Raw genomic sequence first — 57,671 nt, forward strand, 5'->3', positions numbered from 1 at the left:
GGAAGAGCTATCTGGTGACACCAACGTGAGGCTATACGGAAGTGACAAGACTGTTGATCTGCGCGGTGGCTGGGCCGATGCATCGGGAGATGTAAGCAAGTACTTTTCTCACCTCGCGTATACAAACTTCATGAATCCACAGCAGACTCCTCTAGTGGACTGGTCGATGATCGATGCAGCTGAAGCAATTCCGAACCTGCTTGAAGGAACAGCTAAGGACTCGCTTATTGCCAAGGCATTCTACGGGGCAGGCTACATAATGAAGTCTCTTTCACCCGAAGGATACTTTTACATGACGCTCTTTTCATATTTCAAGAAGGACCCTTCGGAGCGGCGTGTAGTGGGACTGTTGGCAGACAGCAAGACTACGTCGGACTATCAGTGCGGATATCGCGAAGGCGGAGGGATGGGCGTGGCTGCTCTTGCGCGGATATCGACGTGGAAGCACACGAGTAAATACAAGCCTGAAGAATACCTGCAGGCCGCTGAGCGTGCCTTTGCACATCTTCAGAAGTACAGCATTCAGTATATCGATGACCATAAAGAAAACATCATTGACGACTATACCGCTTTGATGGCTGCGACGGAGTTGTCGCTGGCAACGCGAAAGCCCGCTTATCGCCAGGAAGCGCAGCGTCGTGCACGCCGGCTGGAAAACAGAATTTCAGATGAAGGATTCTTCTGGTCGAATGATGAGAAGACGAGGCCGTTCTGGCATGCTTCGGACGCAGGGCTTCCGGTGATCGCACTGATCCGATATCTCGATCTTGAAAAGAATGCCGCGGAACGCGAGAGGGCCATCGCAGTTATAAGGAAATTCATCGACTATCAGCTTAAGGTTTCAGCTGAAGTGTCAAATCCTTTTCAGTACCCCCGTCAGACATTCCGCATCGGCAAGGTGGTCAAAAATGGATTCTTCATTCCGCATGACAATGAGAGCGGCTGGTGGTGGCAGGGTGAAGATGCGCGGATCGGTTCGCTGACAACGGTATTGCTACGCGGCGGAAGACTTGTCTACCCCGACAAGAATGGAACGGGAGTGAAAGGGGAGATAGCTGAAATGTCCCTTTCGCTGATCAACTGGGTACTCGGATGCAATCCGTATCAGGTATGCATGATGTATGGCTATGGTCAGGTCAACGTGCCATATATGGCAGCGATGTACGGACACGGATCTGGTGTAGGCGGTATATCCAACGGTATAACAGGATCCAAAGAACATAATGACGGATCGGGAATTGACTTCCGATATGAAGACAACGGCAACGAATGGCGCTGGAGTGAACAATGGATACCACACACTGCGTGGTTCCTGCAGGCCCTGACAGCTCTGGAGAGAAAATAGTATTACCATGAGAAAATTTCTGATCGCCGGACACGGGCACTTTGCTTCCGGGCTTAAGTCAGCGCTGGACATCATCACGGGAGAAACAGATCGTATCTGGGTGATCGATGCTTACACTGAGGAGAACAGGTCCATAGAGGACAACGTCAGGGCTATTGCTTCACAGATTAGAAGTGACGACGACCTGGTCGTTTTTACTGACCTGATGGGAGGGAGTATCACCAACCAGGTTGTTCGTAACCTGGACCTGGCGCGTGTGCACGTGCTGTCGGGAACGAACTTTCCCCTTTTGATCGACCTCGTGTTATCCGATCCCGACACACCTACATCGGAAGCGATCGAGTCTGCACTGACAGCCGCCAGAGAACAAATTGTTTACGTGAACAAAATTCTAAAGAACCATACCACCGATGATTAAGCTACTAAGAATAGACGACCGCCTCGTACATGGACAGGTGGCATTTACATGGGTTCCTTCTCTTGGAGTTGATACGCTTTTGGTGGCAAACGACAAGGTGGCGCGCGACGACTTTCAGAAGATGACAATGGGGCTGGCGAAGCCTGCAGGAACGAAACTGCTTATCAAGCCTGTGAGCGAAGCTATGCTCTTTCTCAACGACGACAAGAACAAATCGGCGAAGGTGCTGATATTGGTTAATTCGGTGAAAGATGCGTTCGCGATATGCAACGGTGCTGAGGAGATCCGCTCCGTCAACTTCGGGGGACTTCGTGTGCGCGATGGTGCCACGCTCGTGTCCAAGGCAGTTGCGCTGACCAATGAAGACAAAGAACTTGTAGCAGAGTTACTTCGTCGCGGATTGGAACTGGAGGTGCGTCAGGTACCCTCTGATGCCAAACAAAAACTGGGCGACCTGATCTCACAACAATAAGTCAAAACGGAATTCACTGTGACTGTCTCGTATCTGCTCGTAACGCTTGTAGCCATGTTTGGCCATGCGGAAGACTTTCTGGCCACGTCTCTGCTTAGTCGCCCTTTGGTACTTGGTCCTCTGGTTGGTGCAGTGTTAGGGGACATCACGCAGGGTATTGTGATTGGAGCTAGTCTTGAGGCCATATTCATGGGCAATATCAAAGTAGGTGCGGCGATCCCTCCCGATGTTATAACGGGCGGGGTACTGGGCACGGCCTTCGCGATACTTTCCGGTCAGGGGGCTGCAGTCGCACTTGCACTTGCCGTTCCCATTTCCATTCTGGCTGAAATGCTGATCAGCAGCCTGTTCATATTCCGCTCAGCTTTTAATAAGAAGTTTGCTGAAGCGGCCGATGCCGGAGACTTTGAACGGTTTCAACGATTACACATCGGTTCGGGCCTGCTCAAACCGCTACTGATGGGTGTGGTCGTTTACCTTTCTCTTGAACTTGGAGCGGGAGTTATGAAATCTTTTCTGGAAACAATACCGCCCTGGGTTAACAAGGGCCTGCACGTTGCTGGTAACATGCTGCCAGCGCTGGGCATTGCGCTGCTGATGAACGTTATGTTTAACAAGAAGTTGGCGCCATGGTTCTTCCTGGGCTTTCTTCTCGCCAGTTTCCTGCAATTGCCCATGATCGCCGTTGCTGCTCTGGGCGTGGTGCTCGCATTGATCGTATCAAACTTTTCAGGGAGCAGCGATAGTTTACAGGAGGAAGGGGAGGGCGACAACGGGGTGCCCGCACGCGAGACATCATTCTCCAGTGCCGACATACGAAGCATTTTCTATCGTTCCTTTACGCTTGAGGCCAACTTCAATTTTGAAACCTGCCAGAACACGGGTTTTGCTTATTCGCTCATGCGTATACTGAAGAAGATCTACCCGACACGTGAGCGTATGGCCCTGGCGCTGAAACGACATCTGCAATTCTTCAACACAAGTCCCTATGGCTCCACATTGATCCTCGGCATTGCAGCGGCTATGGAGGAAGAGAACAGCCGCTCGAAGGACTTTGATGATGAATCCATCAACAACGTGAAGCTCGCGCTGATGGGACCGGTTGCCGGTATATTTGATTCGCTGTTCTGGGGGACGCTGAAGGTGATTGCCGCCGGCGTTGGCGTCTCTCTTGCTATGAGCGGAAGCATTCTTGGGCCGCTGTTGTTCATAATGCTCTTCAACGTTCCTCACTTCCTTGTGCGTTATCAGCTCACGTTTATCGGTTACCGCCAGGGACATCGCTTCCTGCAGCGCATTTCCGGAAGTAATGTGATGGATAAGTTAACATCAGGTGCCGCCATCGTGGGACTCATGGTGGTCGGAGCGATGCCCGCTCTGTTAATGTCGGTCTCTACGCCGCTGGCGGTTGCGTCGGGAGTGTCATTGCAGGGCGCATTGGACAAGATTCTACCTCATATCATTCCGCTGGGGTTTACACTGATCACGTATCAGCTGCTTAAGCGACAGGTGAAGACAACGTATCTGCTACTGGCATTGCTGGCTGCCGGTTTTATCGGAAGTGTATTGAACATACTGGCTTGACACAGACTTTGAAAGAGAATCAGAAAATGATCGAAGGAATAGGGGCATCACATGGCATCGCTATTGGCCATGCCTACGTACGTGTGAAAAATCATTCGAAGGAAGCTACCGTAGCGAAAACAGATGATGCAGAGGGAGAAATACAAAAATTCAGGCATGCGGTGAACCGGTCCATCGACGAAGTAGAATCGCTCATACGGAAGTCGCGCATGACAATGACCGATGAGGAACGTGACATACTGGAAATGCAGGTTGAAATGTTGTCTGATCCTCAGCTTCATGCTGATGTGGTTGCACTGATCAACAATGAGAACAGTACGGCGCAGGCAGCGGTAAGTACGGTCTGCGATCAGTTGATCGTTCTGCTTGGAGAACTGGACAGCGACTATCTGCGGGGACGCGCCTCAGACGTGCGTGCTTGCAGCGAACAAATAATCCGGAACATCCGGGGCGAGTCCTTATCACTAACTGATATCCCGGCGGGTAGCGTCCTCGTTGCCGATGACATTACTCCACTTGAGGCCCTGTCTCTGGATCTTACCAATGTATCCGGCATTGTGACCCGTTTCGGCGGGCGTACTTCACATACCGCAATATTGGCAAGGGCAAGAAATATCCCGGCCGTTGTAGGCTGTGGAGACGGATTGAGCATCATTCTCCAGGGCGAGATGCTTATAGCCGACGGCTCGGAAGGTCATGTGTGCGCACGACCTTCGGACGAGACCATGCAGGCATTCGTAATGAGACGGAGGGCGTTCGATCAAGAGCGGAAGGAGTTGTTGTCTCAGACCACAGGCGTTGCCAAAACGATCGATGGTCGTGAGGTCCGTCTGCAGGCGAACATCTCAGGTCCTCAGGATATGAGTGATGCACTTGCTCTGGGAGCAACCGGAGTTGGACTGTTTCGTACCGAGCTCCTGTTTATGAGTCATGGGAATTTTCCAACCGAGGACGAGCAATTCGGATACTATCGAAAAGTAGTGGAGGAAGCAAACGGCCATCCGGTTACCATACGAACTCTGGACATCGGCGGCGACAAGCCGCTGCCATATTTCGATCTTCCGCGGGAGGAAAATCCATTTCTTGGTTATAGGGCCATCCGGATTTCGCTACGTGAGCCAGACAGATTTCTTGAACAGCTGCGGGCGATATTGCGGGCAAGCGCTTACGGTAAAGTCCGGATCATGTTTCCAATGATCGTCGGTTTGCAGGAACTTCGCCAATGTAAGTCACTGCTCCACGAGGCGCGACACCAATTGCTTTCGCAGGGAGTAGCCTTCGATGCTCAAATGCCCGTCGGCGTTATGATCGAGACTCCGGCCGCGGCCATTATGGCTGACCGCCTGGCGAGGGAAGTTGAATTCTTTAGTATAGGTACAAACGATCTTTGCCAGTACACGCTGGCAGTCGACCGTGGAAATAAGATTGTGACATCGCTCTACGAACCGTTGCATCCATCGATGCTGAGGCTCATTGGAAATATTATTGATCAGGCAGCTCTCCATAAGATTGACGTAAGTGTTTGCGGAGAGCTGGCAGGCGATCCGCGTGCAACACTATTACTTATCGGGATGGGATTGGGCTCGTTTTCGATGAGTGCATCCAGCATACCCGTTGTGAAGCGCGCAATTATTCAGGGAACACATATGCGCGCGCTTCAGATAGCTTCCGACGTGCTCGACATGAATGACACGGACCAGATCAACGAATACCTGACAGAGGAAGCATTGAACAGAAACATATGATTTTAAAGGAATATACGGTTACGTCGACGGATGGCATACACGCGCGACCTGCAACAAAGCTCGTAAAGCTTGCCAGGGAATACCGGTCAGTCATCAGTCTGAAGAAAGGAGACAAGCAGGTGCGACTGAACAGCATGCTGAATGTTCTTACTGCCGGAATTAAGGGCGGGGATACCATAACCATCATCGTCGAGGGAGAAGATGAAGAAGCGGCCTCCGCTGCGATCGATCAATTTTTAGCTGAAGAACTAAAGAACCATTAAGATACTTTCATGAAGATTACCATCACTAAGGACGAACATACATTCGACGTCGCGGCCGCCTGGAGAATTATCACGCAAATGCTGGAGAAGCCGAATGCCGTCATCGGACTTTCGACAGGCCAAACGACCATGAACATGCATGCGATCGTCTCTGAGATTCATGCGAAGTATCCGTTCGACGTGTCGCGGATCACGCTGTTCAATGTCGATGAGTTGACGAATCTCCCACGCGAATACTCAGGAAGTTGCTATACCATGATCAAAACGCAGATTGCTGATCCTATTGGAATTCCTGAAGAGAATTTTATCATGCCACCCACCATGTCGGATGATTTTGAAAGGGAGGCAGCGTTGTTTGAGCAAAGACTATCTGAGCGCGGTGGTGCCGACCTGCAGATGCTGGGACTTGGCTCCAATGGTCACATCGGCATAAACCAACCAGGTACACCATTTGAAAGCGAGACCTGGGTGTCGCCCATGGATCCGGACTTCGAAGCAAAAGTCCGCCGTGAGACTCACGTTCCTGATACCACCGTGCTTGGCGGATTAACGCGTGGCATTAAGAACATCATGCATACGCGTAAGGTGATCCTTATTGTGAAAGGCAAACATAAGGCGGACATACTGGCGAAGGCGATCCAGGGCCCCGTGTCGCTTGACATACCGGCGTCAGTGGTCCAGCTGCATCCGAACTGTGAAATTCTGATGGATGCCGATGCTGCGTCTAAACTTGATAGGGCGTTTTTGAGCAAGCACCAGAATTAGGAGAAGTTTCTGTACTTCTGTTCGCTGTTACACTATCATCACTCTCACACTGTTCCTCACTCTGCGAAATTCAGAGTGAGGAACAGTGTGAGAGTGGTGACGTAGGAACAGTGTAAGAGTGACACGAACCAAATGCGCAGAGAGATGTATTGGTAATCTCTGATCAGATCTTGATGAATATCTTTCGGCGATACAAAACATATAAAAACACCCAAACAATTACCAACGCTCCCAGACTTTCAAACACCGGATGCCATGGTTCCGGGGTCCAACTGTACAGGCCTTCAAACAGTAGCTGCGAGGTGTGCCCGAAATCAATAAAACGGTAAGCTAGATAAATTGTGAGGCTGTTCATTCCTATAACGATGAAGAAAAACGTCCACTTACGATACTTCAGAATGTCGATGACCCAGTAGAACAGCGAAAAGCTTAGCAGAGCCATACCGCCGGTCAGACAAATAAAAGAGCTGCTCCAGAGATGTTTGTTAATGGGGAAGTGCAGACCCCACAGAAGTCCGACACCAAGGCAGGATGCACCTGCTATTACCAGGTATCGAAGCTTGTGTTGATCTGAAAGTGTTTCCTTTCGAAGGATGTCGGATGCCAGCGTTCCCAGAAGAGTTAAACATAATGCCGGGATCTGTGTGAATAAACCATTTTCGTCATAGGTCTTTTGCAGCAATCTGCCCGGCAGAAAATGACGATCGATCCATCCATGCAGGTTGCCTTCCATCGAAAGGTTGCCGGCACCATAACCGGGCACAGGTATCAGAAACATGGCAGCGTAATAGAACAACAACAAGCTGACGAACCAGATGATCCTCTTTCGTTCGTTGAAGTTCAGATAAAGTATGGTAACAATGAAGCCAGCGAATCCGATGCGTTGAAGTACGCCGACGAAACGGATCTGCGACCAGTCAAAGTAGGGCGTTGGTGCGTTCTTGTCAAGGATGCCCAGTGCGATCAGGATCATCATCCTCTTAAATGCCTTCCAGTAAATCTGCGATTTGGATAGTCCCTGGTCGAGGCCTTTGTTAACGGAAAATGGCAGTGACATGCCTGCGAGGAACAGGAACAGGGGAAAGATGAAATCGTAGAAGGTGAAGCCGTTCCAGGGCGGATGTTCAAATTGCATGGCCAGTGCGTCTACCCACGGCAAGCCGGTCTTTCCATGCAGGAGGAAGATGAAAGACCCTGCACCGGATATCATCAGCATGTCGAAGCCGCGGAGTGTGTCGATGGAAAGAATTCGTTTTGAGGGAACAGGGGGCTCGGGCGTTTGCATTTCTGGCGAAGGAAAGTAAACTCAATATAGTGATTGCAATCCTTCGGCAGGTAACCGTTCAACACTTCATCGCAGTTCAACACTTCATCGCACAGGGGGCAGGTAACAGAATTTGGTATCTGCTGTGGGTTGCTGGTCTCGCGCAGTTTGACCAGCGGGGTGAATGCCCGTCGTTCATTAGCGAACAACCTCGCCCGAAATGCTACGGCATCGTGACAGCCAATTGACTAGAGCAAAAAAGCTATTGTTCATTTACCGTAAAAACAGAGTTATAATGTTCGCTCGGGCACCGCTCTCACACTCACTCTCACTCTGTTTTTTTTTGGCGTGTGTTTTGACATGGCATCAGAAACTGCGTGTATGTTGTCCGTTAGAAAAAGAAAACCCTTAAGGTGGTTGCTTGTTCTGTTGCCGGTGATGCTGATTGCATTCGTGTATGTCTCAAATAACTCCACGGGGAGAACGGTGTGTAGGTTGTCCGGGAGTATGGCTATCGCCAAAGTCAGGTACGGTCCATTCATTGAATACATCCCACAAACCGGCGAGGTAATTGCCGATTCCGTGCGAGGCTTCAGCGTGCTCGCCGAGATAGATGAGTTGTATATCACAAGGATAACGGAAGGGCTGATCGCAACAACGACACTCGAAAATCGGGATTATGAATTGCAGATAGACCAAGTATCACACGAGGTTGTTGAAGGCAGGTTTGAAATTCGTTTATGCTTCAAAGATACGGTGCCGCCAGCCGCTCAACCTTCAAAACATCTGAGGCTCCGCGTTCAGCTTGGAGGGACTTCTGACCGACTCCTGCTTCCTGTAGGTGGTTTTTATAAAGATACCGGAGGGAAGTGGGTATTCGTGATGGAAGGAAAGGATAAGGCGGTGCGCAGGAGCATAGTGCTGGGACGAAAAATGGGAAGTGAATATTTCGAAGTACTCGATGGACTCAAAGAAGGAGAGCAGGTAATCACCTCGTCGTATGAAAACTTTATGGACCACGAGACTTTGGATTCAGCAGATATTGCACACGGTGAGCCTCGTATCCTGCATATGTAACAGTTAAGTGACAGCCGGGAAATGGTCCTGATCGGCAGAGATGACCGTTTATTGCCCCAGTCACCGTCGGAATACCGTTCTTCGGATTCAAAAAGACTGTATAGTTAAATCCTGATCGGACAACCTGCAATGTGGCCTTAACTGGACGGGTTTTACGTGATAATATTTTAACTTGAGGCTCTGGCGATTATTTAGGAAACCGTTTACTAAAACGACCCCAAAATGAGAAGCAGGAACCGGAAGAAGATCATCAGAGAAGATGCTGTAAAGGTCTGTCGGTATGTAGTCATCATTCTGTCTCTGATGATGCCGACCGATGTGCGTTCACAGGATCCCAACGCGCCTGGCGGGGTGTTCAGTTTAACGGGCACCTCTAATCTGACAGGATGGTTCGAAGCACGGGACATGGATGGCGACGACGTGTTCACAGACAATCCGGCAAATGGTGCGGCCGTTTCGGCCTGGTCGGACAAGAGCAGCAGTGCCAACAACTTATCACAAAGTACAGCAACGAGCAGGCCTGTATACAATACGACCGGAACGTATCCTGCTGTGAACTTTACGTTCAACAGTGTGACGGCGGGACAATCGGATTTCATGACGTTTGCCACGGCCAGTCACTTTGTTCCCGGATCAGCTTACTTTGTATTGCTGCCCTCTGACCCCGGTGCAAACCTGCAGGACCACATTTTGCTCGACGACGCAAACCGCTCTCTGCGCCTCGAGCAATTCAGCAATACTGGTAACATGGGATACACACGTTACGGTGTAAGCGATTATGCCACTGCGCAAGCAACCACGTACGGAAGTTATACCATCGTGTCTTATCACAAGAGTTCGGCAAACAACAACGTGATCATCCGGCAAAACAATGCGAGCGCCACACTCAACATTGCCAGCAGCGCCGATGGTATTCCGCTGACACGGCTCGGAAAAGGTTCAACGGTAGAAGGCGCCAATTACAATTGCGTTGAAGTGTTGGTGTATTCGACTTTGCTAAACAGTACGCAAATGGTCATTCTCGATAACTATCTGTCTTCAAAATATGGCAACATTAGTATTGCATCCGATCAATATGGTATGGACGTAGTGGCCAACGGAAACCATGACTTCGATGTAGCGGGAATCGGAAGGGTGTCTGGAGCAGACAACCACCAGGATAGCCAGAGTAGCATTGTGAGGATAAATACACCATCAAATATTAATAACGGCGAGTACTTGTTTTGGGGACATGACAACGGGGCGCTATCCCCTCAGACTACCGACCTGCCAGCGACTATTCAGGCGCGATTTACGCGTACATGGGGCGTATCAGAGCTGAGTGGCGATGTCGGCACCGTAAGTATACTATTCGATATGGCGGGGTTGGGCCCTGTAACCAATACAGATTTGCGCTTGCTGATAGACGCCAACAATAACGGTGTATTTAATGAAGCCTCGACCACAGTAACAGCAGGGGCAACGGCAGTAACTATTTCCGGCACTACTTACTATCAATTTGCGGGCGTAAACCTGGCGAGTAGCACACGCTTCACTCTGGGCACCATAAACAAATCTCAAACACCCCTGCCGGTGGAATTATTCTCCTTTTCTGCGCGCGTGGAGAACAACGACGTTAATATTTACTGGAAGACTGCCAGCGAGGTTAATAACGACTACTTTGAAGTGCAACGATCGACCAATGGAAAATTCTTTAACAAGATCGATAGTGTGAAGGGTGCCGTTAACAGCAACATCACGAAAGAATATAAAACAACGGATAGATTTCCACCCACAGGACTAACATATTACAGATTAAAGCAAGTGGACCTCGACGGACAGTATGCTTATTCTCCTGTGGTGCATATAGAGATACCGCGTCGGGAATTAACAGTCGATGTTTATCCAAGCTTTACCCGGGCGAACACTTTTGTGAACGTAGCGCTAAGCAACTTTAAGCGCGATGAAACCTTATACGGCGCTATTTATACACTGATGGATTTGCAGGGAAGAACAATGTACCTGCCCTCTGAAAAAATCTCTGATACTCATGCCAGGATTGGGATACCAGCCGATTGCAGTGCTGGCGTGTACATTTTGAAAATTATCTTCAACAACAACACCTACACGAAAAGGATCACTATTCTTTAGAGAAAGGCTCCTGCGTGCTACGAATTTTCCGTGGATAATTGACGTAGCATTTTAAAGGGTAAGTTTTCATTAACGTATTGCTAATGCGTGTTCAGCCTGTTACCTTCAGGCTTACCCACTAATCTTAACCATGCTTTGTAGGTTCTATAGCTCATTACTGCTCCTTGTTGTAGTATCGGTCGGAAGCCACGCCCAACCAACGCCACCGGTATACGACGCTTTGGACTCTATGAAGAACCGCTTCCAGGTGAATACCCATCCGGTCGTGCTTGACGCGCATGAGAAGATCGTACCCTGGACGAAACCAGCAGCAATGGCGTATGATTACTTCCTCCGGCAGCGCTGGAATTTTATCCTCACGAAAGTACCGCAAAGTCCCGGTCCTGCACCGAGATCAGACTATCCGATGTACTACTTCTATTGCGCGTTCCGCGTGAAGGACAATAACCTCGTACCGGACGAATGGATGAATGACGTTGGCGAAAAGCTTCCCAACTGGTTTGAGTCGGCACGATTGTACCATGCATATACCGGTGATGAACGTCCGTTGAAGATCGTCGCTGGCATGGCGGACTATATTCTGAAGCATGGAATAAGTCCTTCGGATTTCGCCTGGCCCGACTTTCCCTATACCTGTGCCAACGCAGGGGATACACTATTCCGGGGATTTACGACGGCGAAACGATTTGTTCTGCATGAGATCCAGGTAGATCATGCCGCGGAAATGGGCTTGACTTTTTACAGGCTGTATCAATACAATGGAAAGAAGGAATACAGGGACGCTGCCATAAAAATCGCCAGCACGTTGCTGGCAAAGATGGTGAAGGGATCCGCTACTCAGTCACCATGGCCTTACCGTGTGGTGATGAGCACCGGGGAGATAACATCAGCTTACGGTGCAAACTGGACGGGTGCTTACCTGCTGTTTGGTGAATTGATAAGAGCAGGAGAGAGCCGGGTAAAAGAATATGAGAAGGGTAAGAAGACGATACGGGAGTTCCTGTTAAGTTATCCCGTCAGGACCGGATACTGGACCGATGGTCATTCCGATACGCCTGTGAACAGCAACACGTATAAAAGCAATCTTAGTGCAAGCAATTACAAACTGATGCTCTTTGATATGCCGGAGTTCGATCCAAAATGGAAAGCATCTGTCCCTAAGCTTCTCTCGTGGACGGAGCAACATTTTGTGGAGCGCAGTATTGGTGGAGAGCCTGGTCATATGTGGGGAGCCAACGTTGTGGGTGAGCAGGACGATTTTCTGGTGAAGATGGATTATCAAACGGCGCGATACGCTGCGGAGTGCGCGCGATGGTACGCAGTTTCAGGTGATAAGGCCTATAAGGAGAAAGCTTATCGTTCACTGAACTGGGTTACGTACTGCAGCGATTCAACGGGCAGGGCATACGAGAGTCCGCTGAGTAAAGATGTGTCGAACTGGTGGTCCGATTGCTACGGCGAGGGACCGCGCATGTTCTATCATGTATTTGCTGCTATTCCCGAGTGGGCCCCACCGCGGCAGGACCACATCCTGTACTCAGCAGGCATCTTAAAGGAAGTCAATTACAATAAGGGTGAAATAGCTTATACAGCAGTTTATGAAACGGGTATCGAATACGTTAAGACATCGTACCCGCCGGGTAGGGTAACCGTTGCTGGAACGCAGTTAAAAGCATCAACCGATCCGAACAAGCCAGGTTATCATGTGAGGAAACTGGAAGGAGGCGACTACGCTGTAACGATAAACAGAATCTCAGCCGGCAGAGTGATCATTACCACAGAATGAATTTCTTACGACCGCTTTATGCATTCCAAATCAACAAACCTGTCCAGTCGTAGGCGGGATCAACAAGCCTGCCCAGCCGTAGGCGGCGTCAACAAACCTGTCCAGCGAAAGGCGGGATCAATAAATAGTGTGTTCGTACTGTTTGCGTTGGTCGCCCTGCCGGCAATAGCGCCTGGTCAAAGTCAAACGCCGGCGCCGGTCCAGCCACCCGTGACTTACATCAAGATCGACGGAGCAAGGAAGTTTCAGACATTCGACGGTATTGGAATCAATGCCAACACAAGGAGCTGGAACGGAAAGGAGCTTGAGCCGGCGCTCGACCTCCTGCTCGATTCCATGCACGCGAAGATATGGCGCGTACTCGTGGAGACCGTGGAGAAATGGGAAGATGTAAACGACAACAGCGATCCGTTCACATTTAACTGGAAGTATTACAACGCGCTTTATGAAACTCCGAAGTTTCAAAAAGTTTGGGGTATGGTAAAGTATCTGAACGATCGGGGTATCAGGGAAAATCTCATGTTCAACTTTATGGGATTTGCGCCTGAGTGGATGGGGGTGAAGGTGATCGCACCGCAGTATGAAGATGAGTACGTAGAGATGATCGTTTCATTCTTTTACTACGCGCTGAAGACGAAGAACCTTCGCTTCGGACTCATCGGTCCAACCAATGAAACAGAACATCATTGTTGTAAGGAGGGACCCCATCTCAACGGTGAACAGCACGCCCGTATCCTGCGCAAGCTTATTGACCGCATGGAGGCACTTAAGATCATGAATGGTATTAAGATCGTTGCACCCGATAACGCGAATACGGAGATAGCTATTAAAGATTACTTGCCAGCCATGATGAAGGACCCTGTCATCATGTCGCATGTGGCGCATCTGGGTGTCCACAGCTACGGCGGCTATCATAAAGGTTTCACTGACTTTGTACAACGCTCTGCCTACCCTAATTCGTCGTGGTGGGTTACCGAATGGAATGCATGGTGCCAGGGCTGCGACGAAGGTATCCTGGGAGAGTATAACTATGCATTTGCCGGCAAAGCAGTGAACCATCTGCTGGACCTGCTTCAGCACGGAGCACAGGCTGCGCTGGCGTGGGAGGGATACGACAGCTACTATGAGCATCATGCGCCATCGCCGTTCAGCTACTGGGGGATGCTCGCGTATAAGCCTGAACCAAAGTCGTATATACCGCGACCCAACTTCTATGCAATACAGCAGGTTTCGCGTTTCGTTCCAACGGGATCACGGCGAATATTTACGACTGACCTCGGCGACTCTATCCGTACGGTTGCGTACTATGATTCAGCCACGCGGCGAATAACACTGGTGGGAGTGAACACCACCAGGAGAATGCTAAGCGCTGATGTGATGCTTTCGAACCTTGCTGCTCCTGATCAGGTTGACATGTACATCACCGACGAGACGCGTCGCGTGTCGAAGGTCAACACCGTTAGAGTGAATGGCAAATCGTTTCGTATAACAGTGCCGCCCGCTGCAATCTTCACAATTACAGGTATGGCAAGCGTTGGGCGTACAGCCGTAGGTGTAAATGCAAAGCCTGCCGACTGGTATTCGGGTGATATTCATGTCCATCGAAACTGCGGCGACGAGCGTGTACTTCCTGAAAGCGAGTTGCCTTCAATGATGGAGGAAAATGATCTCGATGTAATCTCTCTTTTGGCGGACATGGGCAATGGTGAAGTCCTGAATGCGCCTGAAGACCTGAAGAAAGTGAACGGGAAGCTGGCGCCACAGTCGAAAGGCATTCGATTAATTCAATGGGACACTGAATGGCACTTTGATGCCACATATTCCAAATTCGAGCACCAGGCACTCGGCGGACACCTTGTGTTGCTGGGATTGAAGGAGGCGCACCAGATCTGGGAAGAGTCGCCATATAAGATACTGGAGTGGGCACGTAAACAGGGAGCGGTCACAGGGTTCTGCCATTTTCAGTACCTCAACGATCAGGTGCAGAATGAACTGAATTGCTGTATTCCGGTGGATTACCCCGTTGAGGCCGCGCTGGGCACCATTGACTTCGTGTCTGAAGATGTGTTTGGAGTCGGTTCGCCGGGTGCAGGATGGTTTAACAGTGAAGCGGCGATGCATGCCTACTACAGGTTGCTGAACTGCGGCTTTCGCCTCGGGCTTGCTGCCGGAACAGATTATCCATGCAATGAGAATGAACCTTTGGGAACGTTGCTCACTTATGTGAAGGTTAAAGAACAGCCTCTGACGTATAGGGCGTGGGTTGATGGAATCAGGGCCGGACGGACTGTCGTCTCCAGACGCGGTAATGCAGAGTTTCTGGACCTTCAAGTTAACAGCCAGTTCGGGCCGGGTGATGTGATTGCGCTCAGGAAAAGCGGATATGTTGAGCTCGATGTTGCGTGGTCGTCGACGGAGCAGACACCCGGTGTTATCGAGATTGTAAGGAACGGCGTGGTGGTATCGCGTCGTGAGGCAATCGTTCAGCCTGGAGTTCCGGCGCAGATGAAGGCATCGGTTGGTTTCGATAAAAGCGGTTGGTTGTGCGCACGCCGCATGGACGAGACGGGACATGTAACGCATACTGCTCCGGTTTATGTAAGCGTCAGCAACAAACCGGTTCGCGCCAGTGCAGAGGATGCACGTTATTTCGTATCGTGGATTGACAACATCCTGAAGAACACAGAGCCCGGAGGACCGTGGGCGAGGTACTTTACAAAGGACCAGCAGACGGTTCGGGACCGCTATATCAAAGCGCGAAACATCTATGATAAGATATCGAAGGAGGCAGGGGCGAAGTAATTTCAAAGAACAAACATATCCGTCAATATATCTCATCACACACTTCAACTCATACGAATGCGTTCTTTACCGATCCTTTGCGTCATCGTCTTTATCTCGTTGGGTATGTTTTGTTGTTCAAAGCAGAAGGAGACAAAGACCATCCTCCTGTTGACTTCATCAAAACACTTCGGATCATTTGCCGGCGAAATTCTGAAGACGGAAGGTTTTAACCATTACTCAAAGGACTCCATTGGTAGTCCCGCGCTGACCAGCGATACGCTAAACACTTTCGATATCGTCGTCATGACCATGACAGACGTTACCGACCACCAGGTGAAGCTGCTTACGAACTACGTTGAAGGCGGCGGTAGCCTTATCGCCTTCCGGCCGGATAAGAAGCTATATGCGCTGTTTGGCATAAAGGATTCTCAGGACACAACGCACTTTCATTATGTAAAGATCAATGATGACAACGGTCTGGGCAGAGGACTTATTCATGAGAAACTCATTTTTCATGGTGAGTTTGACAGCTACGATGTCGATGGAGGCTCGTCGATCGCCACGTTCCTGGACAAAGATGGCACAGGTTCCAGGCCTGCCGTTGTATCGAATCACCTTGGAAAAGGTCGCACGCTGGCATTTGCGTATAACCTTCCCGAAAGCATCGTATACATGAGACAGGGCAACCCGAAAAGCGCGGGACTTGAGAGAGATGGCATATTGGGAATTCGCGCCATGGATCTGTTCACGCATGGCTTTGTCGACACTACTCAGAACCTGTTGAACCCCGCTGATGAACAGATGAGACTTCTTAGCCATGGCCTGGAACAGATGAGCGGGAAACCCCTGCCGCGCATCTGGTACTTCCCGGATTCATTAAAGTGTGTGGTGACCTTAAACAATGATGGTGAAGATTCAAAGGAAGAAGAGTTTCTGAAACAGTTCAACGATGTGGCCCAACATGGCGGATCGATGACACTTTATGTTAAGGAACCTCAGTTTATTTCTCCCTCCCGCATTTCTTCCTGGATGAAGGACGGATTTGAAATCTCCGGCCACCCTGACGATACACGCCAGGCTGTTAAGCCTGACTGGAAGACTATGGACAGCGTATACACTGTTCTGAAATCAAGGCTTCAAAAGATGTACGGAATACCCACGATGAAAACCATTACCAACCACTGGTTCGTGTGGGTTGGTAACGATGCCCATGGCACTCCGAACTTTGCTGCCCAGGCGAAGCTCGAATCACAACATGGTGTTCAACTCGACTGCAACTACGCTCACTACGACAACGGTTCAGATCAGGGCCACTTCCTTGGCAAAATGGGAGTGGAGCAGGGCAACTACACCGGTACCGGCTTAACGATGAAGTTTGCTAACGGAGATGGAAAGGTCCTCGATATCTATCAGCAATTGAACAACGTCTACGATCAGCAATACATGGAGCACAAGGACCAGGACGGATACTTCGGTGCCTTCCGCGGTTTGATGGACCGAAGCCTGAATAACGAAGTGTATTCATGCATCAGCGTGAGAGCGCACAACAACGAATACTTCTTCTCTGAGATCCCGTTGATGAAAATGATTGACTATGCAAAGTCGAAGGGAGTTCCCGTATGGACTGAATTGAAGTGGCTTGAGTTCTTGCAGACCAAAGATGCGACAACTTTTGACGACATACACTGGGCCGAACCTGAACTAACTTTCACCGTGCATTCTCCTCTGGCCTTTGGCAGAGAACTTTCGTGCCTGATACCCTCTGCTTACAATGATTTAAAGGCAACTTCGGTTCTGCGGGATGGACATTCTGTTCCATTGGATATCGTGAGCATAAAGGGATTTGAATATGTGCGTATCCTTCTTAAGCCCGCTTCAACTCACCGGGTGGAAGTCAAGTTTTCGGAATGACCTGGACGCGGAAACGCACACGTTGAGGCATGAAGATTTCAATCAACGGCCATCATATACGCCGACAAAGGCAGTTCATGGAAGGATGTTGCATACTGGCGGTCTTGCACCGGATAGCGGATCAGTTGTATTTACTTTCTGGACCTGGTCTGAAGTTTGAAGCGCAGCGTATCCTTGAATAGTTCCTTGTTGCTGACGTTGAAATTCTTCAGTTCGGACACAATATTGGGATTTGTCGGGATGTTCTTCGAAACCACCTCATAGGCCATTTCCATGATCGGCTCCCGAAGTTCTGTTCTCTTCAGGTATTCGTGCCTGATGGCCTCGAGGAACGAGTCTGCGTTGGCTGCCGTCACATCCTGCCGATATACGGCGTTCAACTCCGTGTTGAACTGTTTCGAATCTTCAATATTCGAGAAGTAGTTGTTGAGGCAATTCACGGCATCCTTGTTTTGCCTCCATCCCTCGAGCAGCATCGCCTGGCCTGCTTCCGCGTTGTTGATTTTATACTTGCAGATCAATGATGCTTTGACGTACTGACCAGCCGCCTTGTACGAGCTTACCACTTTTTCATACTGTACCAACGCCTCGCGACGGTTCGAAATCAGGCAATAGAGATCGCCAGCCTTTTCATGTTGATTAAGTTCGATATAAAGATCGATTGCTTCGAGCGTGCAGTTACCGTTTTCGTAACATTCAGCTGCTTTCATCTTATCGCCAAGATGCTTCAGGTAAATCGTCGCAGCGTCCTGGTAATGCTTGCCCGCCTCGAGTGTTTGCGCGGCGGAACGGTAGTCCTTCAGCAGCTTCAGGTACACGAACGCTGCTTTCTGATGGTCCTTGTTCTTAATCAATTCATCAGCTGTTAGCCGATACTGTTGCTGCAATTCACTAAAGTGATCACCCAGCTGAGCTGATCCTGATCCTGCATTGGATGCACCTTTTGCCTGCCAGGAGAAGTCAAACCATCGCTTTGACAAGTCGAATCCGGCATTAGCATTGCCACGTGTAACGCCGCTTTCGCCGAGAGGAATAGCATATTGCAGTCCTTCAAGAGGATTCTTTCTCAGGAGGTCCATCAACTTGTCAACGCTCTTTTTATTCCGCTCTTCAAGATCGTTGAAGTCCTGTTGAAGACGCGTGCCGTTGGTGAGTGATTTGAACAGCCTGCGGAAAATTGACGGGTTAGCTTCATCGCTTGCAGATCCCTCGGTTGCAGATCCCTGGCTCGAAGATCCCTTGTCGTTGCTCTTATCACTGTCCGTCTTTTGAAACAGGAGCTGATAAAACTTCAGGCGCATCTGTTCAAGTAAGTTGAGTGGTGCGTCTTCGAACCTTTTCTGTTCCCCCACAGGATTGTTGTTCAGGTTTTCAAGAACTTCTTCCGGCGACATAGGATGTATCCGAAAGCTTCTTATAGTCATGGGAACAAATGAAGATGATGCCGGCCTGATACTGGTGCACGCATCCTTAACAGGTTCTTCAATTAGCTCCAACAGCTTCAGCGGCTCAGAAAGCTCGACCCAACCGAAGTCGGGATGGGCAACATGCATAGCCGAGGCAAATAGTTTATCCATCTCGGCCGGAAGCAGCAACGGTGATAATCGCGATCGTTCGGGAATCATCAGGTTGCGGCAAACATACTGACAGAGCTGATGCTTGCCCCGGCTGTCCGGAGGAATGATATGCTGCGTGACTATCAGATAACCCCAGATGCTGTTTGCCAACGCTCCGGGTATGGGACGGATTTCAACGTCAGCAATTGCGAGCTCCATATGCTGGAGCTCCATAATGCAATCCGCCAGCGAAGCGCCCCTGATGAGCAGCCCGTTCAGGGGATATATATTGTTATCGGCCTCAGATATTCTTATTTCCATAGTTCACAATGGTATTAATGAACCGTCCAACGTGCTTGTGAAAGAATTTTAAGACGGGGATCTTCTTCATTTCGTGAGCGGCCTGACCTCCCGTAGGTACAACGTCTACTTTAGCTCCCAGGTTCGAAGCCAGCTCCTGAACCGCTATCGCTTCGTGATGCGTGCAGAAGGAAATGAGGGCGACAGGGCAGTGTGTTGCCACATCGAGAACATGGGAGAAGGGGCGTCCGCGACGTTCAAGTAAGCGTATCAGCGCTTCCGGAGAATTGCTGCCTGCACTTTCAAGTATAACCTGATAGGTCGGTTCTTTGAAATAGTAATCATTGCCGGCGAATTCATCAGTTGTTGCTATTCCTAGAGCGGAGTCCAACGTAGTGGGTAGGTAAATAGCTGGAATCATACGATCACTGCTCCTGAGGATCACCAGCCCGGTACGATTTATCTCTACGCTGCTTCCATCTTTAAAAGTGAAGATATTATTCTCACCCGCAACTGCCATGCACGCCGAATTCTGATCTGTCGCTTGAATAAGTTTGAGATGAGCACCGTCCCTGGTAGTACCCAGCGCGTGAACATTAAATACCAATTCCCCAAGTGTATTGATATACACGCGGCTGACGTTCTTAAAGACGCCGTAATTCGAAGTGTATTTCAGAGCTGCTTCGTCGAGGACTTTCTTTCGTTGAGCAAACTTTTTCCGGTCGAAGATATCGGCCTCCTCAACCTCGCCGGTGGTGGATATGCTCCACAGGCCCCGTTGGTTACAGTGATAGAACTTTCCCGAGTCGAAAATGAACGATGGCTCCGTGTGCCGCCATTGGTCGAACACAATGCTTTGTTTTTCTCCATGCTGGAGATTTATCAATGTCAGGTCGCGATTCTGTGCGTTGAACAGAAGCAGAATATATTGTCCTGAATCATTAATGCCAATCTCATGGACATCGGTTTTATAGGGAAGGTCCCTGCATACCAGGTCCCATCCGCGTTTAGTATAACTGGCAGGATGAAAGTGACGAAGCACTGATCGCTCCGTCGTGATCTGAAAGACTTCTCCATCAGGAGCCGGGAGGATGGACTTTACCTTTCGTTCATTGCGCAGTAGAATTGGATAGTCGACGTTGAATTTCGTAACGATCTGCACCTCCTTCTTCGCTGAGTGCTGCTTCTTTTTCGCCCACAGCTTTTCGAGTGGTATCTGGATGTGCTGTATGTGCCGGATACTACGTTCTCTTTTATAAACGTCGATCGTTCCCAATGCATCTGTCAACATCACGTAGTGAATTTTTCCAGGGTGATCATTGATCACCTTCATCAAACCCGGATGCTTCATGGTTGATTTTTCCGTTACCAGGAAGATCTCATTGTTCTTAAGGTTTCCGGCATCATTAAGGAACGCTTCGAGGCTCTTGCCAGGATGAAGATTTCCGTCGAGGATTGCCAATGCGTCAATGATCTGATCGACGTTGTCTTTTGCTATCGGATAGTACTTCTCACCGCCGAGGACGAAAGCCGAGCAGGGAATGTCTGTTTTAGGATGTCTGGCGATGGCGAGCATAACGCTGAACGCCATCAGCCTCGGCGTACCCCAGTTCTTCAGCGTCGCGTCAATGAGCACCAGCCGCTTCAGATTGTTGTGTGCCGGAGGTATTTCGCGATGTATGTACAGCGCCTCATTGTTTGCCAGGCGCGAGAGAAAGGACAGATCGTCGTGCGCAAATTCCGAGATCAACAGTTTATCGAAGTCACCCTTGTTGGTGAGATCTGAAATGCCACCCAGCGGTTGCTGACTCGGAAGACTGCTGTGAACGGGTACATTTAGGCCGCCCCATAGCCATCGTATCAGCGAACCTACCTCGTGGGTCTTATGGTTACTGATCAATTCATCGATCAGATCAACCTTCGCTGTTTCGTCGTTGCCTGTTCGTTCCTCAAAGTCGATTACGATTTGTTTTGGATCCGGAATAGCGCTGATCCTATTGATAATCGACTCGACGTCCGGGAACCTGGACTCAAGCAAGCTGAGGGTACGAAAGTCATCGGTAAATACGCTGCGATGGAACTCCGTCTGAGGATCTCCAACAAGTCCTTTACGGTAATGTTCAAGTACCGATTGAGAATTCTTGACGGACAGATTGTTGTGACTTCTTTCGAAAATAGTTTGGAGTACGAGTATTCGTCTGTCGCTCTCTTTGAATGGCTGAGGCAACGAAGCGAGCAATTTCAGAAAACGGATGGCACGAGACAGATCAACGTCATCACTGGTTTTTAAGGCATTGCAAAGAATCTGGTAGACTACATCGAGCGACGCACTGCCATCATGATTCATGGCGATGTTCGCGAGAAGCAAAGATCCAAATGGCGGAAGACCCTGGCGAGAAAGCTTTTCAATAACAGAGCCCACGTAGTCGGTATAGGCTATAGTCGCTGCTTGAGGGATAGCCACTACGTTGCCTCCGTCTTCCCATTGCCAGAAATATCCGCGGTATGATTGAAAGTATTCTCTCACGCCTGTTGATTAGAGTTTTTCACAACACTCGTCCTGAACGAGCTTCTGCTGAGTGGCACAACATCTGCCTTGGGAACAAGCGAGTAAGTATTGGTAGTGCTCCAGAGTATCCAATGATCACGTCCGGGGTTTATCTTTTGTTGAACGAGGTCAGACAGCGCGAACAGTTCGAAGTCGAATCCTGTCGGTAGCAGCTGGTCTTTTCTTGACCAGTAAGTTTCGCCGGGCACGGGTAACGATGGGGATCCCAGTAAAAGGACCTGCTCGTCCGACAGCAGCGCCCATCGGATCCTGCTCAGCCGGATGTCAGGGGCAGTACTCAGATATTGTTCCAATATTCCACACGTTGTAACGACGGCGCTGGTATCGCGTTCGTTACTGGAGGCGATGATATTTACTTTGATGCGTTCACCAATGCCAAAGTAATTGTGATTCAGGGACGGGATTTTTGCCGGCAACGCCCTATCAATGTTTGTCCATAACACCGATGGGACATTGCGCTCAGGCAGGTTATGCCCAATAAGAAAAAGGCGATTTCCTTTCTCATACCAGGCAGTCTTATACGGCATGGAACGCACTTCGACGGATTGAACCTGTGCATAATCGAGTCCCTTAATCCAGATAGCGTCAGCGTCGAAAGCGATTTTCAGGTTGCTCCAGTGGCGGATGCGTGCAATATCGTCCCGTCGATCAGAGCGAAGGCTGACGTAGTAGCTCAGACTGCCGTCAGCATCTTTTTCCATAACTGATCAATCTCGTTTTGAATGTGGTCCTTGTGCTCGTTCTTCGCTACCCAGTTGCAGCGCGTTTGAACATAACGAAGTTTGTCCTTTACGATGTTCCGCTCCTCGAAGGAGAGGTTGGATGATTCCCATCGCGCGCCCAGCATCTGGACTTCTTTCATGAGTTCTTCGGCATTGGGCACTTTGTTATAACGCGCCTGTGGGTGGGCGTTGGGTTCTTCGTCGCGCTCAATGATTGAGTCTATGATGCCAGCCAGAATTTCGATTTGCTCCTCGGTGTCCCATATGTACTTAAGCACCCAGAGGTCGGACAGGGCAGCCGTTGTGCGGTTGCTGATCAGAGCGCTGGCGGCTATCAGGTTCTGGATTTTTACCGCACGCCGGTCGGAAACCTTTATACCAGTAGTACGCAGGTTGTGGATAACATCGATGAGTTGTTTGCGCACAGGAGCTAAGTCCACCTTTCTGCTCTGCTGTTGCAGGTCTATGATTTCGGCTGGCGTGATGGTTGGCCTTTCAGTGTGGTTGCGCTCCATGTTCCATCCGGACACAAGCACTTCACCCAGGAGGTCGGTATCAACATAGTCGCACTGAATGCGGATCAGAAACCTATCGAGCAGTGCATTCAGTGCCTCGTCTTCCGGCAGTACGTTGCTCGCCGAAACGAACATCAATACCGGGAGCTTTCGCGTTTCCTTGCCCCGTCTGAAGATGCGTTCATTCAATGCCATCAGAAGACTATTCAATATGGCGCTGTTCGCATTGAAAATTTCATCGAGAAACACGATGGAAGCCTCAGGCATCATGCCTTCTGTGTTCGTTACAAGCTCACCTTCTTTCAGTTTCCGTATGTCGAACGGGCCAAAAATCTCGCTCGGCTCCGTGAACCTGGTGAGGAGATATTCAAAATTACGGCCACTCTCAATGCAGTCTGAGAGTTGTCTGATGATTGCGCTCTTTGCAGTGCCAGGAGGTCCCAGCAGGAAAGCGTTTTCCTTTGCAATAAGGCTGATGCCGAGCAGGTCTACGATATCATTTTTGCCAACGAAGGAGTTCTTAACATAGTCCAGAACACTGTTCAGCTTTTCAATACTTTTCATGACTTATTTAAGCTATCTGTAAATTCTTTCCATAATGTGGTCCCATACATACCCATGGAGGCGCGAATAGATCCGGCGAAGACAGGATGAGTTGAAAGTGTAAGATTCCGATAGGAGGTAATACGGTTAACGTATAACGCAAGCAGGCATCGATCGGAGCCAACGGTATTAAAATCAAGCTTCTGATTGTCGAGTGGATAGGACACGGCGGAAAAGTGCCATTGGTAAAGGCGTTCTTCAATCAGTTCGATGAGCGGATCTTCCTGGTCTATCAACTTCAACTGTTGAATCATTGAAGGCAAAAAGCGAAGGCAGAGATCTGCCGATACAATAGCCGATGCATTCATGTTGCCGGTGTACGCCTGCAAAACTGTTCCGAGATCCTCGGGCGCATGGTCACGATATAATATCAACTGCGCGCATCGGTATGCGTCCGTTGCGGCCCAGACGGCAGCACGGCGATCAAAAGAAGGACCTCCCTCGGGAAAATCCAATGCTTCCCTCTTAAACTCTTCTTCGAGGAATGCTGCCACTGCATTTTCATCTTCGACACTGACTGAGAACGTGTTCCCGAAAATAAGGACTTCCTCGTTCTGCCTCAGCCGCCGGATAAAACTCACGAAGGGTGTAGTTGGGTCGGAATTCATGGTTCTGTGTGCAAGATCTTACCTGACGGCCTGTTGAACAACCGTATAGCCGCATCATGTAGTTTTATAAGCGATTTTGCAAAAAACTGAAACGCAGACATCAGAAGATGATGAACTCTGCCTGTAATTAGTTGTATCGCCCGTTGAAAATACATCGTACAGGTTGTTATATTTAGTCTTTAACTGTTAAAAATGATCTCAAAGAACTTAACATCCCTCAATGGAAAGTCTGTCAGAGACTACAATGCAAAAACTGGTGTGCAAAACGTTGATTCTGTCATTTACCGCCTTCGGGTTACCTACGATTCTGCCAACGAAGGTGTGAACGTACCCGATCTGCTGAGGCAGTTCTGTGCGGATAGCAATGCCGTTAATGTCGAAGAATTGATTATCGGGGCCTTTGACTTTGAAGGAGGAGATTCTCAGGACGTTGTTGATGCCTTGGTTGAATGCGCTTCAAAGCTTCCGCAGCTGAGTGTGCTGTTCATCGGCGATATCACTTACGAAGAGAATGAGATTTCCTGGATTAATCAAAGCGACGTCGGTCCGGTGTTACACGCTTATCCCGGGCTGGAGTACTTCAGGGTGCGGGGAGGAAATGGCTTAAGCCTTGGTAAAGTACTTCAGCATAACAAGTTGAAGTTTCTTATCGTAGAATCCGGTGGCCTTCCGTCCAACGTTATTGAACAGGTAAGCCAGGCAAGCTTGCCGAACCTGGAGCACCTTGAACTTTGGCTCGGTTCCGACAACTATGGATTTGAATCAAAGGCGGAGGATTTTCGTGCGATACTCACTGGAGACAAGTTTCCCAGGCTGCGCTATCTCGGTTTGCGCGATAGTGAAATCGCCGATGACCTTGCAGTTGCTCTGCAAAACGCCGGCGTCCTAAATAAAATTGAAAGCCTCGATCTTTCGATGGGCACTCTTACGGATGAAGGAGCGAAGGCACTTATCAACAATCCGGCCATCAAAAAATTGAAAATGCTCGATCTCCATCATCACTTCATGTCTGAAGAAGTAAGCAAGCAGTTCTCTCAGCTCGGAATTACTGTTAATGTTGACGACAGGCAGGAATCCGACGATGGGTATCGCTATGTTCAGGTAGCGGAGTAATATGCATATCGTTCTGGTATGTAACCCGGGGAATCGCAGGGCGAAAATGTTCTGCGATGCCATGCGACGGTTACGACTACCCGATGCACAGGTGCTCAGTTATCAGGACATTCTGGACGGAAACGTGAGCGTCGCTGACTACCTGACGCCCTCTGCGTTGCTGCGTATAGAATCGCCTGGTGAAGACTTCGGGATTGAGAAACGGCTTATTGCCCTGGGCGCCGCCATCAACTGTAACGGGCGGGCTGAGCGCATTTCGTTTGAAGACGCTTTGCGACTCGGGTCCGACCATGGGAGAATAAGATTTCTAAGACAATGGTACCTGGGGTATGATCACCTGCTGCAGCGCCTGGGCATTGACGTGACTCAAAGTGGTTGCCGCGTGTTCAATTCCCCAGAATCCATCGGACTGATGTTTGATAAAGTTCGGTGTCACGACCTGTTGAAGAGCAATGGCGTACCGGTGCCGGAACGAACCATTTCCGCTAAAGGATATGACGAACTCAGGCAGGCGTTGCGAAACCAGCAGTTTAAGAGGGTGTTTGTGAAACCGGCTCATGGCTCGTCCGCTTCCGGCGTAATCGCGTACCGGATGCAGGGCGACAAGGAGGAAGTGTTCACATCGGTCGAGCTGGTTGAGAACGGCAGCGAATATCGTCTTTATAACACGCTCCAGCCCAGGCGTTACAACGATCGGGGGCAAATTCGACGCATCGTGAATTTTATTCTCTCTGAAGGAGCAATTATTGAAGAGTGGATCCCCAAGGAAACTTTGAACAGCAAGTTCTTCGACGTTCGCGTGGTGGTAATTAACGGTAGGGCCAGGGTTGTCCTTCCGAGATTGAGTAATGGAGCGATCACCAATCTCCATTTAGGCAACGAGAGAGGAGAGAGCCTCGAATTACAACAGTTGATGGGTGAACGGTTCGCCGGGCTTGCGGCTTGTGCCGAGCGTGCTGCAGTAACAGCAGGCGCGTTCTATGCTGGCGTCGACGTTCTGGTAACCGCAGGGTCCCATCAACCACGGGTGCTTGAACTGAATGCTTTTGGCGACCTGTTGCCAGGTGTATCTACGAATACCGGCGATGATCTGTATACATGTGCATTAAAGGAGCGATTGAATGAGACATCAGATTTTTGAGTCCGTAGCTGCAGTTTTTTTCGATATTGACAATACGCTGGTCGCAAGAGACATCTCGTTACGGACCATCTTACCGGGCTGGCTTTTGAAGCATGCACCTCATCTCGACGGCGCTGAACTCCCGGACCATGTTGACCAGATCATGGATTATGATCGAAGCGGATTTACTGATCGTCATGAGTTTGCAACATGGATACGGCGACGATACTTAAGGAAAGAGTTCGCGACGAGTCAGATCATTTCTGATTTTGCGAAAGCCATCTCAGAAAACATCAGACGTGATGATAGCGTGATCGACTTCGTGCTTTCACTACGGAAGGGCTATACTACGGGGATTATTTCCAATGGATCCGGGCGTAGCCAGCGCCTGAAGCTTGACAGAGCTGGATTGCAGGGCGCCTTTGATGACGACAAGATCTATATTGAAGGAGAGCGGGGTATGGGCAAGCCCGATCCGGAAATGTTGCTATTGCCTTTTCACGAGCACGGGATCATTCCTGATCGGATTCTTTTCATTGGCGATCATCCGCAGGAAGACATGTCCGGAGCAGCTAGTGTAGGAATGAAGACCTGCTGGATCCGCGGACACCAGGCATTGTCAGAAGTGCCCATTAAGCCCGACGTTATCGTCGAATCTATCCATGATCTTTTTCCTTAACGCGGCGTTCTTATGATAAACATGAACGAAATAGTGGGAACACATTCCATATTGTTCTTAACATTGGATACGCTGCGACACGACGTTGCCGCCAGTGCCTTCGCCGAGGGTACAACACCCAATCTTACTAAGCTCGTTGCCGAAGGATGGGAGGAACGCCATACGCCCGGTACATTTACATGGGCAGCGCATCAGGCATTCTTTGCCGGATTTCTTCCAACACCCGCAGCACCCGGAAGACATCCCCGTTTGTTTGCCGCCGACTTCGAAGGCAGCGAAACGACAACGAAAAATACATTTGTTTTTAAAGAGACAGACATTGTTTCTGCCTTGAGAACATTAAAGTATCGTACCGTTTGTATCGGTGGCGTCGGATTCTTTAACAAACGAACCGCACTTGGTAACGCAATGCCCTCATTGTTTGAAGAAAGCTCCTGGAACGAAACATTTGGAGTTACTGATCCGGAATCCGCCCGCAATCAATTCAGCTATGCGGCGCAATGGATACGTGAAGTAAAAAACGACGAGAAGTTTTTTATGTTCATTAATGTATCGGCGATTCATCAGCCAAACTATTTTTATAAGGCCGGAGAAGCAAGCGATTCACTGGCAACACACCGGTCTGCGCTGGAATACGTTGACAGCTGTTTACCCATTCTGACGGATGCATTGGCTTTGCATGGCGATACGTTTTGTATCTTGTGCGCAGACCACGGAACGGCATACGGAGAAGAGGGATACACTGGTCATCGCTTTTCACATCCGGTCGTACTCACCGTTCCCTATGCAGAGACCATATTAAAGAAACGGGATGAATAGTATCGGAGAAAAGTTTTTAGCGAACCCATATCAGGGCTATGCGTATTCCTATCCGCATAAAACTTCGTATCGTCCGTTTATCGATCCATTGCCTCTTGAAAATGTATGGAGTGATGAGAATCACGAGTCGTTGTTTCTATACCTGCATATTCCATTCTGCGAGATGCGTTGTGGATTCTGCAATCTCTTTACCATGGCCAATCCGCACGAAGGAAAGGTAGGCCAGTATCTTCATGCGTTGGAGCGCCAGGCGCGGGTAGTCAGATCTGTTCTCGGCGATGCAAAGTTCAGCCAGCTGGCCGTCGGAGGAGGAACACCGAGTTTCCTGGAAGAGAATGAACTTGAGAGGCTCTTTTCAATTATCGAAGATACGATGGGCGCGCGGCCATCGGATGTCCCCATGTCCTTTGAAGTCTCGCCGAAGACCGTAACGAAAGCTAAATTGAAATACCTGTTCGACCGGGGTGTAGATCGTGTCAGCATTGGCATTCAGAGCTTCCTGGAGGAGGAGAGTAAGCTGCTTGGACGATCACAACGAAATACAGAAGTGTTTCACGCGCTTGATTCGATAAAGGAGCAGGGGTTCCCTACGCTGAATATCGACCTCATTTATGGCGGGGCAGGCCAGACGTCCGCGACATGGAAGCATACGCTGAACAAAACGCTGAGCTTCGATCCCGGAGAAATTTATCTGTATCCGCTTTACGTGCGCCCGCTCACGGGCCTGGAGAAAATGGGCATGAGCTGGGACAACCATCGTCTTCAGCTTTATCGCGAAGGGCGTGACTTGCTATTGAGCAACGGCTATGAACAGGTTTCAATGAGAATGTTCAGAAAGCGACAGGGATTACATCAGAAGAACAGCATCGGTTATTGTTGCCAGGAGGATGGAATGGTTGGACTTGGATCGGGTGCTCGTTCGTACACAAGAAGGATTCACTATTCAAGCGAATATGCGGTCGGCAGAAAGGGTGTAATGGATATTATTAATCATTATACTCACGAGACCGACGAAGCGTTTTCGTTTGCCCACTACGGCATCTGCCTCAATAACGAAGAACAAAAGAGGCGGTACATGATTAAATCTTTGCTGCATGGCGATGGCTTGAATGAGGCACGATACCGGAACATGTTCACCACAGATGTGATGACGGACTTTCCTCAGTTGCCGCAGCTGTTGGATGCGGGTATGGCATACGTTACGGGTGATGATGAGGTAAAGTTAACGATGGCCGGCATGGAACTTTCGGACAGTATCGGCCCGTGGCTGTACTCAGAAGATGTATACGGTCTTATGAATGTCTACGAACTTCGATGACCTATTCTATACTATATCGCGGACCATTGTCAAGCTGCAACTACGGATGCAATTATTGTCCGTTCAGCAAGACAAAGAATTCGCGCGCCGAACTTGCCGACGATCGCCTTAAGCTGAACCGATTTGTGTCATGGATCGCCTCGCACCCTCAGCACGAAATTAACATACTCTTCACGCCATGGGGCGAGGCATTGATTCGAAAATATTATCAGGATGCGCTCGTCGTGCTCAGTCATTTGCCAAACGTCCGGAGAGTATCCATTCAAACCAATCTGTCGTGTGGAACCGCGTGGCTGGGCAAAGCAAACAAGAAGACGATAACGCTATGGACGACGTATCATCCAACGGAGGTTTCAATGAAATCATTTACTTCGAAGTGCAATGAACTCGACAGGTTGGGAGTAAGGTATTGTGTAGGAGTTGTAGGCTTCAAAGAGTATATCGACGAGGTGCGCCAACTTCGTGCCGCGATACATTCTGATGTTTACCTTTGGGTAAATGCTTATAAGCGCGAGCAGGACTACTACAGCAGCGCCGACGTAGAGGCGTTTAAAAAAATTGATCACCTCTTCGAGTACAATACAAAATATTATCCCAGCGAGGGCAGGAGGTGTGATACGGGGCGGTCTGTTTTCAGTGTTGATGGCAACGGCGACATGTACCGGTGTCATTTCATCAGAACAAGGATAGGTAACATCTATGAGGAGGGATTCGAAAGCAATCTCTTCGAACGGGCATGTACAAATGCAACCTGTGGCTGTCATATTGGTTATATTCACATGCCCGGCCTGAGCATGAATGAAGTATTTGGCGGAGGAGCATTGGAACGGATTCCCGTGACCGCCCCCGCATAGTGAGCCCGTTGTTCGGCGAGCTTCAAGCGTATCGTCTAATTAACCTGCTGAGTGAACATGTACACATTATCCAGTGGACCTGGTCCAAATAATGCCGACGCGGCAAACTCTTCCAACACTTTTTCATAGGTAAGTTCTTCGCGCTGGACGCCTGTGACGGCCAGTGCATTGACCTGATTAGGCGACGGAAGAAACGGATACTTGTTCGTCAGCTCCTGAGGGAACTGTTGAAACTGGAAATCGATGGTCGAGTTTTGCGTCTTCGGCTGAACGACCAGGTGCAAGTAAGCCAGTTCAGCAGTGGTCTGAGCAAACCTTGTGACGACGTAGTCAAAAGAAAGGCTTGAAACAGCTCTGAAGTCGTTCAATGTCTTAAGGCGGGCAATAATATCGAAGTCGGGGAATGAAGGTTGCTCGACAATAGATTTGCCGACGGCTGAAAAGTATCGCGACTTGCCAGGCATTGAACTTTGGACCTGGGTTCTGTAAGAGGAATATCCGTTGTCATAACCGAGCTTCTCCTGTGATCCTCCCTTTTCACTGTAAATACCGCTCATTTCAAAGGGAAGGTTGTCCTTATTGAACGCTTGCAAATAAACGAAGTGATAAACGTTCTCCGGGAGATTCATCGTGAAAGTTTTGTCCGCGATCTTACCCTGCGTTGCAGCATCGATGTTGACCGTCGTAGGAACGGCAAGATTATCGTAGCGGACGTAATATGGGCCGTCACTTTTGTAAAGCGTTACCAATACGTCGGAAGGGCTTTTACCGATATCCACATTGTAACTGTAATTTGATCCTGTAAAGCTGCCGGACAAGCCACCTGTGCCTGTCGAAGAAGAAACTGTCAGAGGCTGGTTCGGAAACGTTCGGCTTGCTGAAGGTGTATAATTGGTGACATTTACGGTCAGCTTTGGATACGTTCCTGGCACTGAAGAGCCTCCTTTCACCAGCCATCGTGATCCGGGAGTAACAGACGTATAAGTATGAGCTTTTATCTGTTTCTGCCCGGTCGATGATTTCGGAATTGAAAGAAAGTGGATCGTAAACAATCCATCGTTCGGAACAGTACCTTTCAGAGTTACCGTTTCTCCACTTTCAAATTCCTGCCATGTAATCCATTCACCGGAATTGGAGCTCGCCAGCACCCAATTGTCATCCTCTGCAGTAGGAAAGGTTTGATCGACCTGCACGGTGAAAAAGTCGGTAGGACCTGCTGGCGCCGGATCATCATTATTGCAGGAAAAACAACACAGGAGTACAAGAGTAAGCGCTAGGCTTCCGAAGATTTGAAATTTCATTGTGAACAACGTTTAAGCTATATGTATTTATGAAGGTAACCTAAGTTTGACAAAGATCCATGACGATTTGATTTGATTTCTTACATTGTGAATATGCCTGCCTGGACCTCGCTATTGCTTATGTTACCTGCTTAGGATCGTTACCGCTTAGAATAGTATGTCTTTTGCATGTTTGCTGTAGTCTGCATTCTTCTTGAATATCTTGCCATTCTCTATAGTGAAAAGGCAAGTGTTCGGCGAAGCTCAATTGCTTTGACAGCCGGCATTACAGGCATGTTTGTCGTTTACCTTTTGTATCGTCGGGTTTACTTGTGAGCTTATGAAATCCAATTTAATGTTAAGGTCAACCTTTCCAATAACGTTGGTACTTTCGTCCTCAACCTTAACAAATGTCCTGTTGGGATTCTTACTGATTGGTCCATTGGCAGGCATGGGATTAGGCTCAATCGTCTATGATGGCGATTTGATGAGCGACATCAATGACCATCAGTCCAGCTCCGCTCTTGCTTTTGCATTAATGCTGAAACAGGGTGCAACAACACTTGTTGGCTTGATCCTGATTCCAATTATCCAGATTCTAGTCATTGAGAGGAAGCCGCTTTCAGGCTTATTTCCGCAAGCGTCGTGGCATCCCACGCTGCTACTATTGGTTTCCATAGCCACGATTCTGCTGATCGTTGCAGTTTCGCCGATCATCATATGGAACGCTGCCTGGGAGCTTCCCGTGGTGCTGAGTGATTTTGAACGTTGGGCGTTAACAGCGCAGGCGCGTAGCGTCCACGTTGTATCGATCTTAACTAGTCAGACAAGCATACCATACATCTTTGGTGCCGCCATTGTTACTGTATTCCTTCCAGCCATCGGTGAGGAGCTTGTCTTTCGTGGAATCATCCAGAATCAGTTAATGGGTAAGTCAAACAACCATCATCTTGCCATCTGGGGTGCCGCAATGATATTTAGTCTTGCTCACTTTCACATTTATGGGCTAGTACCCAGAGTATTGTTTGGTGCATTATTTGGATATGCATACCATTGGTCGGGAAATCTTCTATACCCGATCATCATGCATTTCGTTAACAATGCGTTCGTTCTTATGTTGTCCTATCACACGATGCCTTATTCTGATCAATTTGGCGTGGACCAATCGAATTCGTTACCCACTATCTGGGTGATATTAGCGGCAACGACTTTCGCAGCAACTGTCTTCCTCATTTATCGGATTCGCCTGAAAATCATTGGCAACTGAATCTTTCTGTAACGTTAGTGGATTTAGCAGCAGACCAACGCATGTGTTGCAGGTCTTTTATACCTCCTATAATTCTTCAATTCACAGCAATCCGGTCTGCGATCTCCTGGTAACGTGGATCGTCACGAACGGACTTAAAAAATGGATACTGAATGTAATAAATGATGGGCGCCATCCTCTTCTCAACGCACTGTTCGATATAGTAGATCACCTTGTCCACATCGCCAAGCCCCAGCCAGATTGTTAGCAGGTCGGCATCGATAAGAGTTCCTGGTTCTTCTATCTGTCGTTGCTCCAGTTTGGCCACGCACTCCATGGCTTCTTCGCGCCGGCCGAGTTTACCCAATGCAAAACCAAGGCCCATCAGTCCTTTTAACGGATGATTGGTAAGGCGATGCACTTCCTGAAAATATTCAAGCGCGCCCTGCCAGTTCCCCTTCATGCCCGTGGCCCAGGCTTTGATCTCAATGCTGCTGCGCATTGTCGGATTGATCTCCAGTATTTTATCCGCCTGGCGTATAGCGTCGTCGTAGCGCTCGCCAAAGAGATATACATTGGCCAGCGCATGACTCATGATGGCAGAAAGCGGATCTGATTTAACCGCTTCTTCCATTGCCGCGACGGCCAGGTCGCGTTCTCCTTTGATCACATAGTAAAACGAAAGCAATCTGCTCGCTGCAGTGCTTCCGGGACTTACGCGCTTTGCTTCTTTCAATGCCTCGTATCCTTCTTTCCATTTCCATTCGTACATCAGGAAGGCCGAAGCCTTAGCTACATATCCTTCGGGTATTTTATCATCGAGTTCAATCGCCCGGTCGGCATGTTGTTTAACCAGTTTGAAGGCGTCTTCAGGTACCATATTACCGGATGATCCAAGTGCACTGTAGGTCAGCGCAATCATCGCGTGAGCAAGCGCATAGCCAGGCTCAAGCGCAATGGCCTGTTCGAAACATTCGAGCGCATGGCGGTTGTCGGCAGGAGTGAGGCGGTTCCAGAAGTGAAGTCCGCGGAGATAGTTTGTGTAGGCCTCAACGTTTCTCACGGCCTGTCGCCCGTGGAGGTCGCGCTGGTCAGGATCCAGGTTTTCGCGGAGCTTGTTAGCAATGATTCCGCTGATCTCGTCCTGTACTTCGAAAATGTCTGTCAGCTGGCGGTCGTACGTCTCGCTCCACAGGTGATAGCCGTCGACGGCATTGATCAGCTGCGCCGTGATGCGTACGCGGTTGCCTGATTTCCTCACGCTTCCTTCCAGTACCTTGTCGACATTCAACTGTATGCCGATGTCGCGGATGTCGACGTTCTTTCCTTTGAAGACGAAGACCGACGTTCTGCTCGTTACCTGAAGGCCCTCTACTTTTGTGAGCGCATTTAACAGTTCCTCCGTGATACCATCACTGAAATATTCGTTGTCGATATCGGAACTCATGTTCACGAAGGGCAGTACGGCCACACGATTTGAGGGCTGCTGTGTCTTGCCATGAAGCGACGAGCGCGAAGGCACAACGATACCGGTATTCGCAATGGCAAAGACCTTCATAGGTTTGACAACGTTCTTAAACTCGAAGTGACCCAGCTCCTTCGTTGAAAGCGTATTATGATTTTTGATATCGTCCTGCACTCTTTCAGAAATCAGTACGCTGCCACTGATAGCCAGGGACTCTATACGTGAAGCCAGGTTGACACCGTCGCCATAAACGGCGCCATCTTCGATGTTAATGTCACCGCTGTGAATGCCAATCCTCAGTTCGACGTTTGGTTCCTGTTGAACGTCGCGCTGAATGTCGACAGCGCAGTTTACGGCGTCGAGGGCGCTGTTGAATATGAAGAGACAGCCGTCGCCGTAATGTTGAAGGATCTGCCCCCGATGCATCCCGACCCGATCATCGAGCACGTCCCTGAAACGCGCCCGCTTTTGACGCGCCAGCGATTCGTTGACCTGCATCAACGCTGTATAACCAACCATGTCTGCAAATACAATCGCTGCCAGTTGACGCATGCCTAAAAGTAAATAAAACGGGCACAAACTATTGCCGGCTTTTTTGTTATTTCCGTTGACTATTCAACCCTGTTGCCTTCAGCGATACAAGGCGTCCAGTAACTATTTGAAGTAAGATTATGAAGCACAAGAATAAAAGCCGTCGCGATTTTTTGTCAAAGATAACTGTCGGCGCGGGTATACTGCCTTTGACACTGTTGGATGAGAACCCGACAGTCCAGGTAGCTAAAAAGAAAGTTGTATGTGTAGGAGGGCACCCCGATGATCCCGAAAGCGGCTGCGGTGGCACTTTGGCCAAACTCGCTAAGCAGGGCTATGATGTAACTATAGTTTATCTCACCACAGGCGAGGCCGGAATTGCGGGTAAGAGTCATGCCGAGGCAGCCGCCGTTCGTAAAGCTGAAGCCATCAAGGGCAGCAAGGTGCTGAATGCAAAACCGGTATTCGCCGGACAAATTGACGGCGACACTGTGGTCAACAATGAGTGGATCCGAAAGCTTCACGATATCATCTCCGCTGAAAAGCCAGACATTGTATTTACGCACTGGCCGATCGACTCGCACAAGGATCATCAGGCAGCATCGCTGCTAACCATACAGGCCTGGATGAATTCCGGGAAATCGTTTCAGCTGTTTTTCTTTGAAGTGCTAACGGGAATTCAAACGGCTGTGTTTAGTCCGACAGACTATGTTGATATTTCTGATACGCAGGAACAGAAGAGGCAATCTGTGTACTGCCACACCAGTCAAAATCCCGATGCGATTTATTCGGAAGGTCATGCGGAAATGGAAGCTACCCGGGGGAAGGAGATTGGATCAAGAGCTGCCGAGGGTTTTATAAGAGCGAACGGTAAGGGTGGGACGATGATGGGATTCTAGAGTTTGTTGAGTGGTTGAACTCAGATAATGCGGGAGTTTAACCGCAAAATGTAAAACTCTAAATGTAAAATGTAAAATGTAAAGGTTAACCCATTGGTTGATATGAACAATGCCAATAAAGTTTCATTACGTGATGATGATGTACTAAATCAGCTGATCGTTAGCAACAACGTAACTTAACGGGATGAAAGCTTTTGTGCGGAAGCTAATCCAATTGACGCAGAGACTACGGCGCAATTTCAGATATTGAGAATTCTTGAAAAATGGCCGGGTACGACGTGCTCATTAGATTGTTATAGTGTACACCGGCAATTAAAGATGTTTGTGAGCGCGTGTGGTTGTGCAGGGGATTGATGGCCATGTTTGTCCCGCCATAAGAAACTCTACGGGTACCAGTTCTTATAAATCCTGATAAATGCTATATTCATACTCCACAGAAAACATTATACCGTTGTCCAATATGAAAATCGCGATCCGGGTTCAGCTAATCCTCGTAATCTTGTTGGCCTCTGTCGGTGAGCTAATGGCTCAAAAGGACCACGTTTTTTTGCAGCACGCTCACACATTTCCCAAAGAAGCGATCTGGTGGGACAGTGTTTACTTATATCCCGAATTCAGACCCGGGTTTATAACTTATTTCACTGGTTTTACACCGGAGCGGGATCTCCGGCTTAACTACAATCTTTATTTCGGCCAGATCGATATCATCGATGATCACAATGACACCGTTCAGATTTCACCTTCGAAAACGTTTAAGTCCGTGTCGATTGGTGGCGATGTATTTCTATACGATGCTAAAGAGGGATATCTGCGTGTAATGATCACCGGTGATGTCACGCTCGCCCTCCGTACGTTCTTCCACCTGTCTGAAATCAAATATGGTGGTTTAGGTCCGAAAGAAGATATGGTGGACGTGCGCGGCAGGCCATCCAGCTATGACCGTTATTTCATTAAGGCGTCAATATTCTTTTTCGTTGATAAAGCCGGATCGATCTTTCCGGCTTCACGGGTAGTATTGAAAAAGTTCTTTCCTGAATATAAACATGCTATCCAGGAGTTCTCCAAAAAACATAACACCGATTTCACTGAGGCGGACGACCTGAGACAGATAACGGAGTTCTGTAACGGGCTGCGTCGCATTCCCACTGACAATGCGAAGGGCATGATCGTTCGCGCCAATGAGCGTATAAGCCACACGTTGCGCGACAGCATGTATAGGTTTTCGGAATTTCAGGAAGGCGTGATTTTCTACCAGGATGGTCGCCGCAGACAGTATTCCTCCCTGAATTATAACCTCTTCAATGCAAGGCTGGAGACAATTGAGAATGGCGATACCGTTGGAATTAACACCAATCAGTTTGTCACTACGGTAAACATCGATGGCACGACCTACTTCAGAAGGCCGGAGGGTTTTGTTGAAATACTGTTAAGTGGTCCGGTGAATCTCGGAGTCGTCCGGAAGCTTGTGATGTCACATTCACAGGCCGTGGTGGCATCGTCGAAGTATGGACCCGGTACGACATATGACGAGGACCTGGCGAGCATTGATCAGGCAAGGGTGGACAGGATGTTCACCCGGAAAAACGAATACTTCCTGATGGACGGCAGTGGAACAATGTATCCTCCATCTGTCACATCGATGCGACGTTTGTATCCATCGGCAGGGGCGAAGATTGATGAATATATAAAGGAACATAAGCCTGATTTTGGAAATGAAAAGGCGATGATGGAGATGGTGAGCTACTTTGCGGGGAAGGCGGGGAAGTAGAGGCGGAATTAAGAATTAAGAGTTAAGAATTAGCGATCACGACCTGCGGTTGTGGCCGGATGTATGCTCTAGCCAAACATGTATGACTTGCGTAGTTTACATAAGGGATGCCAGAACCTTAAAACTGTAATCGACCCTTATGTATTGGATAATCGGACTGCCATGTCAGAAATTGTCATAAAACAAGGCCCACTCAAAACTTGTAGGCAGCCGAAAGCCTCCAGTTCGTTCCAGGAAGGGCTATGTAATCGTATTCACCCTTGGTGCCCTGATTATAATCGAAGCCCCCGTAGAAGTTAAACTCATCAGTAATGTTGTCGATATTAAGACCGAGATCAAGGTTCCCTGTGCTATAAGATAGGGCAGCATTCAGGCTCTTGTAGTCAAATAATACCTCGGGATCTTCAGTGTTCTTTTTTGTTGTCCAGCCATGTTGATCTATGTAATACTGACCGCCGACGGCGAATCCGAGGCCATTGAGGAGCCCTGACGATAGTTTATATTTTGCCCAAACATTGATGGTATGAACAGGAGCCTGTCCTTTGCTACCTACGACGGTTGGGTCTGTGTCTTTGGTTACTTTAACGTTGGTATACGCATAGTTTGCTATCACACTGAGGTTCTTGTTCACCGAGCCGGTCACGTCTACTTCAACGCCTTTGCTTTTGATTTGCCCACGCTGAATGCTGAAGCCTACATGCTGAGGATCTGACGTCAGAACGTTGTTCTTGATTATGTTATAAATGGCTACCTGAGTGAACAAACGCTTTTTAAACCACTCGCGCTTGATACCCAGTTCAACATTATTGCCAGTCATTGGTTCGAATCGCTGGCCATCGAATGTGCGTCCGGTCTGAGGGACAAAGGCCTGGTCATACAGAAAATAAACAGAAGTGTTTTCCATAGGCTGGACGAGAATTCCGGCGCGGGGCGTAAACACATGATCATCCTCCATTGAGCTCAGATATCCATACTGATAATACGTGTATCTGCCGCCCAATGTAAGCTGCAGCCAGTCCGTTAGCTGTAAATTGTCCTGGACTGAAATAGCCTCCCAAATGGTGCGCGATGGCCAATCCCAAACAAGTGAAGATTCATCCACAAGTGTATCGATACCAACGCCCAGGCCATACTCAGGATTGTATATGTTAATAGGTAACACACCATAGACATCGGCGGTCTTCCATTTATCTTCAAACATGCCGCCGTCGAATCCGATCAGAAGTTTGTGATTTATTGAGCCCGTATTCACATCGCCATTCAAAAAGATCTGACCTGCAACTACACGGTTGTTCACGGCCATGTAGCGGTAACCCCGGGGCATCATACCATTGTCGTCGATAAGTCCTACCCACGAGCCTGCAAAGAACATGTCACCGTCTTGTTTGCCCAGCGCGTATCCCACCTGAGCAGTGGCCTTCCACGCGTCGTTGATTTTATGCTGCAGATTTATGAACGTAAATTGACTATTGAGATGCACCTGTTTCATGGCAGGATCATCGATGGCAAAAGAACGGGGAAGGAACTTTTGATCGTGCGTGGGAAGGTTCGCAAAAGTACCATTGGCTTTAGCCAGGTCAAAGTTGTACTCAAGAGTAAGAGATGTTTCCTTGTTGAACTCGTATCTCAGAGAAGGAGCAAAGCTAAATCTGTCGTTAACACCATAGTCGAGGTGCGTTCCGGAGTTTTGTCCCATGATGTTTGCCCTGTAGAACAGTTTGTTCTTGTTGCCCACAGGCCCGCCCACATCTACAGACGCACGGAAGAGTCCATAGCTTCCCATCGAAAATGCAGCTCCCGCGTGCGGCGAGGTGAGTGGCTTTTTCGTAACGACATTATACATGCCGCCCGGTTCACCCTGAGCAAGCATAAAGCCGGCGGGTCCTTTAATAAACTCCACACTTTCAACATAACTCATATCTTCCTGAAGCATGCCGTAACTCGCGGGGATAGGCATACCGTTGCGCAATTTGTTGTTATAGGCGCGGGTACCACGGATATTAAAGTCTGTGTAAATGCCAACATAAGGATAGATGGATGTAACGCCGCTAACATTCCGGGCGACATCAGTAGTAACATAAATCTGCTGATCGCGAATTACGGCGCTGGAGACGCCAATGATGCTCTGAGGAGTCTCCATGATTGACGTCGCTATGCGAAGGGAGGGAGAGGGCTCTTCAGTTTTGAATGTTGGAAGCGATGATATAACGACTTCCTGAAGTTGCTGTGCATTCTCACTCAGTACGAGCTCCACGACAGCGGTTTCGCCCGCTCGGATTTCAACAGGTTCTTCCTTTGTCTGAAGGCCGACGAATGATACCACTAGCACATATTGACCGGGTTCGATGTTGTTTATGTGAAAGGCGCCGTTCTTGTCCGTTGTAGTTCCGCGGGACGTTCCTTTGAGTCCGGTGTTTACAAATTCTGCAGGCTGACCATCGCTGGTTCTTATGGTTCCTTTTATTCCTGATATCTGCGCAAAGCATACTGTGGAGAGCATCACGAAGAATAATGTCCCGGCTATGTTGTAAAGATTTTGCATGAGGGCTATTGGTATTTGGCGGGGCAAAGATGAGCCGGTGGTGTGACTCGTCCAATACGCTGTACAAGCTACCCTGTGCGGGGTATGCGTTCCACCACCGTCGTAGAAGTTGAACGATGCCTGGTATCCATATGCAAACCCCATCGCGTGCCCAGTTCCGTACAAAAGTGTGCGGCAGGGAACACTACAGTCATTTCATAATAAGTTGGGGGGCACTATTATGGCTCGCCATAGACATCTTCAGGACAGCAGATTCCAACGCAGTAAGCCCCAAAAACGAGGAAGCCCACAACATCAAGCAGGCATGGCACATTAATTGAATCTCATGGTAGCCTTACCTAACCTCAGCATGCTCAAGAATAATCTCATCATCGCTATCCGGACGCTGCTTAAAGACAAAGTGAGCTTCGCTATCAATGCAGGCGGCCTCGCGGTGAGCTATGCCTGTGTTACATTCATCCTGATATACGTTATTCATGAATACTCGTTTGATCGCTTCCACTCGAATGCAGACAGGATCTTTCGCGTCGCTACCGACGAGTTTCTGCCCAATGGTACAACGAGCTTCCTGAGCAGTGCGCCCGGTCCGGTAGGGCCAGCGTTGCAGCGGACCTTTCCGGGAGTTGAAAATTATACGCGACTTGCCGGAGCAACGATGCTTATACAGTATGGGAAGCACAAGTTTCAGGAAGATCGTATTTACTTTTCCGATCCTTCCATTTTCGATGTGTTCGGATTCCAGCTAACGCAGGGAGATCCGGGAACAGCGTTGGTTAATCCAAATTCAATTGTGCTTACGGAAGCATCAGCGGCACGCTACTTCGGAGAAGGTGATCCAATTGGCAAGTCATTGCTTATCGATCAGCGTGTGATGTTCACCGTCACGGGTGTTGTGGCTGATCCGCCTCTGCAGTCGCATATTGGATTTGACATGTTGATTTCCATGTCGACACGCGGTGCTGATTGGTTGGAAACCTGGGATTGGTCGGCCTATACTTACATCCTTTTCTCGCCCAATACTACCGCTGAAACTATAACACAGAAGCTGAGTCAATTTGTACATGATCAGACTGGCAAGAATATGGCGCCCGACGATAAACGTGCATTCGTTCTGCAGCGTCTGCCGGACCTTCATTTGCATTCAAAACGCAATGGAGAGCCGGGCACACCGGGAAACGCGAAGGCTCTCTATGCGTTCCTGGCTGTTGCCGTTCTCATCATGACAATAGCAGCGGTAAATTTTGTAAACCTGTCGACTGCACAGTCCGTGCGACGCGCTAAAGAAGTTGGTCTTCGCAAGACGATAGGCGCAACACGGTTACAACTGGCGCGACAGTTTCTCTTCGAATCCGTTCTCGTAAGCATTTGCGCCTCGCTGCTGGCACTCGGTATTTGTCAGGCTACACTACCCTGGTTCCGTAATCTCGTAAGTGCGCCGGTCTCGCTGGACGCATTGTTCAGTACCTACGGTATAATCATATATATTCTGATCGTCGTTTCTGTCGGGCTGATCGCTGGCGTTTATCCCGCATTGGTGTTATCGGGCTACAGGCCAGCAGCTGCGCTGAAGGGACAATGGATAACTTCGCCGCGGTCCATCGCCCGCGAAGGGATGATCGTGTTCCAGTTCGCCGTCTCCATCGCGCTGTCAGTATGTACTATCGTTGTGTACAATCAGATTCACTATATGAGAAACCTCGACCTCGGATACAACAAAGACCAGGTCGTTGTAATCTCCATTGGCGATGATGATGAGGTTCAAACTCACATCAATACTGTAATGAACCAACTCAGGCTAAGTCCATTTATTGATGGAGTGAGTGCGTCGTCTCAGATTCCCGGCAGGCAACCATCAACGGTTCGCGTCGAAGTGTTAACGGAAACCGGAACAAGAACAACTGATATGGCGAGGCTATCGGTTGACTATGACTTCCTTGACTTTTATCAACTCTCACTGGTTGGCGGTCGGGGATTCGATCGCGCATTTGCCAGAGATTCACTTGAAGGGCTTGTCGTGAATGAGGCCGCTTGTCGGGCGCTTGGATTGAGTACATCTACAATAATAGGTAAGGAGTTAAATCACGGGAATCTCAAGGGCATAGTAGTCGGGGTTGTGAAAGACTTCCACTATGCGTCATTGCACACTACTCTTGAACCGCTGCTGATGCGAATGCGCCCGAAGAGCCTCGCATACATTTCACTGCGGCTGCCTGCCGGCGATGTTACCGAAGCAATGGCCGATATTGAGAGACGATGGGACGTAGCCGCGCCACACCGCCCGTTCGATTACTTCTTTCTGGATCAGCAATTCGATCTTCAGTATCGGGCGGACATCAAGTTCGGTCAAGTCTTCGCGATTGCCACACTATTGGCAATTATACTGGCAAGCCTGGGATTGTTCGGACTGGTATCATTCACCGTTATACAACGCACCAGGGAGCTTGGGATCAGAAAGGTACTCGGCGCTTCTGTCAACTCAGTTCTGTTGTTGCTTTGCAGAGAATTTTTGAAGCCAATAGCCATGGCGTTGGTGATTGCGTTTCCTTTGACCTGGTTCGTCATGGGTCGATGGCTGCAGGATTTTGCTTATCGCCGGGACATGGAATGGTGGATGTTTATTGGAGCCGCGGGGGCATCCGTACTTGTTGCGTTGATAACGGTCACGGCTAAGGCTCTTCGGGCAGCAAGGGTGAATCCGGTACAACAGCTGCAATAGGTAGCAGCCTCCATATCGCTCCTGTTTTTCTCAGGAGTACTCGTTTCAGACTAACGGGTCTGCTACTTGCCTGGGTCTGTCTTCATGCCAGGACTTCACACTTCCTTTACTAACGATTTTTGGAGTCATGGTGATTAGCATTGGATATTATGTTTTCACGGCGGTTAAGGTAGAGCGCGAATAATAACCATTACCTATCGACAATGTTGGTCAGGCCATAATGAATACATTTTCGGGCTAATTGGCGTGGAATCGGGGAATAAACAGTTTTGATCAAGAGAATTACTAATGCGTACATTATAGAATAAAGCTCTCACAACAAATGAAATCAACAATCCGCAATGTCGCACCAGACTCAGACAAGCAAACAATTCGCCTAAAAAGATAAGTCATTTATTATCGAACGATTTGCAACGTTAGATTCTGATTTGTGTTATTATAGTATGTAATTGGACACTGGCCGGGAACGAACTTTCCTTCCAAATCTGTACGCCTTTACGGCTATGGAGGGTTTATGGGCGCGAATACTGGCTCTGAATACTGACGTGATGGCGTCAGATCCGATTGTCAGCATGAGGAGTCAGTTTTCAGATCGGCCATATGGAGAACTTTGAGATTCTAATAGCTGGACTAACTGTATTGATCGCTTTGCTTGCGATTGCAGAGCGGTTTAAACTGCCTCAATCTGTTTTGCTCGTACTGAGTGGTTTAGGGATCGCATTCATTCCGGCTATGCCTGAAGTTAAGCTCAGCCCTGATGTAGTCTTCTTTATTTTCTTGCCGCCTATCTTGTACAATGCAGCATCGAATACATCGTGGAAGGATTTCAAATCAGAGGCAGCACCCATTTCAATACTGGCCATTGCGCTAGTTTTTTTTACAACAGTGACCGTTGGCATAGTCACACATTTACTGATTCCGGGTTTTTCGTGGCCATTGGCATTTTTGCTGGGAGCAATTGTTTCACCTCCGGATGCAGTTGCAACTACGAGCATTACAAAAGGATTGGGACTAAACCGAAGGGTGACTACTATCCTGGAAGGTGAGAGCCTGGTAAACGATGCATCTGCGTTGATCGCCTATCGGTTTTCGATAGCTGCCATTGGCACCGGCAGCTTTATCTTCTGGCAGGCTGGTCTTGACTTTCTTATTGTCGGTCTTGGCGGCATTGTTCTAGGCCTGGTGATGGGCGTCATTGTTATTTACATTCAGAGGAAGGTTGTGAATAATTCGATCATCAACACCTCGATGACTTTAATCACGCCATTTATTGTATACCTGGTAGCTGAACGAATACACACTTCGGGAGTACTCGCAGTGGTCACCACCGGCTTAATGATGTCACGGAGCGCGTCCGAACTATATTCCTATCAGACGCGCATTCGAAATAAGGCGGTTTGGGATACACTCATTTTTTTGCTGAATGGTTTTATATTTATTCTCATAGGGCTACAACTCAGAGGTATCGTTGATGACATTTCCATATATAGCATCAGGCAAATGGTCCTTTATGGATCACTTGTTAGCATCGTGACTATTGTAGTGCGAATTCTATGGGTATTTTCAGCTGCTTTGTTGCCAGTTTCCAGAAATTCCCGGGGAAAAGGAAATGACGCTAGCACATGGAAGAACGTAACGATCGTCGCTTGGACAGGAACACGGGGTATAGTATCTCTGGCGACCGCGCTGGCGATTCCCCTGGTGGTGACAGATGGCAGTGTGTTTCCGCACCGTTCTCTCATTTTGTTTCTTGCGTTTGTGGTGATCTTTGTTACGCTTGTTGTCCAGGGGCTATCTTTACCTATTCTCATCAAGCTTTTGCGTATAAAGAGGAATGATAACCAGCAGGAAGAGCAGGACCTCCGGTTGTTAATGGCCACCAGAGTGGTACATTTTATCGAAACCGGTTTTCCGTATCAGATTAACGACGATGTGAAAGCGCAATTGAAAAGCAGATTTATGCACCTGATAAAAGCGTTCTCGAATAATAGGAACGTTCAGCCCTCCCAGGAGCAACCGCCTGAAATTTCTGAGTTTTTGAGAGCGCAACCGGAGATACAAAATTACGAAAGGCAGCTGTTGATCCAATTGAACAAAGATGGCGTCTTCAGTCAGGATATAATCAGACGCCTCGAGCAAGAGCTGGATCTTGCAGAACTTCAGCTGAAACGAATTACTCAATTGAAGAAAGCAAGGAGAGGAGCTGGTTTTTCAGGATAATGTAGATATGAAACGGTGCTGGCTTTTCGAAGCTGTCGATTGCGAGTTAGAAGGAATGAAACTGAGTTAGCATAGGCCAGCGTCGTTCACGGCGCCACGCTTGTCCTGGTGCGTCTACTCCTCTAATCGTTGTTCAAGTTTCATGTCACCCATCACTCGCACGATCTGTACGCTTATAAGCGCAGCGAAGAAGCACCATAGCGAGACAACGTTAGGCCTGGATGCAAGCCAGGTTATCATAAGCGCTAAAAGGTTGAAGCTCGCCAGAAGCAACACTGACCTGCGGCTTGATACGAATGGTGGTACGATTGTAGTAAGGAAATAAAAAACATTTAGGATCACACCCATAGGTGAATCAATAGCATCGAGTTGGTAATGAATGTGATGGCCTGTAATCGATACATCGGGCGAATGAAAGAAGAGTCGGAACGCCTGCAATGGGGCTACAATGAAACTGCAGAAACATAGTATTTTAAGCGCAGCCCGCAGCCGTGCCTTGGGTTCGATTTTCAGTATCGCGAGCGGTACCCAGACAGGCCAGGCAACCTGAGCGAAGAAAAGGAAAACAGTGACGGGTATATTACGGGACATCCTGTACTCTTCGTGAGCGAAGGTTATCCAAACCCAACCTTCCATAATCTGCTGTAGCGCAAATATTAATGGAATCACGGCGAACATGATTTGCCGCGCATTCGTGATTCTTTTTACGGATACGATGCCGGCAGCAGCCACAGCTGCTCCAGCACCAAAACTCGCAGTTGCTGAAAAACACATATATGTTGCGTTAACGGTCCAAAAATAAAATGAACTACTGCTTGCATGCATTAGCAACGACAGGATCAAAACAAGTCGTCTGTTTCATCCCACTGTACTAGCCTTAAGCATAAAATCGACATTCAAGTGAGTAAAGAATGGGAAACGCTTGCAATACACACATTCATTGAAAGGCACTAAAGCGAAAGTTACCGAAACGCATTGGAACAGGTGTTGCAGATATTCTCAAAGACTTACAAGTTTCACAGAAGCCCGGTGCGGCTGAAGGTATATGCTTGTTTATCGTGCCCCGTGCTGACAGAGCATGGATATATTGCCGACAAAAAAGGATGAAGGCATGTTTCTCCTTGTTGATTTGATCATTGAAAACCTGTGATTTATGTAAGACTTTTTGAAAAGTATATAAGGCAATACACCTTAGTCCAATCATGAGGACGAATTCGACGTCAATGTTGGTTTTTTGGGCGCACGACTGGTAATGGAAAACTAAATAGTACAATCATAGCCAACGTGGAATTTATCGCTAACATCTTGGGTTATACTCTTATATAAGAGAGCGCCTGCTCGTAATTCTACATTTAACTCTTAACTTTGAAATCCTCTCCAACTTTTTCCCGATCCAACCTAGACTTTTCATCAACTTTGAATAGCCGGGTTGGCGCCTATTTCAAGTCGAATAACATCTTACGTACTGGCAATACCGAAATGTTCGTTAAGACCTTTGCCATGTTATTGCTTTATTTTGTTCCATACGGGGTTATCTTATTCGGATTGGTCACCGGTCCTGTAATGCTGCTGATGATGGTTGTTCTTATGAGTTTCGGCCTGGGTGGCATTGGATTATCCGTGATGCACGATGCAAACCACGGTGCATATTCGAAGCGGAAGTGGCTAAATTCACTGGTCGGCTACTCCATCAACCTAATTGGAGCAAATGCTTTCAACTGGAAAATGCAACATAATGTGCTTCATCACACCTATACAAATGTAGATGGTGAAGATGAAGACATCATCTCCCGTGGCGTTCTGCGACTTACACCGCATACAAAGTGGAAATTCATTTATAGGTTTCAGCATATCTATGCATGGTTCCTTTACGGACTGATGACACTGTCTTGGATGTTCGCCAAGGACTTTGCGCGCATAGTAAAATATCATAACAATGGGCTGGCTAAAAAACAGAAGGCATCTATCGTTAAGGAGTGGATCATCCTTGTCGGAACTAAGTTGTTGTATGTGACCTACATCTTCGTTCTTCCCCTGATTTTTACGTCGTTGCCCTGGTGGCAGATACTAATAGGTATTTTTATCATGCATTTTATCGCCGGCTTCATGTTATCGATTATTTTTCAGCCGGCGCACATCAATGAAGACGCAGAATTTCCTGTACCCGACGATTCAAGAATGCTGCCGAATAATTGGGCGATCCATCAGCTGCTCACAACAACGAACTTTGGCCATAATCACGGGATTTTCTCCTGGTATATCGGCGGACTCAACTTTCAAATCGAGCATCATCTGTTTCCCTCCATCTGTCATGTGCATTACAGAAGGATCGCCTCCATAGTGAGATCAACGGCTCAGGAATTCAATCTGCCATATCACTCAACGAAGACGTTCTTTGGCGCATTAAAAGGTCACGGCCGGATTCTGAAGAAACTCGGATTTAAGCCAGCGTCGTATGCGCCCTCAACGCAGCCGGACTGACAATCTGCATCAGTGGGTCAAACCAACTTCAGACCTCGACGGTTTCATTTCAGGTGTCGATTCTTCGTATTATGTAAGCAATTCAGTTAGAAAGCTTGGACTACGCCGCGCGCAGTGAGAACACCTGCAGCGGTTATTCAAGCGACGAAGTGGGGGAGATAGGGTGCAACTTAGCCTTACTGAAGAGAAAGCTCCCTTTCATAGAAGGCCAGTGTAGCCGGCTCGTCGCTGTTGAGGGGACGGCAGTAATAGATTCTTTGCTTATAATCCGACACAACCAACCGGAGTGCCGGATTCACTTTGACGTACACCTGACTGTTCACCGGATAAAGATTGTCGTCGTTCTTGTTTGCTTTCATCGTTGTAATTGTTAGAGGCCAGTAATAGATCGTAAATGTGCGTCGTTAGTATTTCCAAAAAGCCTTGCAAACGCCATCCTGGATTGACAGGTTAGCGCCCGCCTCAGGAACACATAGACACTATCGATAATTGACTGAAGGGATATGCAAATGATAGTAAGCCGGAATTTGCTCATAAGCATTTTATAAAAGTGTTTCGTCCGGAGGTGCAGGAAAATATTGTTGAATTGTCGCCCTGATCCACACCATTATCGGGGAGGCCTTCGCCGTGCTGACGGCCTTGCCGGACCACTTTTGTTGCACACCAGGCGTCAGTTTCTGGGTGTGTCTCAATGCAGTATCCGATCCGTAGTAGCGCTGCCACTGAAGTGTTTGTGCATAAGACGCAGCGGATACCACCCATTTGTGCGTCAGGTTCGACTTGCAGGTCGATAACTGACCTCGAATACACGTTTCCAGGTCTGCAATGAACAGCTTGTTGGCGCGTCGTTGCTGAAAGAGCCGTTCAGTCTGATACGTTTTCATCGATCCGGAGGTGATCAGTCGCACCAGCAGTTCATTGCCATCGAGCCACTCTGTTTTCAGGGAATGGTCCCGTAAGAACGAAATAAGCATCTCTGGTTTGTAATCGCCAGGTATTTCAGCGACCTGGTGAGCCATTACTTTTATTTCTCCAAAGGCCTCCGGATGTTCGAGAGCCGAGAAATAGTTGCTTTCTTTTTTTATACTCAAGGTATTCATGATATATGTTGCGTTTAGGTGCTCACTACATCTCGTATGCGCCATGCAGGCGGTGAGCTTTGCCCTTCCTGATAAGACGGGTCACCTCGTTCCTGCTCTTCATAAGTCGTGAGGCAAGCCTGGTGAGCAGTTCGTCCTCTTTACCAGCCTCATATTTCAGATCTTCTGTGGTGAGCTGTGGGAATTTTGCGCGAAGCCTTTTTGCTTGCCAATCCCAATTACCGCTGATCAACAGCGATTCACCACTCATATTTATATTTTCCATAATGTCTTGTTGATTAGTCACGTAAGAACGCAATCTTACGCCGGTTATTTGTTACACGCGAGCGGCTGAATGTTGCACTTTTCCCACGTTTACCCTATGCGTGGATTGAAGGAGAACCGGTCAGTCGGAGAAACGATATCCGGCAGCTGAAAAAGCTATTTATAGAAATTACATATCCTCCAGGTGCTCGATGCGCTTTTTCCTCAGCTTCTTGAAGAACGAAGGCGAGATGCCTGTGATTTTCTTGAATTGATTTGAAAGATGGGCCACGCTGCTATAATGGAGCTTGTACGATATCTCGGTAAGATTCAATTCGTCGTACAATAGCAGTTCCTTCACACGCTCGATCTTATTGATAATGATGAACTGCTGGATCGTAATCCCTTTCACTTCAGCGAAGACATTCGAAAGGTAGGTGTAGTCGTAATTGAGTTTCTGACTGATGTAGTCGGAATAGTTGACCTTTGGCAGTTCATCGGAATAATGTACCATCTCGACAATTACGTTCTTTATTTTTTCGATGAGGATGCCCCTTTTGTCATCCAGCAACGCCAATCCAGATCTCAGGAGATTTGTCCTCAGCTGTTCGCGTTGTTCGTCTGTAATGTCGTGTTGCATTTCAACCACGCCCAGATCAATTCCCAGATATGGCAGTCCCAGTTTTTGAAGCTCCTCCTGCACCATCATTTTGCATCGAAGGCTCACCATGTACTTTATGTATAGTTTCATACTACCATTTTTCGATTTTGATCAATTTAGTGCATGATATGGTGTATCGTGGACCGGCTGATATCAGTGATTGTTGCAAGTTATCCGAAATACAATGTAACGCTTCCCCTATGGAAATGACGACCTTTATGATGTGGCAATGTAGCATCGACGAGGCTTGGTACTGTATCACGGAAGCAATCATGTGGCACGGAACAGGTATCACCAAAGCGCCGCCTTTCCGGGGCACAGATGCTTTCAATTGCAATACCATATTTTAACAAAACAATTATGACTTTTAGAACAATCTTTTCGATGCTCACCGTTATGGCAGCATGCCTGATCACTTTCCAGTTATTTGCCCAGGCAGAGCCTGCCATGAGCAAGGTCGAATATGATCGTTTGGACAGCCTGTTCGCAGGTTACAAGCAAGACCAGATTCAAACACAGAAGACCGATGATGCCGAAGCCATTAGCGACGTGAAATCAGCGCGAAATGAAACTAAAGCCAAGGCAAAAGATGCAGAACGGGTAAGCGACGAAGCTCAGAACGCTGCAAAGAAGTCACGGAATGCATTGAAAACAGAAAAGAAAGCTCAAAAGTTGCAGAAGCAGGCAGACAAGCAGGCGGAAAAAGCAAAGGTTGCGATACAAAAGTCCGATCTGAATTGAGACGTTTTGCTCACAAGCTTCATCGGCAGCCGTTCACTCTCCGTGACGACGTTGGTTGCAAAATGATAAGTCATTTATTATCGAATGATTTGCAACGTTAAATTCTGGTTGGTGTTCTTATAGAAGATTGGATCTTTCATTGCATCCAAAGAAAGCCCATCGATTCGGTTAAAATCGTTGTATGCAGACGCGCTGTCGATTGATTTGCGCCGTCAGCTTGCGTTCATTTTAGATGAAAGCAGAGGCTCACGCAAACAATATCCGGATTTCGGACAAAGATCACTGGCCTGGAACAAACTCCGAAGGTGCCTTCACTCGGAGCTGGTTCATCAGCGTCGGATTTCGAGTTGTCGATTAAGAGTCAGGCAACATGAAACGGATTTAACAAAACGGATTTAATAATCAGAAGCGCAAAGTAAACAGAGCACATGGAAGAAATAAGGAATCCAGAACAATTATGGACGATGCAGAAATCTAAACTGCGGCTCGCATTTCCTCAGCTGCATGATAAAGACTTCTGTTACGATAACTGCAGAAGGGACGTCATGTTGGAACTCCTTCAGTCCAAACTTGCCAAGTCCAGAGAAGAGCTGAACCTTGTACTATTTGGGTTGTAGTGTAATAAGCCGAATGAATGAATAGATTGTTACCGACGACGTGTTCGCAGCGGAGACGAAGCAGAGCCTGATTGTTTTTGGAAGACGGCTGGAGGCCGACCGTGAGAAGCAACTGACCGTGTCTGTTCGTATGCGATCCGCACTCCAAGCTGCAAAATGCTGACCAGTGGCAGGAGTAAATTTTGGTGAGGCCGAATCGTTGCCATGTGACCTTTTCCCTGGTCACGAATTGGATCTCCGTAAGGAACAGATCCGGCAGATCCGTCATCGCCCATTTCCTCATCGTCCGTTTCATAGGCGACAGGCGACTCTTCTGTAACGACCAGATGAGACCTCAAAATCTCAACAGCAAAAAAGATCGGCCCTTTGAGCTCTTCTCTGTCGCTCAATACATCCCACACGATCGTGTTCGATGATCCGCATGATACATGTTCAATGTCGCCGCTGAGTCCGCTTTTTATTTCCGTCAGATCGCCATTCTGACCCAACAGCAACCTGACATCGTAGTCTTCATTCCCGGAACAATTCCTGATGTTGTAGGTTATATTCACTTTCGATCCTTCAACGCTGAAATCTACCTGACTGATTTCCTGTGCAACGGAAAGGGAAGGAGAGAGGCACAATGCCACTATGGTTAAAGAGATCAACTTCAGAAAGGAAATGTGGTTACGCCCGTAGCTCATAATCAAGTCAACACCTGAGTACTAATTTAACGAATGTGTTGATATAATGCCAAAGGGAAAAGTGCTAAATGGAACTTCCGGGTGGCTGAGGCTTTTCCTTCTGAAAGGGATCACAACCATTTGCGTTCAAAACCGTATGCACTAAAATCTTGACATGCTTCCAGGAAGCATAACGCTAAACTTATCCCCGGACCAATGCGTGTCGTACAGTTCCTGCAGGAGCCATTTCCGTACTACCTGGATTCAGATCGCAAAAATTTCTGGTTTTCAGCTGGCCTGGCGGCATTCGTTACTCTCAACCTTACCCTGTTCCTGCCCATGGAATGGATTCACATTCAAAAGTGGATCATCACAGGAATCATCATTTTTGTCGTGCTCTATGGGCATATTGTCTGGTTGCCTAAGGTCCTTCCGAAGCTTATGGCACCCGAATCGTGGACCGTTGGGAAGTACATGCTAGCGACATTCGTGCAGCTCCTGCTCATCGGTTGGATCGCCTCAGTGGTTCTTTTCAGTCTTAACCTCTACCCGGGCCTGTCATTCAGGATTGTAGTCATCTACTATTTCTTTAACATGGCTTTGTATGGCGGCATTTCGATTATCGTCTTCACGTTTGTGATTCGTACGGTGATGTTAAAGAACAACCTGCGGCAGGCGATGAAGGCTAATGAGGAGCTGCGCCGTTCGTTAAGTACTGCGATACCGGAACCTCAGCACGCAACGCCGGTGGTTACCATTCAGTCCGACACGAGTGAGACCCTCACCATTTCGACCGATCAATTGCTGTATGTGGAAGCCGATGACAATTACGCGACTTTCCATTGGATTGCCGACGGTGCGTTGCAAACAAGAATGTTGCGTGGCAACCTGAAGAATATTGAAGCACAGCTTGATAGTCCCCGTATCGTTCGTTGCCATCGGTCTTATCTGGTCAACGTGAGCGCTATTGTCCAGGTTGAGGGGAACACAAACGGCTATCGGCTGTACCTTCGTGATATTAACATCCCCGTGCCGCTTTCCCGCAGCAAAGGACCACACGTACTGCAGTTGGTGGGCCACCAACCTGCGGATCCCCGTCTCCGGCCTTCTCTCGTTCGCGCCTGAACGTCAGGCTTCGGACGCCAGTCCGTTATTCCCAACAAGATCGATTGGATTTACACACCCGGTTAAATACCGCATTCATTATGCTTTGGACTGATGATATAGGATCCGTTTGAGATGTAATCGATGCTCTGACAGACTTCACGAATCCAACGTTAGAAAACGACATGCTCACCCACATCCTGTCAATTTGCAAGGGTTATCATTCACCCCAATGCTTGTCGTTCGCCCCGGAAACCTCGCTGATCGGCCCAAAAAGGGCGTAGAACTCCCCATTTTCCGCATCGTGGTAGTCGGTCGGAACGCGTCGCCGTTTCTGTTCGCATGTTAAAAACAATCTCTATGAACCACCACCCGGGCCGCGCCATGATCATCGTGCTCATCTTGCTTATGCTCGTCGTTTTAATGAGCAGTGCCTTTGGCCAGGCACCCATCCCTTCCACACAGACGGTCCGCGGTCGGGTGACCGATGCGATAACACAGATCCCTTTGATTGGTGTTTCCGTTCGCGTCGACAGCGAGGTGCCATCGGAGGTATCCAGATCAGGCGCGGTTACCGATGAAGAGGGTAACTTCAGGATCGCCGGTGTAAGCCTTGGCCGCCACTCGGTTACCATTACTTATATCGGCTATGAGCCGGCCGTGATCCGTGATGTGATCGTGACATCGGGAAAGGAAGTTGTGTTGTCGATCGTGATGACGGAACACGTGGAAGCGCTGGAGGAAGTAGTCATTGCCTCAGACGCGCAGGAAGACCAGACGACAACGAACAACGATCTGGCTATGGTAAGCGGCCGTTCTTTTAATCCTGACGAGACTAAAAGGTACGCGGGCGCCATAGGCGACCCGTCACGCATGGCAGCTAACTATGCGGGTGTCGCCGGCGGCAATGATGCCCGGAACGACATCGTTGTACGCGGAAATTCACCCACAGGAATGCTGTGGCAAATGGAAGGCCTTAACATTCCCAACCCTAATCATTTTGGATCGCTGGTGAGCACCGGTGGACCTGTGAGCATGCTGAATCCCAACACCCTCGGTAAGTCCGACTTTCTAACGGGCGCTTTTCCCGCACAATACGGCAACGCAACGGCCGGGGTATTCGACATCCGTCTGAGAAACGGAAACAATGAACGCCGCGAACTGATGGGACAGATCGGCTTCAACGGCTTTGAATTTGGAGCCGAGGGTCCGTTTTCTTCAAAGTCAAAGGCGTCGTATGTAGTGAACTATCGATACTCCACACTTGGTGTGTTTAAAGCACTTGGCCTGAATGTCGGCACGGGCAACAATGTCCCTCTTTACCAGGACCTCAACTTCAAGTTATCGTTTCCGACTTCCAGACGCGGAACCCTTTCGGTGTTTGGACTCGGCGGAAGCAGTCGCATTGACCTGCTCGGCAGTGAAGCGGACCTTGATAGCAACGACGATCTGTATGGTAGCGAAAACGTGGACAGCCATCCGCGATACAGGACGGGTATCGCAGGCGTTGCGTATGAAGTGACGGTTTCACCGACTACATACGTTCGCGCTGTCGCGGGAATTTCCTATACCCATGAATCTATGCGAACCGATTCGCTCGTGCGCAACGATGAGCAGGACGTTGTATCTCAATATCTGCGGAATGAAGGCCGATTCGCGACCACAAAATACAGCCTGAATCTTCTTACGCGAACAAAGTTTGACCGGAAGAATAGTTTAACGTCGGGTATCATGATTGATGTTACCAATGCTGACTTTTTCCAACGCGACATCTATGCGAACGTCAACAAAGATACCACCAGGCTCAACGTTGCAGACATGTCAACGTTATACCAGTTCCATACAACCTGGAAACACCGCTTCAATTCACATTGGTCGTTTCAGGCTGGTGCTCATGGTCAGTACTTTGACCTCAACCAGCAATGGGCGCTCGAACCCAGAGCGGCCGTTCAATTTATTCCCGGGGCAGGCAAGCATATGATTTCATTGGGCTATGGCGGGCTAAATCAAACTCAGCTCCTCACGACACACTACGCTCAAACGATGTACAATGATCAGATGCTGCTCACCAATATCGACCTTAAGTTTTCAACCAGTCACCAGTTGGTGGCGTCGTACGAATGGTTCATTACTGAACGATTGCGTCTGAAGGCTGAGAGTTATTATCAGTCCTTGACGAACATCCCCGTGGAACAATCAATCTCTTCGTATGCAGCGATAAACTCCGGCATTTCTTTCGGCCCCGTGAGCAAAGATAGCCTGGTGAACAAAGGCTCTGGCCACAACTACGGACTAGAACTTACGCTCGAGCGGTTCTTCGATAAAGGATACTTCTTTCTGGTCACTTCTTCTTTGTTCAATTCAAAATACAAGGGGAGCGATGGTATCGAACGAAACACGGCCTATAATACTCAGCACGTAATAAACGTACTCGGTGGAAAGGAGTGGAGTCTCAGAAAAGGCATGTTTCTTTCTGCTAGTTTGAAAGTCACGAGTATTGGCGGGCCCTACCTCACACCCCTTAACCTTGAGGCGTCGAAGGCCATGGGATATGCTGTGTACGATGAGTCAAACGCCTATAGTGAACGGCAGCGATCCTACTTCAGGACTGATCTCAAAGTTGCGTTCAGACATGAATTGAAGAAGAGCACCATGGAGTTTTCCATCGACTTTCAAAATCTCACTAACTCGAAGAATGTTTTTGCGCAGACGTACAATCCCCGCACCAACAGCATGACCGTGTTGTACCAGCAACCGTTCTTTCCGGTGCCGTATTTCAGGATCACCTTTTAGGAGGATACCATCTTAAGAGCCATAATATCGTAAGGACATAACATCTTAATATCGTGTCACGTGCGTTACCGCGACAAAAAGAGTCTTCGGATTCTTTTTGATTATTACTTCTTAAAAATAGAAATATATCACTACATTCGTTTCCACTCAGGTGAACTATGAAAAATTATATAGGCGAATTCGAAGAGCTGGTATTGCTGACAATTGCCAGCCTTGGAGACGAAGCATATGGCGTTAGTATTAAAACCGCGATAGAAGAAAGGGCCTCCAGGGAGCTGAGCATCGGGGCACTGCATTCAACCATCACGCGACTTGAGGAAAAGGGAATGATCAAATCCTGGATGGGTGATCCTACTGCCGAAAGGGGAGGGAGAAGAAAGCGCCACTTCGAACTGACACACGCGGGGAAGGTAGCGCTTCATGAAATGAAGAAACTTCGGGACGATCTATGGAGGATTTCTAAACAGGCACTGGCCATCGGAAAATGAAGAGAGACAAAAGAACAGCACCACGCGCCTCGCATCTCAATTTCTCAGAAGGTTTGCGGGAATCGCCGTGATTGAGGACCTGGAAGGAGATCTCCATGAATTGTACTTAGATGATCGGAAGCGGTTTTCCGCCTGCCGTGCCGACTTCAGATACTGAAGAAAAGTAATCTCAATCGTTACGTCTTACTCATGGCGGAAGAGAAGGGTTACCATAGTATTGTCGTTCCCAATTGCCTGGTATAATGTGGAGCAATGGCTGTCTACGTTTCAATTCCGCATCAACATGACGGCTGGTATGTATGTGCAGGTCCTTTAGCGGTCCGTTGTTTATTTATGCAGACGCGAATGTTATAACACGTCAGCACTCGCAGGCATTAGAAAGAGGAGATGAGCTGACGGAAAATTAGTAGGGCAGGACTGAGCTTATTGAAGTATGATTCGTTGTCGTGGTATTCAGATAGATTGCCGGCGGGTAGTTCCCAGTAAGGCCTAAATAAGGCCGCAACGTTTTGGCTAGTGCCGGGCGGCGCGTAGGCAAACTGTCGGCCACTTTTTCCCAACCCGTTCCCAACGATTTCCTAAGTCTTGCCCAGTCGTTCCCAGTCTTTTTCCCAGATCCGCCCAGACGTTTCCAGTCGTTTTCCCAACTCTTCCCAGACTTTCCCAGACTCTCGATCAATGCTGAGACTGGAACCTGCGGTGGCTGCGTTTAGCTACAGGGTTGTGCCAGTGCGCGACTTACCAGAGACCTATCCTTCCAGACCCAATTTCCGGTTAAGGGAGAGAACAATGGTGAAGTGAAAATAGCAGGTGAGGATGAACCCGAGTCAGGAATGCCGACTGACCGCTGGCCGAGTAGGGGAGAAGATGGATCCCTGGCGCCTCACAAGTCACTATAACCTCACTATAAGCTCACTATAACCTCACTGTAAGGGTTACTTTTTTTTGCCAGCTAAAAACCGCAACTCCTATTTTGCCGTATTGTTAATACCTAAAATAGGAAAAGGTAGCAGCGGTGGCCAAACAAGATTCGTTATTTAAATATCAGGGTACTTTTCGTAAAGTGACCCAGGTGAACAGCAAGACGTGGGGTGAACACCTACGTGCCGCCCGGGGTACTTACAAAAAGGCGGAGCTTAACGACGCATTCAAAAAGTCAGCTGCGGAAACGCCGATCGCGAATATCCTGGCCAAGACGATCAAAGATTTGTTTTTGCCCCACATGAATGACTTCAAGGACGGAAGGATGTGGTCGCGCATGCTTTCTATTTTCAAGCTGCAATTGTCCAAAGAAGTGGATGGTCCTCCGAAGCTTGAAGAATTCGAATTTAATAAAGCTGCCCCGCTCCGCCACCTGATATTATGGAAGGAAGAAGTGGCAGCATCGCTCGATGGCAACGCACTTCAGCTTGCGGTGACAACGCAATGCGTTTCCAAAAGGGTGATGACAGAGAGTTACCGGCAAACGTTCATTGTTACTTTTTATACGCCTAGTCTGAAAGGCATCGGCAAAGCCTTAGCGGATAGTGCGATCATTCCCAGGGATAAAAGTACCTGGTACGATCATCGGGCAAGTTTCGATATTCCGGATGATGCTTCTATCGCTATTGTCGCACTCAAGTGTGAACTGTTCCAGGATGGACAGGTAGTCGACAAACCGAAGAGCGCGATGGACATCGTTAAGTTGTTGTATGTAGGCATTGATTAGGCATGGGGAATGCCCTGGCGCTCCACCTCGTTCCCTTCAATGCTTCAAAAATCGTTGACGCTGATTGCTGTCACCCAGAAGTTCGA

At 48.5% G+C, this 57,671-nt stretch carries 45 protein-coding genes (2 of these 45 only partly in view); 29 read left to right on the forward strand and 16 right to left on the reverse strand.

The annotated features are described in order from the left end of the window. The 7 genes in view from WBG78_RS27510 to WBG78_RS27540 are tightly spaced (at most 18 nt apart) and all read left to right on the forward strand, a layout consistent with a single transcriptional unit that may run on beyond the window. Positions 1 to 1,345, forward strand: the 3' portion of a protein-coding gene (locus WBG78_RS27510) for a ThuA domain-containing protein (protein ID WP_337329737.1). 1,205 nt of this gene lie to the left of the window's left edge; the window shows 1,345 of its 2,550 coding nt (coding positions 1,206-2,550); its start codon lies off the left edge, out of view; it ends in the stop codon at positions 1,343 to 1,345. 7 nt (positions 1,346 to 1,352) lie between these two features. Beyond that, a complete protein-coding gene (locus WBG78_RS27515; RefSeq protein WP_337329738.1) occupies positions 1,353 to 1,763 on the forward strand; it encodes a PTS sugar transporter subunit IIA in 411 nt (136 codons plus the stop codon). Further along, entirely contained in the window at positions 1,756 to 2,235 is a 480-nt protein-coding gene (locus tag WBG78_RS27520; RefSeq protein ID WP_337329739.1) for a PTS sugar transporter subunit IIB, read from the forward strand. Before WBG78_RS27515 ends, WBG78_RS27520 begins: the two co-directional genes overlap by 8 nt. An 18-nt stretch (positions 2,236 to 2,253) precedes the next feature. After that, on the forward strand, positions 2,254 to 3,819 hold the full coding sequence (locus WBG78_RS27525; protein ID WP_337329740.1) for a PTS system mannose/fructose/sorbose family transporter subunit IID: 1,566 nt from the start codon (positions 2,254 to 2,256) through the stop codon (positions 3,817 to 3,819). Beyond that, complete coding sequence (gene ptsP, locus WBG78_RS27530) at positions 3,816 to 5,564, forward strand: phosphoenolpyruvate--protein phosphotransferase (RefSeq protein WP_337329741.1); 1,749 nt, start codon at positions 3,816 to 3,818, stop codon at positions 5,562 to 5,564. Before WBG78_RS27525 ends, ptsP begins: the two co-directional genes overlap by 4 nt. Then, the gene (locus WBG78_RS27535; protein WP_337329742.1) at positions 5,561 to 5,827 is read left to right on the forward strand and encodes an HPr family phosphocarrier protein; all 267 of its coding nucleotides are present in this window, start codon (positions 5,561 to 5,563) and stop codon (positions 5,825 to 5,827) included. Before ptsP ends, WBG78_RS27535 begins: the two co-directional genes overlap by 4 nt. A 9-nt stretch (positions 5,828 to 5,836) precedes the next feature. Continuing rightward, positions 5,837 to 6,592, forward strand: a complete 756-nt coding sequence (locus WBG78_RS27540; protein ID WP_337329743.1) for a 6-phosphogluconolactonase — start codon at positions 5,837 to 5,839, stop codon at positions 6,590 to 6,592. Positions 6,593 to 6,755: 163 nt separating this feature from the next. Here the strand turns inward: WBG78_RS27540 and WBG78_RS27545 are convergent, their stop codons facing one another. Continuing rightward, a complete protein-coding gene (locus WBG78_RS27545) occupies positions 6,756 to 7,877 on the reverse strand; it encodes an acyltransferase family protein (RefSeq protein WP_337329744.1) in 1,122 nt (373 codons plus the stop codon). A gap of 486 nt (positions 7,878 to 8,363) precedes the next feature. Here WBG78_RS27545 and WBG78_RS27550 point away from each other — a divergent pair, with 486 nt between their 5' ends. From WBG78_RS27550 to WBG78_RS27570, 5 genes are all read left to right on the forward strand, one after another. Beyond that, positions 8,364 to 8,933 carry a hypothetical protein gene (locus WBG78_RS27550; RefSeq protein WP_337329745.1) on the forward strand — a complete coding sequence of 190 codons (570 nt, stop codon included), beginning with the start codon at positions 8,364 to 8,366 and terminating at the stop codon, positions 8,931 to 8,933. A gap of 222 nt (positions 8,934 to 9,155) precedes the next feature. Beyond that, positions 9,156 to 11,063, forward strand: coding sequence for a T9SS type A sorting domain-containing protein (locus WBG78_RS27555; RefSeq protein ID WP_337329746.1), 1,908 nt, complete (start codon positions 9,156 to 9,158; stop codon positions 11,061 to 11,063). Positions 11,064 to 11,193: 130 nt separating this feature from the next. Then, complete coding sequence (locus WBG78_RS27560) at positions 11,194 to 12,849, forward strand: hypothetical protein (protein ID WP_337329747.1); 1,656 nt, start codon at positions 11,194 to 11,196, stop codon at positions 12,847 to 12,849. A 129-nt stretch (positions 12,850 to 12,978) separates the two neighbouring features. Then, positions 12,979 to 15,651 (forward strand): CehA/McbA family metallohydrolase, encoded by a 2,673-nt coding sequence (locus tag WBG78_RS27565; protein ID WP_337329748.1) that lies wholly within the window; start codon positions 12,979 to 12,981, stop codon positions 15,649 to 15,651. Positions 15,652 to 15,708: 57 nt separating this feature from the next. Further along, positions 15,709 to 17,544 (forward strand): hypothetical protein, encoded by a 1,836-nt coding sequence (locus tag WBG78_RS27570; protein WP_337329749.1) that lies wholly within the window; start codon positions 15,709 to 15,711, stop codon positions 17,542 to 17,544. 131 nt (positions 17,545 to 17,675) lie between these two features. Here WBG78_RS27570 and WBG78_RS27575 read toward each other — a convergent pair whose 3' ends face one another. From WBG78_RS27575 to WBG78_RS27595, 5 genes are read right to left on the reverse strand one after another with little or no spacing between them, the layout of a single operon-like run. After that, positions 17,676 to 19,421, reverse strand: coding sequence for a hypothetical protein (locus WBG78_RS27575; RefSeq protein WP_337329750.1), 1,746 nt, complete (start codon positions 19,419 to 19,421; stop codon positions 17,676 to 17,678). After that, positions 19,402 to 21,927 carry a hypothetical protein gene (locus tag WBG78_RS27580; protein ID WP_337329751.1) on the reverse strand — a complete coding sequence of 842 codons (2,526 nt, stop codon included), beginning with the start codon at positions 21,925 to 21,927 and terminating at the stop codon, positions 19,402 to 19,404. Before WBG78_RS27580 ends, WBG78_RS27575 begins: the two co-directional genes overlap by 20 nt. Further along, positions 21,924 to 22,670 carry a hypothetical protein gene (locus WBG78_RS27585; RefSeq protein ID WP_337329752.1) on the reverse strand — a complete coding sequence of 249 codons (747 nt, stop codon included), beginning with the start codon at positions 22,668 to 22,670 and terminating at the stop codon, positions 21,924 to 21,926. The genes WBG78_RS27580 and WBG78_RS27585 overlap by 4 nt, the downstream gene beginning before the upstream one ends. Next, a complete protein-coding gene (locus WBG78_RS27590; protein ID WP_337329753.1) occupies positions 22,643 to 23,770 on the reverse strand; it encodes an AAA family ATPase in 1,128 nt (375 codons plus the stop codon). The genes WBG78_RS27585 and WBG78_RS27590 overlap by 28 nt, the downstream gene beginning before the upstream one ends. Next, positions 23,767 to 24,417: a hypothetical protein gene (locus WBG78_RS27595; RefSeq protein WP_337329754.1), complete on the reverse strand. Its 651-nt coding sequence runs from the start codon at positions 24,415 to 24,417 to the stop codon at positions 23,767 to 23,769. The genes WBG78_RS27590 and WBG78_RS27595 overlap by 4 nt, the downstream gene beginning before the upstream one ends. A gap of 192 nt (positions 24,418 to 24,609) precedes the next feature. Between WBG78_RS27595 and WBG78_RS27600 the strand changes: the two genes are divergently transcribed. The 6 genes from WBG78_RS27600 to WBG78_RS27625 are packed head-to-tail and all read left to right on the forward strand — an operon-like array spanning position 24,610 to position 30,320. Then, entirely contained in the window at positions 24,610 to 25,530 is a 921-nt protein-coding gene (locus WBG78_RS27600; RefSeq protein ID WP_337329755.1) for an STM4015 family protein, read from the forward strand. A 1-nt stretch (position 25,531) separates the two neighbouring features. Further along, a complete protein-coding gene (locus tag WBG78_RS27605; RefSeq protein ID WP_337329756.1) occupies positions 25,532 to 26,671 on the forward strand; it encodes an STM4014 family protein in 1,140 nt (379 codons plus the stop codon). Then, the gene (locus WBG78_RS27610) at positions 26,652 to 27,329 is read left to right on the forward strand and encodes an HAD family hydrolase (protein WP_337329757.1); all 678 of its coding nucleotides are present in this window, start codon (positions 26,652 to 26,654) and stop codon (positions 27,327 to 27,329) included. Before WBG78_RS27605 ends, WBG78_RS27610 begins: the two co-directional genes overlap by 20 nt. A 21-nt stretch (positions 27,330 to 27,350) precedes the next feature. Then, positions 27,351 to 28,148, forward strand: a complete 798-nt coding sequence (locus WBG78_RS27615) for an STM4013/SEN3800 family hydrolase (RefSeq protein WP_337329758.1) — start codon at positions 27,351 to 27,353, stop codon at positions 28,146 to 28,148. Continuing rightward, positions 28,141 to 29,466, forward strand: coding sequence for an STM4012 family radical SAM protein (locus tag WBG78_RS27620; protein WP_337329759.1), 1,326 nt, complete (start codon positions 28,141 to 28,143; stop codon positions 29,464 to 29,466). Before WBG78_RS27615 ends, WBG78_RS27620 begins: the two co-directional genes overlap by 8 nt. After that, positions 29,463 to 30,320 carry an STM4011 family radical SAM protein gene (locus tag WBG78_RS27625; RefSeq protein WP_337329760.1) on the forward strand — a complete coding sequence of 286 codons (858 nt, stop codon included), beginning with the start codon at positions 29,463 to 29,465 and terminating at the stop codon, positions 30,318 to 30,320. Before WBG78_RS27620 ends, WBG78_RS27625 begins: the two co-directional genes overlap by 4 nt. 35 nt (positions 30,321 to 30,355) lie before the next feature. Here WBG78_RS27625 and WBG78_RS27630 read toward each other — a convergent pair whose 3' ends face one another. After that, positions 30,356 to 31,621, reverse strand: coding sequence for a hypothetical protein (locus tag WBG78_RS27630; protein WP_337329761.1), 1,266 nt, complete (start codon positions 31,619 to 31,621; stop codon positions 30,356 to 30,358). A gap of 319 nt (positions 31,622 to 31,940) precedes the next feature. Between WBG78_RS27630 and WBG78_RS27635 the strand changes: the two genes are divergently transcribed. Continuing rightward, entirely contained in the window at positions 31,941 to 32,867 is a 927-nt protein-coding gene (locus tag WBG78_RS27635; RefSeq protein WP_337329762.1) for a CPBP family intramembrane glutamic endopeptidase, read from the forward strand. 76 nt (positions 32,868 to 32,943) lie between these two features. On the opposite strand, the gene WBG78_RS27640 is transcribed toward WBG78_RS27635, so the two are convergent. Continuing rightward, the gene (locus WBG78_RS27640; RefSeq protein ID WP_337329763.1) at positions 32,944 to 34,863 is read right to left on the reverse strand and encodes an adenylate/guanylate cyclase domain-containing protein; all 1,920 of its coding nucleotides are present in this window, start codon (positions 34,861 to 34,863) and stop codon (positions 32,944 to 32,946) included. A 119-nt stretch (positions 34,864 to 34,982) separates the two neighbouring features. On the opposite strand from WBG78_RS27640, the gene WBG78_RS27645 reads away from it, so the two are divergent. Together WBG78_RS27645 and WBG78_RS27650 are read left to right on the forward strand one after the other, a co-directional pair. Beyond that, the gene (locus WBG78_RS27645) at positions 34,983 to 35,741 is read left to right on the forward strand and encodes a PIG-L deacetylase family protein (protein WP_337329764.1); all 759 of its coding nucleotides are present in this window, start codon (positions 34,983 to 34,985) and stop codon (positions 35,739 to 35,741) included. 460 nt (positions 35,742 to 36,201) lie between these two features. Then, positions 36,202 to 37,509, forward strand: a complete 1,308-nt coding sequence (locus WBG78_RS27650) for a hypothetical protein (protein WP_337329765.1) — start codon at positions 36,202 to 36,204, stop codon at positions 37,507 to 37,509. A 193-nt stretch (positions 37,510 to 37,702) separates the two neighbouring features. Here WBG78_RS27650 and WBG78_RS27655 read toward each other — a convergent pair whose 3' ends face one another. After that, positions 37,703 to 40,051 (reverse strand): TonB-dependent receptor, encoded by a 2,349-nt coding sequence (locus WBG78_RS27655; protein WP_337329766.1) that lies wholly within the window; start codon positions 40,049 to 40,051, stop codon positions 37,703 to 37,705. A 325-nt stretch (positions 40,052 to 40,376) separates the two neighbouring features. On the opposite strand from WBG78_RS27655, the gene WBG78_RS27660 reads away from it, so the two are divergent. Beyond that, positions 40,377 to 42,767, forward strand: coding sequence for an ABC transporter permease (locus tag WBG78_RS27660; RefSeq protein WP_337329767.1), 2,391 nt, complete (start codon positions 40,377 to 40,379; stop codon positions 42,765 to 42,767). Positions 42,768 to 43,367: 600 nt separating this feature from the next. Further along, the gene (locus WBG78_RS27665; protein ID WP_337329768.1) at positions 43,368 to 44,987 is read left to right on the forward strand and encodes a Na+/H+ antiporter; all 1,620 of its coding nucleotides are present in this window, start codon (positions 43,368 to 43,370) and stop codon (positions 44,985 to 44,987) included. Between the two features lie 114 nt (positions 44,988 to 45,101). Here WBG78_RS27665 and WBG78_RS27670 read toward each other — a convergent pair whose 3' ends face one another. Beyond that, positions 45,102 to 45,761: a DUF6629 family protein gene (locus WBG78_RS27670; RefSeq protein WP_337329769.1), complete on the reverse strand. Its 660-nt coding sequence runs from the start codon at positions 45,759 to 45,761 to the stop codon at positions 45,102 to 45,104. Between the two features lie 642 nt (positions 45,762 to 46,403). Here WBG78_RS27670 and WBG78_RS27675 point away from each other — a divergent pair. Next, complete coding sequence (locus WBG78_RS27675; protein WP_337329770.1) at positions 46,404 to 47,468, forward strand: fatty acid desaturase family protein; 1,065 nt, start codon at positions 46,404 to 46,406, stop codon at positions 47,466 to 47,468. A 176-nt stretch (positions 47,469 to 47,644) separates the two neighbouring features. On the opposite strand, the gene WBG78_RS27680 is transcribed toward WBG78_RS27675, so the two are convergent. From WBG78_RS27680 to WBG78_RS27695, 4 genes are all read right to left on the reverse strand, one after another. Next, entirely contained in the window at positions 47,645 to 47,827 is a 183-nt protein-coding gene (locus WBG78_RS27680) for a hypothetical protein (RefSeq protein ID WP_337329771.1), read from the reverse strand. Between the two features lie 183 nt (positions 47,828 to 48,010). Next, complete coding sequence (locus WBG78_RS27685; protein WP_337329772.1) at positions 48,011 to 48,568, reverse strand: hypothetical protein; 558 nt, start codon at positions 48,566 to 48,568, stop codon at positions 48,011 to 48,013. 25 nt (positions 48,569 to 48,593) lie between these two features. Beyond that, positions 48,594 to 48,833 (reverse strand): general stress protein CsbD, encoded by a 240-nt coding sequence (locus WBG78_RS27690; protein WP_337329773.1) that lies wholly within the window; start codon positions 48,831 to 48,833, stop codon positions 48,594 to 48,596. 168 nt (positions 48,834 to 49,001) lie between these two features. Next, the gene (locus tag WBG78_RS27695; RefSeq protein WP_337329774.1) at positions 49,002 to 49,562 is read right to left on the reverse strand and encodes a helix-turn-helix domain-containing protein; all 561 of its coding nucleotides are present in this window, start codon (positions 49,560 to 49,562) and stop codon (positions 49,002 to 49,004) included. Between the two features lie 270 nt (positions 49,563 to 49,832). Between WBG78_RS27695 and WBG78_RS27700 the strand changes: the two genes are divergently transcribed. Continuing rightward, entirely contained in the window at positions 49,833 to 50,213 is a 381-nt protein-coding gene (locus WBG78_RS27700) for a hypothetical protein (protein ID WP_337329775.1), read from the forward strand. A 646-nt stretch (positions 50,214 to 50,859) separates the two neighbouring features. Here WBG78_RS27700 and WBG78_RS27705 read toward each other — a convergent pair. Continuing rightward, positions 50,860 to 51,513, reverse strand: a complete 654-nt coding sequence (locus WBG78_RS27705; RefSeq protein ID WP_337329776.1) for a hypothetical protein — start codon at positions 51,511 to 51,513, stop codon at positions 50,860 to 50,862. A 195-nt stretch (positions 51,514 to 51,708) separates the two neighbouring features. Here WBG78_RS27705 and WBG78_RS27710 point away from each other — a divergent pair, with 195 nt between their 5' ends. The 4 genes from WBG78_RS27710 to WBG78_RS27725 all read left to right on the forward strand — a co-directional run bounded on the left by WBG78_RS27710 (position 51,709) and on the right by WBG78_RS27725 (position 57,585). Beyond that, positions 51,709 to 52,617: a LytR/AlgR family response regulator transcription factor gene (locus WBG78_RS27710; RefSeq protein ID WP_337329777.1), complete on the forward strand. Its 909-nt coding sequence runs from the start codon at positions 51,709 to 51,711 to the stop codon at positions 52,615 to 52,617. Positions 52,618 to 52,956: 339 nt separating this feature from the next. Next, positions 52,957 to 55,389, forward strand: coding sequence for a TonB-dependent receptor (locus WBG78_RS27715; protein ID WP_337329778.1), 2,433 nt, complete (start codon positions 52,957 to 52,959; stop codon positions 55,387 to 55,389). Positions 55,390 to 55,547: 158 nt separating this feature from the next. Continuing rightward, the gene (locus tag WBG78_RS27720) at positions 55,548 to 55,877 is read left to right on the forward strand and encodes a PadR family transcriptional regulator (RefSeq protein ID WP_337329779.1); all 330 of its coding nucleotides are present in this window, start codon (positions 55,548 to 55,550) and stop codon (positions 55,875 to 55,877) included. 1,015 nt (positions 55,878 to 56,892) lie between these two features. Continuing rightward, positions 56,893 to 57,585, forward strand: a complete 693-nt coding sequence (locus tag WBG78_RS27725) for a hypothetical protein (RefSeq protein ID WP_337329780.1) — start codon at positions 56,893 to 56,895, stop codon at positions 57,583 to 57,585. Between the two features lie 36 nt (positions 57,586 to 57,621). Here WBG78_RS27725 and WBG78_RS27730 read toward each other — a convergent pair whose 3' ends face one another. Continuing rightward, positions 57,622 to 57,671, reverse strand: the end of a protein-coding gene (locus WBG78_RS27730) for a T9SS type A sorting domain-containing protein (RefSeq protein WP_337329781.1). The gene runs 2,278 nt beyond the window's last position; 50 of the gene's 2,328 nt are visible here — the last part of the coding sequence; the start codon falls outside the window, past its right edge — the gene reads right to left on this strand; its stop codon occupies positions 57,622 to 57,624.

The sequence above is a fragment of the Chryseolinea sp. T2 genome (assembly GCF_037203685.1).
Lineage (GTDB): Bacteria > Bacteroidota > Bacteroidia > Cytophagales > Cyclobacteriaceae > Chryseolinea.

Bases quoted from the DNA above. Each gene is read 5' to 3' on its own strand.
- WBG78_RS27535 (WP_337329742.1), top strand. From the start codon at position 5,561: ATGATTTTAAAGGAATATACGGTTACGTCGACGGATGGCATACACGCG.
- WBG78_RS27660 (WP_337329767.1), top strand. From the start codon at position 40,377: ATGGTAGCCTTACCTAACCTCAGCATGCTCAAGAATAATCTCATCATC.
- WBG78_RS27690 (WP_337329773.1), bottom strand. From the start codon at position 48,833: ATGGAAAATATAAATATGAGTGGTGAATCGCTGTTGATCAGCGGTAAT.
- WBG78_RS27700 (WP_337329775.1), top strand. From the start codon at position 49,833: ATGACTTTTAGAACAATCTTTTCGATGCTCACCGTTATGGCAGCATGC.
- WBG78_RS27665 (WP_337329768.1), top strand. From the start codon at position 43,368: ATGGAGAACTTTGAGATTCTAATAGCTGGACTAACTGTATTGATCGCT.
- WBG78_RS27625 (WP_337329760.1), top strand. From the start codon at position 29,463: ATGACCTATTCTATACTATATCGCGGACCATTGTCAAGCTGCAACTAC.
- WBG78_RS27585 (WP_337329752.1), bottom strand. From the start codon at position 22,670: ATGGAAAAAGATGCTGACGGCAGTCTGAGCTACTACGTCAGCCTTCGC.
- WBG78_RS27550 (WP_337329745.1), top strand. From the start codon at position 8,364: ATGGCTATCGCCAAAGTCAGGTACGGTCCATTCATTGAATACATCCCA.
- WBG78_RS27610 (WP_337329757.1), top strand. From the start codon at position 26,652: ATGAGACATCAGATTTTTGAGTCCGTAGCTGCAGTTTTTTTCGATATT.
- WBG78_RS27520 (WP_337329739.1), top strand. From the start codon at position 1,756: ATGATTAAGCTACTAAGAATAGACGACCGCCTCGTACATGGACAGGTG.
- WBG78_RS27630 (WP_337329761.1), bottom strand. From the start codon at position 31,621: ATGAAATTTCAAATCTTCGGAAGCCTAGCGCTTACTCTTGTACTCCTG.
- WBG78_RS27515 (WP_337329738.1), top strand. From the start codon at position 1,353: ATGAGAAAATTTCTGATCGCCGGACACGGGCACTTTGCTTCCGGGCTT.
- WBG78_RS27615 (WP_337329758.1), top strand. From the start codon at position 27,351: ATGAACGAAATAGTGGGAACACATTCCATATTGTTCTTAACATTGGAT.
- WBG78_RS27590 (WP_337329753.1), bottom strand. From the start codon at position 23,770: ATGAAAAGTATTGAAAAGCTGAACAGTGTTCTGGACTATGTTAAGAAC.
- WBG78_RS27685 (WP_337329772.1), bottom strand. From the start codon at position 48,568: ATGAATACCTTGAGTATAAAAAAAGAAAGCAACTATTTCTCGGCTCTC.
- WBG78_RS27650 (WP_337329765.1), top strand. From the start codon at position 36,202: ATGAAAATCGCGATCCGGGTTCAGCTAATCCTCGTAATCTTGTTGGCC.
- WBG78_RS27710 (WP_337329777.1), top strand. From the start codon at position 51,709: ATGCGTGTCGTACAGTTCCTGCAGGAGCCATTTCCGTACTACCTGGAT.
- WBG78_RS27605 (WP_337329756.1), top strand. From the start codon at position 25,532: ATGCATATCGTTCTGGTATGTAACCCGGGGAATCGCAGGGCGAAAATG.
- WBG78_RS27575 (WP_337329750.1), bottom strand. From the start codon at position 19,421: ATGGAAATAAGAATATCTGAGGCCGATAACAATATATATCCCCTGAAC.
- WBG78_RS27640 (WP_337329763.1), bottom strand. From the start codon at position 34,863: ATGCGTCAACTGGCAGCGATTGTATTTGCAGACATGGTTGGTTATACA.
- WBG78_RS27620 (WP_337329759.1), top strand. From the start codon at position 28,141: ATGAATAGTATCGGAGAAAAGTTTTTAGCGAACCCATATCAGGGCTAT.
- WBG78_RS27600 (WP_337329755.1), top strand. From the start codon at position 24,610: ATGATCTCAAAGAACTTAACATCCCTCAATGGAAAGTCTGTCAGAGAC.
- WBG78_RS27595 (WP_337329754.1), bottom strand. From the start codon at position 24,417: ATGAATTCCGACCCAACTACACCCTTCGTGAGTTTTATCCGGCGGCTG.
- WBG78_RS27680 (WP_337329771.1), bottom strand. From the start codon at position 47,827: ATGAAAGCAAACAAGAACGACGACAATCTTTATCCGGTGAACAGTCAG.
- WBG78_RS27555 (WP_337329746.1), top strand. From the start codon at position 9,156: ATGAGAAGCAGGAACCGGAAGAAGATCATCAGAGAAGATGCTGTAAAG.
- WBG78_RS27540 (WP_337329743.1), top strand. From the start codon at position 5,837: ATGAAGATTACCATCACTAAGGACGAACATACATTCGACGTCGCGGCC.
- WBG78_RS27570 (WP_337329749.1), top strand. From the start codon at position 15,709: ATGCGTTCTTTACCGATCCTTTGCGTCATCGTCTTTATCTCGTTGGGT.
- WBG78_RS27715 (WP_337329778.1), top strand. From the start codon at position 52,957: ATGAACCACCACCCGGGCCGCGCCATGATCATCGTGCTCATCTTGCTT.
- WBG78_RS27645 (WP_337329764.1), top strand. From the start codon at position 34,983: ATGAAGCACAAGAATAAAAGCCGTCGCGATTTTTTGTCAAAGATAACT.
- WBG78_RS27720 (WP_337329779.1), top strand. From the start codon at position 55,548: ATGAAAAATTATATAGGCGAATTCGAAGAGCTGGTATTGCTGACAATT.
- WBG78_RS27635 (WP_337329762.1), top strand. From the start codon at position 31,941: ATGAAATCCAATTTAATGTTAAGGTCAACCTTTCCAATAACGTTGGTA.
- WBG78_RS27655 (WP_337329766.1), bottom strand. From the start codon at position 40,051: ATGCAAAATCTTTACAACATAGCCGGGACATTATTCTTCGTGATGCTC.
- WBG78_RS27560 (WP_337329747.1), top strand. From the start codon at position 11,194: ATGCTTTGTAGGTTCTATAGCTCATTACTGCTCCTTGTTGTAGTATCG.
- WBG78_RS27545 (WP_337329744.1), bottom strand. From the start codon at position 7,877: ATGCAAACGCCCGAGCCCCCTGTTCCCTCAAAACGAATTCTTTCCATC.
- WBG78_RS27670 (WP_337329769.1), bottom strand. From the start codon at position 45,761: ATGTGTTTTTCAGCAACTGCGAGTTTTGGTGCTGGAGCAGCTGTGGCT.
- WBG78_RS27705 (WP_337329776.1), bottom strand. From the start codon at position 51,513: ATGAGCTACGGGCGTAACCACATTTCCTTTCTGAAGTTGATCTCTTTA.
- WBG78_RS27695 (WP_337329774.1), bottom strand. From the start codon at position 49,562: ATGAAACTATACATAAAGTACATGGTGAGCCTTCGATGCAAAATGATG.